Here is a 57,671-nt window from a genome sequence, read left to right as displayed (position 1 = left end):
TTTTTTGTATAGAAAAATCTATTTTTCCTTGTAATATCAAGCTTTTTCCGTTTAAGTTTTTCCTTTTTAGGTGTATCCTGTTGATAAAAAGGAAGTTCAGGAAATAAAATTAATTGTTATTCACATGTGGATAAGTTAAAGTAATAAGGAATGAATTTCTAAGTCTGTGGATAACACATCTTCCACTTCGAACCAAACTATGTTATCTTTTAGTTTTGGCATAATAAAATATTTTTTTATATAGATGAATGAGAGTATAGAAAAGAGAGGTGAACAACATGGATACAATTGCGGCCATTTCTACACCGATGGGAGAGGGTGCGATTGCTATTGTGCGGCTGAGCGGACCGGAAGCAATCCAGATCGCCGACAGAATGTATAAAGGGCCGAAAGGGAAAACGATCAGTTCGGTCGAATCACACACGATTCATTACGGCCATATTGTAGACAAACGTACGGATCGGGTCGTGGAGGAAGTAATGGTATCGGTGTTAAAAGCACCGAGAACTTTTACACGTGAAGATGTTATAGAAATAAACTGCCACGGGGGAATTGTGACAGTAAACCAAGTGCTCCAGCTCGCCTTAAGAGAGGGAGCGAGACTGGCGGAGCCTGGTGAATTCACGAAACGCGCGTTTTTAAATGGGCGAATCGACCTTTCACAGGCGGAAGCGGTGATGGACTTAATCAGAGCGAAAACGGATCGGGCAATGAACGTCGCTATGAATCAAATGGAAGGGCGTCTTTCTGCTTTGGTGCGCCGTTTGCGCGATGATATTTTAGAAACGCTGGCCCATGTTGAGGTAAATATAGATTATCCGGAGTATGATGATGTAGAAGAAATGACACATCAGCTTTTAGTTGAAAAGGCAAGCTCCGTTAAAAAAGAAATTGAGGCGCTGCTTAGAACGTCTGAGCAGGGTAAAATTTTGCGGGAAGGTCTTTCTACTGTCATTATCGGCCGTCCGAATGTCGGAAAGTCTTCTCTTCTTAACAGCCTGGTTCATGAGGCAAAAGCTATTGTTACCGATATTCCGGGTACGACACGGGATGTGATTGAGGAATACGTGAATGTAAGAGGTGTTCCGCTTCGTCTTGTTGATACTGCGGGTATTCGTGAAACAGAGGATATTGTTGAACGAATCGGTGTTGAACGCTCTCGTCAGGTTCTGAAGGAAGCGGACCTGATTTTACTTGTGCTTAATTATAGTGAAGAGCTTTCTGAAGAAGACGTGAAGCTTTTTGAAGCCGTTGAGGGAATGGACGTCATCGTCATTATGAATAAGACTGACCTCGAGGCGAAAATTGACATAGAACGTGTACGCGAGCTGGCCAATGGACGTCCTGTTGTAACGACATCTCTTCTAAAAGAAGAAGGCGTTAATGATTTGGAGGAAGCGATTCAATCGCTGTTTTATACAGGTGCTATTGAAAGCGGAGATTTAACGTATGTCAGCAATACACGCCATATTTCAATTTTACAGGAAGCAAAACGCGCCATTGAAGACGCGCTTAGCGGCATCGAACAGGATGTCCCGATCGACATGGTGCAGATTGATCTTACAAGATGCTGGGAGCTTCTGGGCGAAATTATTGGAGACGCTGTCCACGAAAGCTTAATTGATCAGCTCTTTTCACAGTTCTGTTTAGGAAAATAAATAAAGGAGGAACTAGAATCATGGGGTATGAAGCAGGCCAATACGATGTGATAGTGATTGGCGCCGGGCATGCCGGTGTTGAGGCTGCCCTCGCATCAGCACGTCAAGGCGCCAAAACGCTTGTCTTGACCATCAACTTAGATATGGTTGCGTTTATGCCATGTAATCCGTCTGTCGGCGGCCCTGCAAAAGGGATTGTCGTCCGCGAAATTGACGCGCTTGGCGGAGAAATGGGCAGAAATATTGATAAAACGCATATTCAAATGAGAATGCTGAATACAGGAAAAGGTCCTGCTGTCCGTGCGCTGCGTGCGCAAGCAGATAAATTCCAATATCAGCATGAAATGAAAAATACGCTTGAAAAAGAACCAAACTTAACGCTGCTGCAAGGAATTGTAGAGCGTCTGATCATTGAAGACGGCGAGTGCCGCGGTGTCATTACACAAACCGGTGCGAATTACCGCGCGAAAGCAGTTGTTATGACGACAGGAACATATTTGAGAGGACGTATCATTCTCGGTGATCTTTCTTACTCAAGCGGTCCGAACAACCAGCAGCCTTCTATTAAGCTTTCTGAGCATTTGGAAGAACTGGGCTTCGACCTTGTTCGTTTTAAAACAGGTACTCCGCCTCGCGTCAAAAGCGACACGATTGATTACAGCAAAACGGAAATTCAGCCTGGTGACGAAGTGCCTCGCGCTTTCTCATATGAAACGGTTGAATATATCACAGATCAGCTTCCTTGCTGGCTGACATATACGAGCCCTGAGACACATGAGATTATTGACAGCAACCTGCACCGCTCACCGATGTATTCCGGTATGATCAAAGGTACAGGTCCGAGATACTGCCCGTCAATTGAAGATAAAGTTGTTCGTTTTAATGATAAACCGCGTCATCAAATTTTCCTTGAGCCAGAAGGCAGAAATACGCAGGAAGTTTATGTTCAAGGTTTGTCTACTAGTCTTCCAGAGGACGTGCAGCAAAGAATGCTTGCAACGATTCCGGGTCTGGAAAACGTTCAAATGATGAGAGCCGGCTATGCGATTGAGTACGACGCAATTGTACCGACGCAGCTATGGCCGACGCTTGAAACGAAAAAAATTACAAATCTCTACACTGCCGGCCAAATTAACGGAACATCCGGTTATGAAGAAGCTGCAGGACAAGGGATTATGGCGGGAATCAATGCAGGACGAAAAGCGCTTGGAAAAGAAGAAGTGATTCTAAGCCGTTCTGACGCCTACATTGGTGTTCTCATTGATGACCTTGTGACGAAAGGGACAAATGAGCCATACCGTCTTTTGACATCTCGCGCGGAATACAGATTGCTTCTTCGTCATGACAATGCAGATCTGCGTCTGACAGAAATCGGCCACCGCATTGGATTGATTTCTGATGAGCGATTTGCGGCTTTTGAGAAGAAAAAAGCGGCGATCGAAGCGGAGAAAAAACGTCTGCATTCTGTGATTATCAAGCCGTCTCCAGAAAATCAAGAATATATCCGTTCTCTTGGCGGAAGCGAATTGAAAGATGGGGTACGCGGCACAGACTTGATGAAACGTCCTGAAATGAACTATGAAACTGTTACAAAACTGGCGCCGCCAGAAGTGCCGGTTCCGCAAGACGTGGCAGAACAAGTAGAAATTCAAGTGAAATATGAAGGGTATATTGAAAAATCCCTTCAGCAAGTGGAAAAACTGAAGAAGATGGAAAACAAAAAAATCCCTGATCGAATTGATTATGACGCAATTAAGGGGATTGCAACCGAGGCTCGTCAAAAGCTGAAAAACGTACGGCCTTTGTCTGTTGCCCAAGCTTCCCGTATTTCCGGTGTGAACCCGGCAGACATTTCAATTCTATTGGTATATTTAGAGCAGGGCCGCATTGCGAAGATAGCCGAGTAGAAAGGATGACGGCATGAATATTGAAGAATTCACTTCTGGACTGGCGGAAAAAGGGATCTCCCTTTCTCCTCGTCAGCTGGAGCAATTTGAGCTGTATTACGATATGCTGGTTGAGTGGAATGAAAAAATCAATCTGACTTCGATTACAGAGAAAAAAGAAGTGTATCTGAAGCATTTTTATGATTCCATTACAGCTGCATTTTATGTCGACTTCAATCAGATGAATACGATTTGTGATGTCGGAGCGGGAGCGGGTTTTCCGAGTCTGCCGATTAAAATATGTTTTCCGCACCTTCATGTCACAATCGTAGATTCACTAAACAAACGAATAACGTTTTTAGAAAAGCTGTCTGAAGCTTTACAATTGGAGAATACGACATTTTGCCATGACAGAGCTGAAACATTCGGACAACGGAAGGACGTAAGGGAAAGCTATGATATCGTGACAGCGCGAGCGGTTGCGAGACTCTCTGTTTTAAGTGAGCTTTGCCTGCCTCTGGTTAAGAAAAACGGTTTATTTGTTGCTTTAAAAGCCGCATCTGCTGAAGAAGAATTAAACGCCGGGAAAAAAGCAATCACAACGCTTGGAGGAGAACTTGAGAATACCCATTCCTTTAAGCTGCCTATTGAAGAAAGCGATCGTAATATTATGGTGATACGCAAGATCAAAAATACACCTAAGAAGTATCCAAGAAAACCGGGAACTCCTAATAAATCGCCAATTGAAGGGTAATTTAGACAGCCTGATATGACAATACCATCATATTTTCTTCAAAATTAATGACGGTACAGCAGGAAAAACCATGAGAAAATAGAATTATAAAAATGGCAGTTTTTAAAGGTGGTGTAGGTACATGAAGCATTCATTCTCTCGTTTCTTCGGGCTTGGTGAGAAGGAACAGGAACCGGAGATTGCTGAACATGAGACAAACAAAGAAGAGATTCTGGAAATACCGGTAAATGCTATCGTTCCCAACCGTTTTCAGCCACGCACCATTTTCTCAGATGAAAAAATCAAAGAGTTAGCAATGACCATTCATACACACGGCATTATTCAGCCGATTGTTGTCAGGCATACAGAAGAAGAAGGCCAATACGAACTCATTGCAGGTGAAAGACGCTGGAGAGCGGTGCAATCGCTCGAGTGGGAAAAGATTCCGGCCATTATTAAGGATTTTTCCGACACGGAAACCGCTTCTGTGGCGTTAATTGAAAATTTGCAACGTGAGGAATTGTCTTCGATTGAGGAAGCGCATGCCTACGCAAGGCTCCTTGAGCTTCATGATTTAACACAGGAAGCACTGGCGCAGCGTTTAGGAAAAGGGCAGTCAACGATTGCGAACAAGCTGCGGCTATTAAAGCTGCCTCAGCCGGTTCAAGACGCAATCATGGAGAAGAAAATCACAGAGCGTCATGCCAGAGCGCTGATTCCCCTGAAACAGCCTGAGCTCCAAGTCACACTGCTCACAGAGATAATTGAGAAAAGCTTAAATGTAAAGCAGACAGAAGACCGCGTGGTTAAAATGCTGGAGCAAGGCCAGAGAAAACCAAAGCCTAGACGCAAAGCGTTCAGCAGGGATACTAGAATTGCAATGAACACGATTCGCCAGTCACTGTCAATGGTTGAAGACAGCGGCGTAAAATTGAATACGGAAGAAGAGGAATTTGAAGAATATATTCAATTGACGATTCGCATACCAAAATAAAAGCTCTCCTGCTGTCCAGGAGAGCTTTTTCGCTAAAAGGGAATTAATTACTTTTAGTCACAATTGTTATATTAGAATTCTTTTCTTTGAGCTTGTGGATAAATTCTTCCGTGTTCTGTGGAGAAATGACTGCATGTCCCCAGCCTCCCCGATAATAAATCGTAATCGCACGCCGTGAGCCAATAAGCCGAAAACCTGACCACAGCTTCTTTTGCTGAATCACTTTGTCGATTTTTTCGTAAGGAATTTGATGTTTGATCAATCCGGCTTTAATGATCAAACGGTGCTCCTTCAATACATATTTCAGATCAATGAAACTCCAAATGATGAGCACATTGAAAAGAGTCAGCAGAACAAAAATGATCCAGCCGGATATCCTCATATTTCCCAGCACAAAAGGAACTATGGCATCTGCTTGTATCAGTAATATGAGAAACACAATCATAAGAGTAACGGGTGCATCTCTTTTTGTTTTGTAAACCATATGATCACCGTCCTGTTTGTACTTTCTGCATTGTAACTTCTTCTTTTTTTCTATTAGAAATCCCTTTTTTAAGTCAAAAAAACATATCAGTTTAAGAATTTATAAGAGAAAGCAATAAAGCGCTGATTAAATTTTTCAAATATTCCCTTCTGATAAAAAACAAAATGATGAAAAAAGTGAAACGCTTTAATCTTTTTTTGATAAAATAGAAACATGACAGTACATGTTCATGTGAAAGTAGGTGACATCGTGGGAAAAATCATAGCAATTACGAACCAAAAAGGCGGAGTCGGAAAAACAACGACGTCTGTCAACCTTGGAGCATGCTTAGCTTACATAGGGAAAAGGGTTCTGCTGGTAGATATTGATCCGCAGGGGAATGCAACGAGCGGATTGGGGATTGAAAAAGCCGATGTAGATCAGTGTGTGTACGATATTTTAGTAGATGATGCAGATGTAATAGATATTATTAAAGCGACTTCAGTAGAGAATTTGGATGTGATTCCTGCGACGATACAGCTTGCAGGAGCTGAGATCGAGCTGGTTCCGACAATTTCAAGAGAAGTGAGACTTAAGAGAGCGCTTGAAGCAGTGAAGCAGAATTATGATTATATTATTATTGATTGTCCTCCGTCATTGGGATTGCTGACAATTAACGCGTTGACTGCTTCAGATTCAGTTGTCATTCCTGTACAGTGCGAATACTATGCCTTGGAGGGACTGAGCCAATTATTAAATACAGTACGTCTTGTGCAAAAGCATTTGAATACTGATTTAATGATTGAAGGCGTATTGCTGACGATGCTTGATGCCCGGACAAATCTTGGCATTCAAGTGATTGAAGAGGTGAAAAAATACTTTAGAGATAAAGTATATCAGACTGTTATTCCGCGTAATGTCCGTCTGAGTGAGGCACCGAGTCACGGTAAACCCATCATTTTATACGATCCGCGGTCAAGAGGTGCGGAAGTATATTTAGATTTAGCAAAGGAAGTGGCTGCGAATGGCTAAAGGCCTTGGAAAAGGGATTAATGCGTTGTTTAATCAGGTTGATTTGTCTGAAGAGACAGTTGAGGAAATCAAAGTTACCGATTTACGCCCTAATCCTTATCAGCCAAGAAAACATTTTGACGATGAAGCTCTGGCCGAGCTCAAAGAATCTGTGCTGCAGCATGGCATTCTCCAGCCGCTTATCGTCAGAAAATCTTTAAAAGGCTATGATATTGTTGCGGGTGAACGGCGCTTTCGGGCGGCAAAGCTTGCAGGTTTAGAAACAGTTCCAGCGATTGTCCGTGAATTATCAGAGGCGTTAATGAGAGAAATTGCTTTACTGGAAAACCTTCAGCGTGAGGATTTATCACCGCTGGAAGAGGCTCAGGCTTATGACTCTTTGCTCAAACACTTAGATGTCACGCAAGAGCAGCTTGCAAAACGTCTCGGAAAAAGCAGACCGCATATTGCCAACCACTTAAGATTGCTGACACTGCCTGAGAACATTCAGCAGCTGATTGCGGAAGGCACGCTCTCTATGGGGCATGGCCGCACACTTCTTGGTTTGAAAAATAAAAACAAGCTTGAACCGCTTGTGCAAAAAGTGATTGCAGAACAGCTTAACGTTCGCCAGCTTGAGCAGCTGATTCAGCAATTAAATCAGAATGTTCCACGTGAAACAAAGAAAAAAGAGCCTGTGAAAGATGCGATTATCAAAGAACGGGAATCGTATCTCCAAAATTATTTTGGTACAACAGTAAATATTAAGAGACAAAAGAAAAAAGGCAAAATCGAAATTGAGTTTTTCTCCAACGAGGATCTTGAACGGATCTTAGAGCTTTTATCAGAACGAGAATCGTAATGAAAGAAAACCATCTCTATTGAAGATGGTTTTTTGTTTTATAATCGTCCTGTGAGTCTTTGCAGCGGATTAAGCCGTTCCTGCCTCCACTCTGTTCGATCTGTTAAACTCAGTCCTTCAGCAAGAACATTTGCCATATTCATGACCAAGTGAAGCCTTGTATTTTGTAAAACAAAGTACTCCATGAAACCGCTGACATTTACAATTCCATTCACATGGAGATCTCCTACCTCAGGAAGATCCTTCTGTACACCGGCACCTGGCTTTAGCGGGCCATCTCCGATCTGGAATGAACCTACGCTTTTCACACGCCCTAAGCAAGCATCAACTGCTACAACAAATGGGTTTTTATGTAATTTGTGGATTTCCATCAATTTATCCTTCATGTTTACAGCATGCACAGGATCAGACAGAGTGCCGTAGACGTGGAATCTGGTGAGCTGCATCTGTTTGAGTTTCATTCCTACGAGCGGGCCTAATGAGTCACCAGTTGAACGGTCTGTTCCGATACAAACCACAACAATCGGTCTGCCGGCAGCTTTACGTAAGGATGAAGAAAGAATCGTTTGTATTTGTTTTGCTGCAGCTGTATCTGTATGTGAAACATATTGCTTTACTCGTTCCTGAGAAGAAAAAAGCCCGCCTTTTCGATTCATAGGTTTCACTTCCTTGTTAGATATCGGAATTGCTAGGGATGTGTTTTTTTGGTATGTAAGGTTGTTTACATTATATCCAGCAGTTAGGTTTTTTATGCTTTGTGTCTGTTTACGGATTTTTGGATACAAAGAGGAGAAGATAGAGGTTGTTTACAAGTATTGTGCCGCAGCGCTTCAGGTGAAGCAAGATATGGTCTGCTGTTTTGGTAATGGAGGAATCATTAATATGCGGAACGCCTAATGAAGATTACGATAAGATCGGAATAACTGAATGATTGAACATGATATCTTGGTGAAGCAGCGTATAAAGGAATGGTAAAGAAAGCGGAGGATGGGATTCTATGTTTTGACTGCCTGTTTAGGCGGTCTTTTTTTATGTGTATTTTGTACTGTATTTTCACATTCAACCATTATTTTTTGTTTTCCTATGAAAATAGGCATTTTTGTTATTAGCGCTCTATATAGTAACAATAACGGAAACAAGCTGAACTCTGTACTTATGAGGTGATAATGTTGTGGAGAGCCGGAATGAGGTGGATGCTGCTTATATTAGGCAGCCTGATCGGCGCCGGATATGCAAGCGGCCAGGAGATATGGCAGTTCTTTGGCGCAGAAAGCGGACTGGCTATTGTGCTGTTTACAGTGATGTTCATTTTCTCGTCTTATATAGTGATGAAAATCAGTTTTAAGGTTCAATCCACTCACTTTCTTCCGGTTCTTGAACATTTAATGGGGCCGTGGCTGGCGAAAATTTATGATATTCTCATTGTCTTTTATTTATTTTCTACAACCATGGTGATGATCGCCGGAGGCGGAGTGACGCTGCAAATGTACAAGCTCCCTTTTTGGTGGGGAATTGCGCTGCTTTGCATCGTGACGGTGTGTTTGTTTTTCTGGGATGTGAAAGGGATTTTATCTGTGAATGGCATTTTAATTCCTATTTTAGTTGCCGGGCTGATGTATGCGTTATTTTCATTTCAGAGCACTCATCACCATACGTGGACGATAGATTTGAGCCGGCAGTATAACTGGCCTGCCAGCATTACGTTTACTTCTTTAAATATTCTTTCAGTTGTCGCGATTTTATCGTCTGTCGGGAAAGAAATGAAAGGGCTGGGGGAAGCTAAAATCGCCAGTGTGGCCAGCGGTCTTATTTTTGGCGTGATCTCTTTTGTATATAATGAAACGTTGGTAGAACTGGCTGGTTCCCTTTCTCAATTTGAAATTCCGCTGTTTGCCATTCTGGAGGGTGCCCCTTATCTTCTTTTTTTATGTATGACTGCGGTGCTGTGCCTTGCGATATATACGACGACGGTGGCTGGTTTATTTGGATTATCCAGCCGGCTGATGGCTTTTCTTCATATGCCGAGATGGATGATCGTATTGATTCTGTTAGTGTTGATGGTGCCTTTTACTTCTTTCGGTTTTTCCGATTTAATCGCTTTTTTATATCCTATTTATGGAATGCTGAATCTTTATCTATTAGTTTGTTTGCTGTTATACCCTATTTTAAGTAAATGGAAATAAGAGGATTCCTTTCTTTTTGGGTATGATGATTGCTCTAATGATCAGTTTTTTTGTACAATAGATTCAGCAGTTTATGAAGAGAGGTGAAGGGTCTTGGCGGATAAAGACTTTGGCCTGAATGATGTTGTAGAAATGAAGAAACCGCACCCATGCGGAGCAAACAGATGGAAAATTATACGTATGGGAATGGATATTCGGATTAAATGTGAGGGTTGCTCTCACAGCGTGATGATTCCGAGAAAAGAATTTGAAAGAAAAGTAAAAAAAGTACTGGTCAAGCATGAGGAGCCTACTTCATAAAAAGGCTGACACTCATGCTTTTTCATATAGAAGGTAAGGAGAAGACGGCGATGAGCAAAGTGCATCAGTCAGCATGCCCTCTGAATTGCTGGGACAGCTGCGGTTTTGTGGTGACTGTTGATGACGGAAAGGTAACAAAAGTGGACGGAGATCCAAACCATCCGATTACGGAAGGGAAAATCTGCGGCCGCGGCAGAATGTTAGAAACGAAAACAAATTCGCCTGATCGGCTTCGCTATCCGATGAAAAAACAAAATGGCGAGTTTGTGCGGATTTCTTGGGAGCAGGCTCTTGATGAAATTGCCGATAAACTTCGGGACATTAAGGAGACGTCAGAAACAACAGCAGTTTTGCACAGCCATGATTATGCCAATAACGGTTTGTTAAAAGCGCTAGATCAGCGTTTTTTTAATGCGTATGGCGGTGTGACTGAGATTGTCGGAAGCATTTGCTGGGGCTCGGGTATAGAGGCGCAAAGCTGGGATTTCGGCCGTTCGTATGGGCACGGGCCGCTTGATATTTACAACAGCAAACACGTCGTTGTGTGGGGCAGAAATGTATCAAGGACAAATATGCACCTTTATCACCGTTTGCAGCAGGTAAAGAAAAAGGGCGCAACGCTGACGGTGATTGATCCGATTTTTAATCCGACTGCAAAACTGGCTGACCGTTATATTTCTGTAAAGCCAGGAATGGATGGCTGGCTTGCCGCGGCTGTTTTGAAGGTTCTGATTGAGATGGGAAGAACGGATGAGGATTTTATTTCTCAGCATTCTGTCGGGTTTGATGATGTAAAAGAGCTTTTGAGCACGGTTTCTCTCGAGGAGTTTACTGCGAAAACAGAAACTACGATGGAAGAGATGGAGTTTCTTGCAGGTCTGTATGCGGATGGTCCGGTGTCTACTTTTATGGGGCTTGGTATGCAGCGGTATAAAAATGGCGGCGGGACGATTCGCTGGATTGATGCGCTTGTTGCGGCAAGCGGAAACGTTGGGATTAAAGGCGGCGGCGCAAATTTTGGCAATGTCCAGATTGGTGAAAGCTTTGCAAAAACGAAGCTGACGCTGCCGGAATTAAAAACGAAATCACGTTCTTTTTCAATGATGACACAGGCTGAAGAGGTTTTAACCGCTGATGATCCTGCGATCGAGATGATTATCGTGACATGCGGGAACCCGCTGACTCAGGTGCCAAACACAAATAAAGTTAGACAGGCGTTTGAAAAGGTTCCGGTGACTGTAGCGATTGATTCCATCATGACCGATACGGCAAAGCTGTGCGACTATGTTTTGCCGACTGCCACTGTTTTTGAAGAAGAGGATATTTATTATTCCAGTATGTACCATCATTATGTTCAGTATGGGAAGAAGCTGGTGGAACCGCAGGGTGAAGCGAAGTCAGACAGATGGATATGGTCAGAGCTTGCAAAGCGCCTTGAATTTGGAGAGCTTTTTGAACACAGTACTGAAGAACTTTTGGAGATGGGGCTTTCTTCATTGGAGGCAGACGGTGTAACGCTTGAGCACTTGAAAGAAAAAGGCCATCTGCCGCTTCCGGTTAAACAGGTGCCGTGGGATGACTTTACGTTTCTGACGCCAAGCGGAAAATTTGAGTTTACCTCTTCTTTAGCTGAAGAAAAAGGATTTAGCGGTGCACTTCAATTGGAAGTGCCTGAGGAGTCTATTTACCATAACGAAGAACTTGCCGAAAAATACCCTTACACGCTTTTGTCCATTCATCCGCAGCGCTCTAATCATTCACAGCATGTGCCGTTCATCGAGAAGCTTCAGCACATACAGGTTGATATTTCTTCAGATATAGCGGCTGAGCGGGATCTTCAGGATGGAGACGAGGTTGTCATTTTCAATGATCGGGGCCGTTTGAATGGTAAAGTTAAAGTGATGAAACAGGCTCATCCAAAGACGATAAATGTAGATGAAGGCATGTGGGCGGCTTTTGGCGGCTCCGTCAATACGCTGACAAATGATACAAATTCTGATAATGGAATGGGAAGTACGCTTTTTGACTGTTTAGTGGGCTTGAAAAAAGCATAATGAGAGGGTTCAGCAGGCTGAAAATGCTTTTTTGTCAGCTTGTCTTTTCCAGTGAACCTCCTTATAATTACTCTAGGTTCAAAATACGTTAATGCAATGACGGTTTTATATAGAGGAGATGAAAGAATGGCTTTAACAGCTGGAATTGTCGGTTTGCCGAACGTCGGGAAATCAACATTATTTAACGCAATTACACAGGCCGGTGCCGAATCAGCCAACTACCCGTTCTGTACAATTGATCCGAACGTGGGAATTGTAGAAGTACCGGACGATCGTCTGCGAAAGCTGACTGAGCTGGTCAAACCGAAGAAGACTGTGCCGACTGCTTTTGAATTCACTGATATTGCAGGAATCGTAAAAGGCGCGTCAAAAGGAGAAGGCCTTGGTAACAAATTCCTTTCTCATATTCGCCAAGTTGACGCGATCTGCCACGTTGTCCGTGCTTTTTCTGATGATAATATTACACACGTTTCCGGTAAAGTTGATCCGATTGATGATATCGAAACGATCAATCTTGAGCTGATTCTCGCTGATATGGAAACAGTTGAAAAGCGGATTACACGTGTCAGCAAGCTTGCAAAGCAAAAAGATAAAGAGGCTGTGTTTGAGTTTGACATTTTGTCTAAACTGAAAGAAGCGTTTGAAAATGAAAAGCCTGCTCGTTCTGTTGAGTTTACTGAAGAGCAGCAAAAGCTTGTAAAGCAGCTTCATTTGCTGACTTCAAAGCCTATTTTGTATGTTGCAAACGTAAGTGAAGAGGAAGTGGCTGATCCGTCTGGCAATGAATATGTAGCGAAGATTCGTGAATACGCTGCCGGCGAAAACGCAGAAGTCATCGTCGTTTGTGCGAAGATTGAATCCGAAATCGCTGAGCTTGAAGGCGATGAAAAGCAAATGTTCCTTGAAGAGCTGGGAATTGAAGAGTCGGGTCTTGATCAGTTGATTAAAGCATCTTACTCGCTGCTTGGGCTGGCAACATATTTCACAGCCGGTGAGCAGGAAGTCAGAGCTTGGACATTCAAAAAAGGCATGAAGGCCCCTGAATGCGCTGGAATTATTCATAGTGACTTTGAGCGCGGCTTCATTCGCGCTGAAACGGTTGCTTATGATGATCTTCTTGCGGGCGGCGGCATGGCAGGAGCGAAGGAAGCCGGAAAAGTCCGTCTTGAAGGAAAAGACTACGTGGTAAAAGACGGAGATGTTATTCATTTCCGATTTAATGTATAGGATGCAGTTGTAAAGGGACAAGAGCTTTGGTATAATATAAAATTGTGAGTAATAGAATTATTGCTCCTTGCCCATTACGGGCCGCTTAGTCCAAAAGGAGGTGCAAACAGATGAGAAAGTACGAAGTTATGTACATTATCCGCCCAAACATTGACGATGAGTCTAAAAAAGCAGTAATCGAGCGTTTCAGCAACGTTCTGACTTCTAACGGTGCGGAGATCACTGGAACAAAGGATTGGGGTAAACGTCGTCTTGCTTACGAAATCAACGATTTCCGCGACGGTTTCTACCAAATCGTAAACGTTCAAGCTGATGCTGCGGCAGTTCAAGAATTTGACCGTCTAGCTAAGATCAGTGACGATATCATTCGCCACATTGTTGTTAAAGAAGAAGAATAAGCAATTTTGAAATATATAATGGTAAAAGGTGGTCTTTCTTATGCTTAACCGAGTTGTATTAGTCGGAAGACTGACAAAAGACCCAGAGCTTCGTTATACGCCAAACGGTGCGGCTGTTGCCACGTTTACTCTTGCTGTGAATCGTACATTTACGAACCAGTCTGGAGAACGTGAGGCCGATTTCATTAATTGTGTCACTTGGAGAAGACAAGCCGAAAACGTTGCAAACTTCCTGAAAAAAGGAAGCCTTGCAGGCGTAGATGGCCGTTTACAAACAAGAAACTATGAAAACCAGCAAGGGCAGCGTGTCTTCGTGACCGAGGTCCAAGCTGAAAGTGTTCAATTTCTTGAGCCGAAAAGCGGCGGCGGTTCTGGTTCAGGTGGATACAACGAAGGAAACAGCGGCGGAGGCCAGTACTTTGGCGGAGGCCAAAATGATAATCCATTCGGGGGAAATCAAAACAACCAGAGACGCAATCAGGGGAACAGCTTTAATGATGACCCATTTGCCAACGACGGCAAGCCGATTGACATCTCGGATGATGATCTTCCATTCTAATGAGAATATCGCTAAATTGACAAAGAAAGGAGGGAAATGACAATGGCAGGAGGACGCAGAGGCGGTCGTGCGAAGCGCCGTAAAGTGTGTTATTTCACTTCTAACGGTATCACGCACATCGACTACAAAGATGTAGATCTTCTTAGAAAGTTTGTTTCTGAGCGCGGTAAAATTTTACCACGTCGTGTAACTGGAACAAACGCTAAATACCAACGTAAATTGACTGCAGCGATCAAACGCGCTCGTCAAATGGCTTTACTTCCATACGTAACTGGTGAGTAAGCTGATACGTAAAGAGCAAGGACCTTCGGGTTCTTGCTCTTTTTTATAGGGGGGATAAAAAATGAAGCTCATTTCTTGGAATGTGAATGGCCTGCGGGCTGTCATGAGAAAAATGGATTTCCTCTCTTACTTGAAAGAAGAGGATGCCGATGTTGTATGCCTGCAGGAAACAAAGATTCAGGATGGCCAAGTGGATCTTGAACCAGAAGGCTATCATGTATATTGGAACTATGCAGAGAAAAAAGGATATTCAGGTACGGCTGTTTTTTCAAAACAAAAGCCGCTGAACGTCATGTACGGAATCGGAATAGAAGAACATGATCAAGAGGGCAGAGTGATTACGCTGGAATTTGAAAACGTGTATGTGATGACCGTTTATACGCCTAATGCAAAAAGAGGGCTGGAACGCATTGATTACCGTTTGCAATGGGAAGAGGCTTTATTAGCGTTTATTCTCGAATTGGACAAGAAAAAACCGGTTATCCTGTGCGGTGATTTAAATGTGGCTCATCAGGAAATTGATTTGAAGAATCCAAAAGCAAACCGGAATAACGCGGGTTTTTCTGATCAAGAAAGAGGAGCATTCACTCGTTTTTTGGAAGCCGGCTTTATCGACTCATTCCGTTATTTATACCCTGATCTGGAAGGCGCTTATTCCTGGTGGTCGTATCGTGCAGGTGCCCGGGACAGAAATATCGGCTGGCGTCTGGATTACTTTGTTGTTTCTGAAAGTCTTAAGGGGCAGATTGAAAATGCCAAGATATCAGCACACGTCTTGGGCTCCGACCATTGCCCTGTTGAACTTACGATCAATATATGATGAGATAGCAGTAAGGATTGATACTTACTGCTTTTTTTATGATGAAAAAGGAGAAAGAGATGGCAAACATAAAAGAGATTGCGAGATTGGCGAATGTATCTGTTTCGACTGTGTCACGTGTACTGAATCATCATCCGTATGTGTCTGAAGAAAAAAGGAAGCTGGTGCATCAAGTCATGGAGGAATTAGACTACACACCGAATCGAACTGCGATTGATCTTATTCGCGGCAAGACTCAAACGATCGGTGTAATCCTGCCCTACAGCGATCACCCTTGCTTTGATAAAATCATAAACGGCATCACAAAGGCGGCATTTAGACATGAATATGCAACAACCCTCCTCCCTACCAACTATAACCCCGACATTGAAATCAAATATTTAGAGCTGTTAAGAATGAAAAAAATAGATGGCCTTATTATTACATCACGAGCCAATCACTGGGACAGTATGATAGCCTATCAAGAATATGGACCGATTATCGCTTGTGAGGATACTGGAGACATGGATATTCCTTGTGCTTACAATGACAGAAAAGCAGCCTACATAGAAAGCTTTCGATATCTAAAGAACCGCGGACATGAAAATATCGCTTTTACAAGCGTGAGAAGCGCCGACAAGAGCCCGAGTACGGCGGTTAAAGCAGCGGCTTATCAGGCCGTCTATGGAAGCCTGGAGGACCGCCATATGCTGACCGGCTGTAATCATATGGACGACGGAGAGCAGGCGGGTGCGTATTTCTATACAAGCGGCCGGGCTCCAACAGCTATTTATGCAAACAGTGATGAAGTGGCAGCGGGAATTTATGTATTTGCCAAAAAGAAAGACTGGGATGTTGAGATCATTGGAGAAGGAAATTCCTCTATCAGCCGTGCCCTCTGTTTCCCATCGCTTGATCTGAATCTTGAGCAGCTGGGCACCGCAGCATTTTCGTTATTTTTGCAGGAGCGTCCCAAAGATATAAAAATTCTCCACCAATTCATGAAAAAAGCTTGAACTGAAATGCATTTCATACCTTATAACTTCATTGAAAGACAAAGGAGGAGGAAGAAATGCGTATTGAGCACACGGCCATCTGGGTCAGCGATTTAGAGCGAATGAAGGCTTTTTATGAAACGTACTTTCATGGCAAAGCCAATTCTCTTTATCATAATGAGAAGAAAGATTTTATGTCGTATTTTATGACGTTTGATTCCGGAGCAAGGCTGGAAATCATGAAAAAAGGAGATGTGACTGATCAGCCGTCACAAACGATGACAGGCTGGGCGCATATCGCTTTTTCCACTGGAAGCAAAGAGAATGTTGATGAACTGACAGAAAGGTTAAAGCAGGACGGATTCGCTGTAGTTAGCGGCCCAAGGACGACGGGGGACGGCTACTATGAAAGTGTAATTGAAGATGAGGAAGGAAATCTAATAGAGATTACAATTTAAAATCTTGGAGTGACTTGAATGCTGACAGAAAAAGAAAAAATGGCAGCCGGAGAATTATACAATTCGGAAGACCGTGAATTATCACTAGAGCGTAAACATGCGAGAAATCTGATTAAACAATATAACGAATCACCAGAAGATGAGTCAGTGCGAACGGAAATTTTGAAAAATCTGCTGGGTTCGATCGGTGATCAAGTCACCATTTTGCTGACATTCCGCTGTGATTACGGCTATCACATTCATATGGGGGATCGTACATTTGTTAATTTTGACTGTGTCATTCTTGATGTTTGTGAAGTTCGTATAGGACGTGATTGTTTGATTGCTCCAGGGGTGCATATCTACACGGCAGGTCACCCTCTCGACCCGCTTGAAAGGAAGTCGGGGAAGGAGTTCGGTAAGCCCGTTACAATTGGGGATAATGTTTGGATTGGCGGGCGGGCAGTAATAAACCCGGGAGTGACGATCGGCGATAACGCGGTGATTGCTTCGGGTTCCGTAGTGACAAAGGATGTGCCTGCGAATACGGTTGTAGGGGGAAACCCTGCGAGAAAGCTGAAGGAATTGAATTGAAATCAGTGCGGTTAAACACCGCACTGACTTTTTATATCTGCTTGGCATTCGTATTGGGGCCGAAGCAGATTAATAAAATGGAGCATGCGAGCCAGCAGCCGCCTATAAAGAAAAAGACGCTGACATAGCCGAGCTGAACGGCAATAAAACCGACGAGCAATGATCCGAAGATGTTCGAAAAGCGCCCGAGCCCATAGGCTAAACCGCTGCCTGACGAGCGATACTCTGTTGGAAAAGGCTCAGATGTATACGCATATAAGTTTGATGTGAAAACCCGTTCCGTAATATTGACGATGAAACCAAACACGATAATCATGATTGGAATGAAGGTCATGCCATATAAAAGACCTGCGATGGCAGTCAGAAACGCACTGGCGGCCAATATCCATTTTCTCTGGAATTTTTCAGAAATCATTGAACCCAGCAATGCGCCGAGCGGAGCGCCGACCGAGTGCAATACGTTATACCATAATGTGTTTTCCATCGTGACCCCGTTGCTTTTCAGCAGGCTGGGAACCCAGGAGGCAAAGCCGTAGAATCCAAAGGTTTCAAAAATCCATACCGCGGATAACACAATGGTTATTTTAAGGTTTCTCCCCTTTAATAATCCCGCGTAACCCGCATGTTGAACTTGTCCGCTTGAGGTTTGCGGCGCCGGAGCAGGAAGCGGTCCTTTTTCTTTTTCAACGCTTGCTTCAAGCCTTTTCAGGATGGCATCGGCTTTTTCATATTCACCGCGATTTTCATGCCAGCGGGGTGATTCCTCCAGCCGCCGAATAAAGAAAAAATATATAAGGCCAACAGCGCCCCACACAAAGACAAGTCTCCATCCCCATGAGCCGAGCGGAATGACAAAGGCTGATACGATATTGGTGATCGGAACGCCGATCAATCCGATCATGGCACAGAAAGAAATATATTTTCCGCGAACACTGGACGGGAAAAATTCTGCTAAATAGCTATTGGTGATGACCATGGCAGCTGCGACGCCAAACCCAGTGAGGAAACGAAACGCCATTAAGGATGGGATGTCCCATGCCGCGGCATTGCATAAAGATGCGATTGAAAAAACGAAGACAAATAGGTTCAAGGCTTTTTTTCGGCCGATTCGATCTGAAAGCCGTCCCCCAAGTGATGCTCCCAAAAACATACCTAAAAACGAAGCAGCCGTTACATTGGCAATGGTTGAAAGCTGGATGCCCCAATGCTCGATCAGTGCCGGCGCAACATTGCTGAGGGTAAATAAATCCGCAAGATCAAAGAAGTAAACAATGCCGAGAGCGGTTAATACTTGGAAGTGGACACGTGAAATCGGGAGGCGGTCTAAACGGTTTGCCGCGTTTGAAAAAGGATGTGTATGTTTCTGTTTGACGCCCGTATTCATAAAAAACCCCCTTTTTTAATAGCGGGAGAAAGACTGAACATTCCCCTCTTGGCATTATTATAAGTATCTTGATTCATTGGAGACAGAGTTCAAATCACTAGATAGAAGAACTAAATTCACACTTTTCGCCTTAATTTTGCTTAAAAGATTTCCAAAACAGTAGATTAATAGACCAAATTATGCAAATATATAGTAATATTCTCGTTGAAAGGAAGAGTCATAGAAGGAATGAATTCATTTATCCGTCCTCTAGAAGGAAACAATACATTGTGGAGATATTTTTTCTCCTTTTTGGTGATGGTTGGCTTATTCTTTTTTGGAAGCATTGTTTATGTATTTATGATGTTATTGACTGCACTTTTAAGTCCACATATCGCGTTTGATGTGGATACAGGTATGTTAACCGATTCTTTGGCTGATCTGTTTTTAGCTCATATCGTTTATGTATTTGCGATCCCTGGGGTTTGGCTGGCTGTTCGATTTATCCTGAAACGCCCGTTTCGGTCCGTCATTACACCGCATGCAAAAATCAACTGGCGCAGCATTTTCTTTGGCTTTCTCGCTTATTTCTTGCTGATGGCTGTGGTTCAGGGGATTGATTATGCGATTCATCCGGCGAAATACACTTTTCAGGATTTTGACGCCTCACGTTTTCTGTGGCTGCTTGTGGCATCTCTGTTATTGGTGCCGCTCCAGACTTCTGCGGAAGAACTGTTTTTCAGGGGATTTTTATTGCAGGCTTTTGGAAAAGTGATAAAGAATCCTTTTGTATTGACGCTGATTGTCGGCGGTCTATTTGGGGTTGTACACTTTGGCAATCCTGAAATGAGTAATGGCGCTTTTTGGGCAGGCATTGAGTATGTAACAATTGGGATTCTTTTAACGTATTATACGGTCAAAACAGGCAGCCTTGAAATTTCACTTGGTGTGCATGCCGCAAATAATATGTTTTTATGTCTTTTTATGACTGAAAAAAATAGTGTATATGGAGATATTCCTTCCTTATTTGTCATCACACGGGGAAATCCGATGTGGGAGACTTTCTTTACGGTTGTCGTTAATCTTTTCTTTGCGTTTATCGTTGTACAATACCATAAGAGATCAAAAAGAAAGCAGCAAGGCGTTTAATCCCTGCTGCTTTTTAATGCTTGTAAGGCTTCTTCGATGTCTGTTGTCGGCTGCTGGCAGGCGAAATTTTCACAAATATACACGGTTGTTCGATCGTCTATGATGCGATAGTCAGCCGCGAATGGCGCAATGTCTTTGCACTGGTCGGGATGCTCTGCCACCAGGATGGAATCGTTTGGAATAAAGGCCTGTTGAAGCGCGCTTGTGATTTGTTTTCTGTCTGGATCGTCCGGGCGCCCAAAAATCACAATTTCCTTTTTAGGCGTCATATGTTTTAACACACTTTGCATAAAGAAAGAGTGGCCGCTCGGGTATGCCTCGATTTCAGGCTTGAACACGGAAAACATCGTTTCGGCTTTTTCAATCAGCGACAAATCGCCTGTGACTTGCCCGAGGCGCAGAAGCTGAACGGCTGCCACGCTGTTTCCTGATGGCACGGCGCCATCGTACACTTCTTTTTCTCTGACAATTAACGCTTCTGCGTCGTGTCCGGTAAAGTAGAACCCCCCATGCTCCTCGTCCCAAAACAAATCGATCATATCGTCTGACAGCTTCTTCGCTTTTTCTAAATAGGATAGATCAAACGAGGCTTCATAGAGGTCGAGATAAGCCCATAAGAGAAAGGCATAATCGTCGATAAATCCTTTGTTTTTCACTTCGCCGTCACGATACCGAACCATCACCCGGCCGTCGATGATTACATTGTTTTCAATAAAGGTGATCGCGTCTTCAGCCAAGGTGAGGTATTGGGGTTTCTGGAATACCTTTGCCGCTTTAGCGAGACCCGCAATCATTAGTGCGTTCCATGACGTCAGCACCTTATCATCAACATGCGGATATGTTCTTTCTTCACGCGTCTTTAACAGCTTCAGTCTTGCATCTTCAAGCTTGCGGCTGAGCTCTTCCTCGGTTAAGCCGCTATCCGCTTTGATTTGTTCCCGCTTGGTGTGAATGAGGTTGGGAATGTTTTTGCCCTCAAAGTTGCCTTTTTCTGTGATGTCATACACGTTGCAATACAGCGTGCCGAGATCCTCTCCGAGCGTCTTCAAGATCTCTTCTTTTGACCACACGTAGTACTTTCCTTCTTCGCCTTCTGTATCCGCGTCTAAAGCAGAGAAAAAGCTCCCGTCTTTATGGGTCATTTCCCGTTGAATGAACGTAATGATCTGCTCACAAATCTTTTTATAACGGCTGTTTTGCGTGACTTGATAAGCTTCAGTATAAGCTGTCAGCAGGAGCGCATTGTCATACAGCATTTTTTCAAAGTGAGGGACGAGCCACTCATCATCGGTCGAATAGCGGGCAAACCCATAGCCGATATGGTCATAAATGCCTCCATTTGCCATGCTGTCCAGTGTTTTCGTAACGTTGTACAAAGCGTTTTCCTGCCCCGTCGTGTGATAATAACGGAGCAAATACATGAGCATATGAGGCATAGGAAATTTCGGCGCCTGTCCAAAGCCGCCGTAGATTGTATCGAAACCGTTGGCAAGCTGCTGGAATGTCCGGTGGATCGCTGATTCGCTTAACCCCTCACTTGTTTTAGCTGCTGTTTTGGTCTGTAAATGTTTAGCGGCGTTTTCTGCAATATCCTCGACATGCTCACGATCGTTTGCAAACGTTTCTGAAAGATGCTCAAGCACGTCAACAAAACCCGGACGGTTATATTTACTCGTCTTCGGAAAATATGTACCCGCGTAAAACGGCTTCTGATCAGGCGTGATAAACACATTCAGCGGCCAGCCGCCCTGTCCGGTCATCAGCTGGCAGATTCTCATATAAACAGAATCAACATCAGGGCGCTCTTCCCGATCCACTTTAATCGCAACAAAACGTTCGTTAAGAAGGCGGGCGATTTCCTCATCCTCGAAGCTTTCATGAGCCATGACGTGACACCAATGACATGTCGAATAGCCGATGCTGACGAGAACCGGCTTGTTTTCGCGTTTTGCTTTTTCGAAGGCTTCTTCTCCCCAAGGGTACCAGTCTACGGGGTTGTGGGCGTGTTGAAGTAAGTATGGTGATTTCTCAGCGATTAATCTATTGGGCTTATTGTTAGTGGGCATTGGATCACCTTCTTTCTAAATGTTTTTTAAAGTATTCTCTTTCCTCTATTTAATATACCAGATAGTTAAGGCCCGTCATGATTTGTCTGTGTGGTATTCCATCATGAAAACCAAGGGCTATAAACTCTAGATAGATCCATTATTTCACCTTTGAACTGTAAAGATGGGTCTTCAATCGTAATTCTTTAACACGATTGCTGAATTATGTCCGCCGAAACCAAAAGAATTTGATAGCCCATATTTCAATGGAAGATGTCTCGCTTCTGATACAACATCTAAGTCACAATCTGGATCTTGATTCTCTACATTAATAGTTGGAGGAATCATTCCTTGTCTCAAACTTTCCACTAAAGCAATTGCTTCTACTCCACCAGCAGCACCAAGCATGTGCCCAGTCATTGACTTGTTTGCAGTTGTTGGAAGTTTACGTGAATGTTCACCAAATAATTTCTTAATAGCTAGAACTTCAGAACGGTCACCTACTTGTGTACTTGTTGCATGAGCACTAATAACATCAATTTCACCTGTTGATATATTTGCACTTCTCAATGCTTTTTTCATTGCTAAGTAGGCACCCTTACCTTCTGGGTGTGATGCTACCATATGATGAGCATCTGAACTAGCTCCATACCCTACTACTTCACATAATATCGGCGCATCTCTAAGAATAGCGTTTTCTAATGATTCTAATACTAAGATACCTGCGCCTTCACTCATAACAAAACCATCTCTATCTGTATCGAACGGACGGCTGGCTCGACTTGGATCTTGGTTTCTTGTAGATAGTGCATGAGCGTTTCCAAAACTAGCCAAAGATAACTGTGTGATTGCTGCTTCTGCTCCACCGGCAAATATAATATCTGCCTCATTATTTCGGATCGCATTGAAAGCTTCACCAATAGAGGTGTTCCCGATTGAACAGGCCGTTACTGGTGACAATGACGGGCCTTGTGCCTCTAATCTAATACTTATTTGAGCCGCAGCTGCATTTGAAATCATCATTGGAACAAGACTAGGGCTTACTCTCGCGGGACCTCGTTTATTTAATACATTCACATTATCAACAAGTGATTGAATGCCTCCAATTCCTGAACCAACATATACCCCTAAACGTTCAAGATCAACCTTATCTAACTGTAATTGTGAATGTTCTAATGCCTGTTCGGCTGCTGCTAAGGCAAACTGACTAAAACGATCTAATCGTTTTGCTTCTTTCCTCCCCAATATTCCATCTGCATCAAAATCACGAACGATTCCAGCTATCTTTGTTTTATAATCAGCAGTATCAAAAGAATCAATAAGCGATATTCCCGATTGTCCTTTAACTAGTTGATTCCAAAAGCTATTTACATCATTTCCTAGTGGAGAAATAATTCCCATTCCAGTAATGACTACTCTTTTCATGATCATTCCCTCCTTGTTTTTTAAATAACTTTAACTTTTGTGTTATCCTATTACAAGTTGTTGTTTATCCTAGTATAATTAACACTATTTTAAAAGGAGATTTTAATGAAACCAGAAACAAGACTTCAAGCTTTATCAGAGTTTCTAAAGAACCAACGTTCGAAAATTACCCCTCAAATGGTTGGTTTACCTGTAGGAACCCGCAGAAGAACACCAGGATTAAGAAGAGAAGAAGTGGCTCAACTAGCCGGTGTAAGTCTTACATGGTATACATGGTTAGAACAAGGAAGAGATATAAAAGTGTCTACTTCGGTATTAGATGCTATTTCCCGAGCATTACAATTAAATAACGATGAAAGGAGATATTTGTATGCTCTAGCGTTAGAGGAAGGAGTGAAACAACCCTTTATAAATGAGAATGAGAAGGAAATCAGTCCGGCTTTGGTAAAAATGTTGCAGGAACTTCGTTATTGCCCAACGATTATATCAGATAGAAGAAGCCACATTGTTGGGTGGAATAAAGCAGCAGCTAATGTATTTTTGGATTTTGAACAAATCATCCCGGCAGAAAGGAATATAATACGCTTACTATTCGCAAGAAAGGAATTTAAAAGTTTAGCAGTGAATTGGGAGCATTTTGTTAGGGGATATATTGCAATATTTAGAACGTATTATGGACAGTATGTGGCTGATGACTGGTATGAGCAATTTATACAAGAAATGGAACAGGCATATCCTGAGTTTCATAAAATTTGGAATGAAAATGAGATAAGCTCTGCTCCTGAAGTATTAATTGAGTTTCGTCATGCTAAGGTAGGTAAAATGTTGTTTAATCTTACTTCATTACAAGTGCATGGAGATACTGATTTAAGATGCAGCGTCTATACTCCAGTTGAGAATACTGAAACTGAGCTTAAGTTAAAACGTTTAATTGAAAGCTAGCTATGATAAATTCATTTCCTAATGTGCATAAATGACAATGTTCTTTAGAATAGCCAAGATTAGCTATACCCAATAGATACGAGAACCGGCTTGTTTTCGCGTTTTGCCTTTTCGAAGGCTTCTTATCCCCAAGGGTACCAGTCAACTGGGTTGTGGACGTGTTGAAGTAAGTATGGTGATTTCTCAGCGATTAATCTATTGGGTTTATTGTTATTTGGCACGGGATCACCTTCTCTCTGTGATGGTTTTAAAAAATGATCATGTTTTTAACATAAGTGGAGATAAAATACCCTTTTCATTTTTATGATTAAAAGAGATACTGATTAATTGTCAGTCTGACTTTTTAGATTAGAAAATAATTTCCGCGATACATATTTTGATAAAACCTAAATATTTAATAGGAATCGAATAAGTTCCTCTGAATTATATCTAACTTGCCCCTTCATTTAATTTGATATAAAAGAAAATGCATCTTTAATAAAGAGTTTTTCTTTTTCATTTAACGGATCAAGAATATTGAGTTGATCTTTCTTATTAAAATTGATCACATTATCTTTTGAGTTTTTCATTTTTAAAAGCGTTTTTCTATTAAGTGCTACAAAATCTTTTATAAAAAGTTGTGCTTCCTCTGATTGAGGGCTTACATTTTCAATCACAAGGCTTTTCAACTTTGTAAATACTGAAAAATATTCTTTGTCTAAGTCTAATCTTTCATTGCTTCTAAAGTTGTAAATTGAATTTTCAATTTGATTCAGTTCATCTAAGTTTTCTTCTTCCCAAAGGATAGAATGAATAATAAAACAAAAGATACTTGTATAGACTTTTTGTTGGTTTTCTAATATAGCAAACATATGGTTTAGTTGATCAATTGTGTGTTGTATTTTCTCTTGTTCTGCGAGGAGCTGCTTTTTTTTAAACATGATTGTATGCGTGATATCTCGTTTTTCAATTTGTTCGGCGACTAAAAAGTCTGAAATATCCTTGAGGGAAAAACCTATAAATTTTAATGACTGAATTTGTTGCAGCCTTTGGAGTTCTTTAAAACTATATAATCGATGTCCACCTTCATTATAATCACTCGGCTGAAGTAATCCGATTTTGTCATAGTATCTAAGAGTACGGATTGTTACACCAGTTCGCTTGGCTAATTGCCCAATTGTTAAAAAGTTATTCGACATATTATGCTCCTTTTGCTGCAATCTTTTTGTTTTTGATATATTGAATTGCAGGATACTGGTAAGGTTTTTGTATAGCTATGCAAATCATAGCAAACAAAATAATCATTGTTTCAATTGCTAATATAACGTACTTGACCCAAGGTGGTAAAAAACTGCTGCTTATAAAGAAGGGGATTAAAGTTAAATGGAAGTTTAGTGCTTTTCTGCTTGCTTCACGATAAAATATGTTCTTCTTTCGATGTGAAAAAAACATAACGAGTGGAGGTAATACACCTAGAGCTAAAGAAATTCCTAACATCATCTGCACTAATAAAATTTCCTTTTTTGTGGTTTTCTTCATAAAAATCACCTTTCCTTTTAAACTTCAATTTTAGTTTAAAAGGTGACGTGAGGAGAGGATCAATAAAGAATAAATAATTTTTACGTCGATGCAAATTTTTATAAAGCGCGGACTATTGATTATTGGTTATGGTTATTCTAACGAACATGGCACCTTGGACATGTCTTATGATGTAGATACACGCAATATAAATGATCTAAGCACATATACTTGCCTTAGATGGATATCCAACTAAAAAAACGGCTATCATCTTTCCAGTAGAGAAGCTGGGTTAATTATTTCAGGTATTTTTTAGTATTAAAATTATTACATAAATGATATAAAGATTATCTTCTCTTAATTTGCAGAATGAAAAGCAGACGCTGCATTATAAAAAAACATACCAAATAAAGAATATGGTATGTTTTTATTTTCTGTATATATAATTTGAAAAATCCTTATAGTTACTCATCATGTGTGCGATTACTTTAATTATTTGCTTCCATAAAGAACCTTCAATTCCTCTTCATTGATCGTAAAACTTAGTCTTTTTTTAAGATCGGTATCCAAATTTCACTTTTAAAAGAAGGGGATGTTATATCTTTATGCTCGTTCCACAGTATTTCTGGACCTTCTATTTGTTCATAATTTGACGATGGAAACCATTCAGAATAAATGCGTCCCCATACTTCTTGCAGCGTATCCGGAAATGGTCCGGTTGCTTCGAATACAGCCCATGTTGAGGCAGGAACTTCAAGCTGTGAGAGGTTATTTGGACACTGTTTCGTTGTGGCTGCGCCAATATAGTGATCAAGCTCTCCTTTCTCCTCTGTCCGGCCTTCAGAAAAGTTCGTGGAAGCACTAATGAGTCCCACAGGCGCTACATTAGAAAGCTTTTTAAGTGTATTTATTGCTTCTTCATCTAAACTTTCCCACATGGATGCAATTTCCGGATTAACCCCTTTGAAAATAAGAGGAACTCTTTTTTTAATGCCAACGATGCGAAATGCTTCTTTTTCTTCAATGCGATAGTTCATTTCACTTCCTCCTTTGATTGATAACTGGAAGGTCATACGTGGATAAGCTTTAAGTGAATGGCCATTACGTCTGGCTTTTGATGGTTTTATGCCATGCAAATTTTGGAATGCCCGTGCAAAAGAATCTGGGGAGTTATACCCGTACTTTATTGCAATGTCAATCACTTTTACATTGCTTTCTTTAAGCTCAAAAGCTGCAAGAGTAAGACGTCTGCGACGAATATATTCGGATAATGAAATACCAGAAAGGAAGGAAAACATCCTTTTAAAATGATATTCAGAGCAGAATGCAAGCTTTGCTACTTCTTTAACATCAATATCATTAGTGAGGTTTTCTTCAATATACGTTAATGCTTTATTCATACTTTTAAGCAAATCCATTTATTTGACCTCCTTTAACAAAAGAATAACAGGGGTGAAATGTTTCTACCCGACATTCCGTGCACAGTTTTGCAGGTTAATTGTAGATTAAGGATTTAAAATGGTAATCCAAATACATGAATAATTAAAATGACAATAGGCGGAATCAACAGTGATGGCAGGAGGTTCAAAGTTTTAAATTTTTTAATTCCCAGAATACTTAACCCTGAACTAAGGATTAATACACCGCCGACAATTGTGATTTCATTAATAAGGTCTGTATTTAATGCGCTTTCCATTAATTTTGCAAATAAATATATTGAGCCTTGCCAGGTAAATAATACAACCGCTGATGCTGCTATTCCAAAACCAAATGTGGAAGCGAGAACAATGGAAGTGATCCCATCTAATATACCGTTTGTTAGGAGATAAGTATAATCTTCATGCAGAGCAGCGTTAACAGGGCCTAATATTGACAACGAGCCTATACAATATAATAAGATTGCAGTTGATAAACCTTCGGCTAAATTGCTTTTAGAGAACTTGTTGACTAAATTGTTAAATCTTAATTCTAGATTTATGCTCTGACCAATCAATCCCCCAATAGCTAAACTGACAATAAAAAGAATGGGGTAATTACTAGAAGGCAAATGCTGTGTAAAGGCGTTGATCCCTAGTCCAACTGCGGCGAATCCCATTGCCTGCATAAGTATTTCTTGGTACTCATCTTTCATTCCTTTTTTGAATATACCTCCAATTAAGCTTCCTGCAATGATCATAACTGTGTTAAAAATTGTTCCAAACATAGGCTATCTCCTCCAATAATAGTTCCTTTCAAAAAAATAAACCCTCAAGTTACTTGAGGGTCAAGTGTATGTAACAGCCATTAGTTAAATTTATTTGATTGGCAAAAGTATTTCAGTCACATAATTGTCTGGATTATTAGTTACCCCATAATCAATCAGTGTTATTTCGATTGAGTCGCCAGCCAATTCATAATGATGCTTTTTCATATATGTAAGTAACATTTCGTAGTATTGTGCTGCTTCTGAATGTGATCCTTTAAATCTAATTTGCAGATATTCTCTTGAGGGGAAAGTGATTTCAGGTGAATGTATTTCATCTTCATCTTCCAGAACCATAAATATACTGGAATATCGGTCAAACTGATTTGATTTTATATTTGTTGCTGAAATGGATAATCCTACTTTCCCTAAAAATAGATCTTTGTGGACTTTAAACTTAGTTCTCAATTCTGTTACCGGATACTCAATATCTTGACCAAGAATAAATTCATGTTGTAAATACGCCACACGCAGTTCAGGAAGTTTGATTTTTGAAATTTCTTCTAGCGGCATATTAACTGCGTCTTCCATTTGTTTAATGCGGCGAGAGATCTTTCTCTCAATGCGTGCCAATTCCCTCTTTTTTCGGTCAATTTCAGTTTGCTGGTCTTTCAGCAAGTGAATCAGAGTATCTACCTCAAGCGAATCATAAAAATCAAGTAGTTTATTTATTGGCAAACCTAATGTCCTCAGGTACTTGATTGTACTCAATCTTTCAAATTGTTGTGTAGAATAATATCTGTAGTTATTATGTTCGTCTGTAAATTCTGGTTTTAAGAGACCGATTTCATCATAATACCTAAGAGTAGGTATGTTTACATTGAATAACTTAGATACTTCTCCAATAGAGAAAAATTCCTTCATCCTAACAACCTCTCCGTTATTAAAGCGTGTTTAGTGACTGTTTATGTACATCCACATTATATATGATGCAGTAACCCTAAAGGTAAAGTTTTCCCTTACATAGACGGCCATAACCAAGTTTGAGTTGATAAATATTATATGTATTCTTTATTTGATTTGAGGTGAATACAGATGTTACATTGCGAACGTGGCACTAATGACAAGTCGAATAGCCGATGCTGACGAGAACCGGCTTGTTTTCACGTTTCGCTTTTTCAAATGCTTTCTATCTCCGAGGGAACCAATCAATGAAAATCGTTCATAAAGTGCGGACTGCAAATTACTGGTTTTGGTTATTCTAACGAACATGGCACCAATACATGTCAGGACTTAGCTATTTATATCGTTTCAGGGGCAATGGTTCGCAACATGATATGTTCTGTCTGTGTATTGAAGGTAAATATTGTGTTTGAGTTTGAAATGTTATCTATCATTATTTTCAAACCTTCTAACCATTTTCAATAACTCCGTAATCAATATATATCTATCCTTTGGAAAGAAGCTGCTTCGAACAAAAGTAAGGATAGCCAAAGATAATGAGTGGAGCTGCTAATGCAAGTAGTAACCAAGAACCTGATTGAGTGTCTTTGATGACTCCTATGAATATACAAGTACCGATGAGAAGGTACAATAAAACACCAAAAAACCAATACATACCTTGTTCCTCTTTTCTCTATAGGTTTTCTTTATTCTTTAAGGGGGCATTTTGCAGAGCCCTTCTGCTTTACTTCTTTGAGGATTTTAATGTATGAGGGGTCCGATTTTTAATTGTTTTTTCAGCCCTGATTCCTTTTCTTTGTAAGTTTATAATGATGAGATCAATTGGTTTCAATAAATTGCAATCCTCCCATATGAAAGTAACTCTCCATATATTTTAATTTTAAAATTGAATATAGAAAACGTACATAAGGGCATATCCTTATGTACGTTGGGGCATTTTTAAACTTTTGTTCATCTTGCGTTTTCTTCTTGCCTTGCTGGCCGATAAATGAAATGCCTGCCGGCTCTTATGATAAGATGACAAATATGACTGGATTGTTCCTATTTTTATTGTGGATCCTTTGTGATGATACTGTCAAAGGAAAGGAAGTGAAGCAATATGTTTCGAAGAAAGCCTTTTGATAAAAACTACTTTTCACGAGATAGGCGAGCATTAAATATGCTTGCTCTCAGAGTGCCAGGCTTAGCTTTTATTCTCATGATATATATAGCCTCTATCGTGCTGCAATTTTTTATTGGGAGCTGGCCCATTTTATTGCTTCATGTGTTTACAGTATTGACCGCCATTTTTGCATTGCTGCATTGGCATTCATATCGCTGGGTTAAGAAAAAGGTCATTCTATATTTTGTGCTGCAAGGTTTGATCACTTTTACAATGGCTAATATCATGACTGGCTTCTTAGTGCTGATTATTATTGGCCTTTATGCATTTTTGATTGGACAGATTGCAGGAATAGCAGACAGAAGAAGGACTTTCCTCATACTGTATTTACTGCTTCTGCTGTCAATCAATGCAACACATCAGATTCACAAAGGTGAATATTTGCATTTTCTTGTCATTGCCGTACCTATTATGATCGTGATTATTACTTATGCCGCTACATTATTTGCCCAAGTCGATGAAAAGATAAAAGCGCAGCTGACTCTTGAAAGGCTGGGGCTGGCTCATCAGCAGGTCGAACAGCTGACGCTGCAAAACGAAAGGCAGCGTATGGCCCGGGACTTACACGATACGCTTGCTCAAGGGCTGGTCAGTTTAAATATGCAGCTGGATGCTATTAATGTTCATATATCGAAAGGTAACACAGATAGAGCAAAAGAAATCATTCAACAATCTATGAATAGAGTGAAAAGCACATTAGCTGATGCACGTTCAGCTATTGACAATCTTCGCAGCAAATCAGAAGAAATCGATTCTTTAAAAGAAAGAATTACCTTACAAATGGATCATTTTAAAGATGCAACAGGTCTGTCTTGTTTTTTAGACTACAGATTAACTCAATTGCCTGATGTTCGTACTGCTGAAAATTGTTATTACATCATAGGAGAATGCCTTACAAATGCAGCAAAACATGCAGAAGCAGAAACGATATGGGTATCAATTTGGGATGAGAAAGGAAACCTCCATTTAACCGTCAGAGACAATGGAAAAGGCTTTGATGTTGAAAAAGGCAGGAAAAAGAGAGGACATTATGGACTTCTTGGTATACAAGAACGTGTCAGAGCAATGAAAGGCCAATTCAATATAAAGAGTAAAAAATCAATAGGCACACAAATCGAGATAATCTTGTCAAATCAGGGAGAGATTGAAGATGAATAAGGTTTTAATCGTTGATGATCATCTGGTTGTGAGAGAAGGTCTCAAGCTGTTAATTGAGACGAATGATAACTACACAATAATCGGAGAGGCGGAAAATGGAAAAAAGGCGGTTTATCTTACAGATGAATTAAACCCAGATATCATTCTTATGGATTTATACATGCCAGAAATGAGTGGGTTAGAAGCGATTAAACAAATAAAAGAAAAACACAGCATACCCATTATTATTTTGACTACTTATAATGAGGATCACTTGATGATTGAGGGGATTGAATTAGGAGCGAAAGGATATCTGTTGAAGGATACGAGCTCAGAAACCCTATTTCATACAATGGATGCAGCAGTAAGAGGAGAAGTGCTGCTGCAGCCTGATATTCTTAAACGTTTTCAAGAAATTCAATTGGAAAGAATGAAGAAACCAAGCAGCGATACTCAGTTAACGGAAAAGGAAATAGTTGTTCTAAAGGCAATTGCAAAAGGATTCAAAAGCAAAGCGATAGCCTTTGATTTAGGAATCTCAGAGAGAACCGTGAAGTCAAGACTGACGTCCATTTATAATAAATTGGGAGCGGATTCTAGAACAGAAGCAGTCGCGATTGCCATGCAGAGAGGTATTTTAACTTTAGATATATAACACAAGGTTATTTAAAAGTTGCCCAAACGTACATGCCTGAATGTACGTTTTTTTCATTTCCTTATGAATTACAATTAGGAAGAATATTATCAAGCAATGTGTTGAAAGGAGATTATGATGTCAAGAATGTTATATAAATTAGGCGGCTGGGTCGCTCGCCATCGTATTAAAGTAATATGTGCGTGGATCGTTGTGTTGATTGCAACGATAGGGGCAGCCGGCATATTAAAACCCAGTTTTTCTGAGAATATGTCAATACCTGACACGCCTTCGGAAAAAGCAATGAAGGTGATCAATAAAGAATTTCCTCATGGTCCTGATAAAGGGAGCATACGGGTCATATTCGGTGCTAAGGATGGGGAGAAACTTACTGCCAAATCAGCAAAAGAAGCAATAGAGAATACATTAAAGGAAATGAATAAAGACGATTCCATTGATTCGATTGCAAGTCCTTTTCATGCAGGAACGATCGCAAAAGATGGGACAGTGGCTTATGCTGATATCAAATACAAATCATCAGCAGATGATATAAAAGATTACTCTATAAAACATGTGAAAGATAGTTTGTCCATTGCTGATGATGAAGGATTACAAACGGAGTTAAGCGGAGATATACCAGGAGCCGAGATGGAGATAGGCGGTGTATCAGAAATAGTCGGTATTGTCTTGGCTTTTGTTGTTCTAGCTATTACATTTGGCTCTTTATTAATAGCAGGCTTACCGATTTTAACTGCACTTATTGGTTTAGGTGTAAGCATTGGGCTGACTTTGATTGGAACACAAGTGTTTGATATTGCCTCCGTCAGTCTTTCATTAGCCGGAATGATTGGCCTTGCAGTTGGTATTGATTATGCTTTGTTTATTTTTTCGAAACACCGCCAGTTTTTAGGTGAAGGTATACAAAAAAATGAATCAATTGCGAGAGCTACGGGAACAGCTGGGAGTGCTGTCGTTTTTGCCGGACTCACAGTTATTGTTGCACTTTGCGGATTGACTGTAGTTAATATTCCTTTTATGTCCGCAATGGGGCTAACAGCAGGGCTCAGTGTGTTCATGGCTGTTTTAGCTTCAATTACATTAGTGCCTGCCGTTTTATCAATAGCAGGGAAACGCATGATTCCGAAAGCAAACAAGAAAAAAGAATTACAAAGCGCTGAAACAAATTTCTGGGGACGCTTTGTCACAAAGAACCCTATTCTTCTAAGTGTATTTAGTATTCTCATCTTGCTAGTCATTAGTATTCCATCTATGCATTTGGAGCTAGGTTTACCTGATGCAGGAATGAAAGCTAAGGATAATCCCGAGCGCCGGACTTATGACTTGCTTGCCAAAGGTTTTGGAGAAGGGTTTAATGGCAAATTAACGATAGTGGCGGATGCCACAAGTGTTCCAGAAAATAAAACTGAAGCATTCGCAGATGCAGTAAAAGAAATTAAGGATTTAGACCATGTAGCAAGTGTTACTCCTGCAATGCCTAATGCAAAAGGCGATTTTGCTATTATTACGGTTGTTCCTACAACAGGTCCAAACGATAAAGCTACTAAGAATTTGGTGCAAGATGTACGCAGCTTAGCAGATCAAAACGGAGTAGATTTACTCGTAACTGGATCGACGGCAGTGAATATAGATATTTCAGATCGTCTTAATGATGCAATACCAGTATTTGCTGTACTCATTGTTGGTTTTGCGTTTATATTGCTGACAATCGTATTCCGTTCGCTGCTAGTACCTCTTGTTGCTGTAGCAGGTTTCATATTAACAATGACAGCAACTCTTGGGGTTTGTGTATTTGTGTTACAGGATGGAAATCTAATTGATTTGTTCAATATACCTGAAAAAGGGCCGATTCTCGCGTTTTTGCCAATTTTAACGATTGGTATTCTTTTTGGCTTAGCAATGGATTATCAGGTATTCCTTGTAAGCAGAATGCGTGAAGAATATGTGAAAACAAAGAATCCAGTACAAGCGATTCAAGCTGGATTAAAACACAGTGGACCTGTTGTCACCGCAGCCGGGCTAATCATGATATTTGTTTTTGCAGGATTTATCTTTGCTGGTGAAGCTTCTATCAAAGCAAATGGATTAGCTCTTTCCTTTGGTGTATTGTTTGACGCATTTATTGTAAGAATGACGCTCATTCCAAGTATCATGAAGTTGATGGGGAATGCAGCTTGGTATTTACCAAAATGGTTAGACAAAATCATTCCGAATGTAGATATAGAGGGTCATCATCTAACAAAGGAGATACAGCCCGAGATAGACAATGAACAAAAACACCGAATCAGTATGTAGCAATATAGGCTCGTTCTCATAACATGTAAGGATGTAGCTCCTCTTTTTTTAAAGGGAATACAACTAATGGCAAAGTATTAGAGGTTAAAGTTTATGGGCAATAATCAACAAAAGAAAAACATATAGAACGAGAGAAATAAAATTTATTTAAGAGTGGACTGAAAGGTCTACTCTTTTTTCATTCCGTCATCTGAATGAAGAAATGGTTATTTGAATAGACATGGCACCAAGTGCATGGCGGTTACAGAACTGATTTGAGTAGAAATAAGAAGGAGTGATATTCGTTAAACTTCAGGTAATAGTACACCTAGCCCATTTTAAAGTTTTCGCCCTTGGTCTTAAAATATATAAAACACAAGATGAATTCTAAATTCTTTACCGATCGTTCTCAAGTTTGATATACTTAAAACATGTTAGGTCTAACTGATTTTCTTCTCAAATGAGAATGATCGTTCTTTAATTATTTAAGAGTAGGGAGAGATGAATGATATAAAGTTATTGTGCCCTAGTGCATCAATGATTCTCAGTACTTTATCAGTGTTAATAGATGATACGTTATAAGGTGGGATTACATGGCTAGAAATAAAGAATTTGATGAAACATTAGCATTAAGAAAAGCGATGGAGCTTTTCTGGGAACAGGGTTATGAAAAAACATCCATGCAAGATTTGGTGGACCATATGGGGGTTCACCGCAGAAGTATCTATGATACTTTTGGTGACAAACATACTTTATTTATGAGAGCTTTAAGTCACTTTGTAGAAGTAATGGAAATGAGAATGAAGAATGAGGTGAAAGCTGATTTAACGGTTAAGCAGACTATAAGAAAAATATTTGAAATGGTTATTAATCCAGAAGAAAATCTGCCAAAAGGATGTTTAGCTGTTAATACAGCAGTTGAATTATCCCTGCTAGATGAAGAAGTAGCTAAGAAAATTAAAGAGATTTTTATAAATACAGAAGCCTTATTATTTGATCTGCTAAAACATGGTCAAGAAAAAGGAGAAATTCCTAAACACTATAACATCAAAGGGCTTTCTCAATTCATTCATAATTCACTCGTAGGGGTACGAGTATTAGCAAAAACGACAAATGATAAGGAAAAATTTGAAGCTATTATCGGTTTGACTTTGTCAACGCTAGACTAAGATATATTTGTGATATGGAGAATTAAAAAAATATCTTTTTGAGGAGAGAATCATATGAAGTACACAGTTATTACAGGAGCAAGCTCAGGCATAGGATATGAGACAGCATTAGCGTTTGCTGCTCGCGGCAAAAACTTAATTATTGTAGCTAGAAGATTAGATAAATTAGAAGAGCTTAAATCAACAATTCACACTATTAATCCTGATTTGGATGTTATTATTCGTACAAGTGACTTATCTGTCACAGATCAGGCATATACACTGTATGACAATTTAAAGGAATATCAAATTGAGACTTGGATTAATAATGCCGGGCTTGGTGAATCCTCTTCTGTCACAGATCAGAATTTAGATAAAGTGGAAACCATGTTGCGTGTCAACGTAGAATCCTTAACGATTCTTTCTACACTATTTGTACGTGATTATTCTGATGTAGAAGGAACTCAGTTAATTAACGTATCATCAGCACTCGGGTATGCAATTGCTGTTGGCAGTATTACGTATTCTGCATCTAAATACTTTGTGAGTGCATTTACAGAAGGGCTTGCAAAAGAACTGGAACGCAAAGGTGCGAAAATGAAGGTGAAAGTTTTAGCACCAGCAATCACGGAAACAGAATTCATGAAAAATGCATTTGATACGAAAGAATTTGATTACAAAACAAATATCCCGATGTACCACACAGTTGAGCAAGTGGCGAGTTTTATGATGGAGCTTTATGATCGTAATCAAGCAGTAGGTATTGTAGATGAAAACTATGAATTTAAATTAAGAGATCAAATCTATCCGATTCTTGAGATGTAATATTTAACCTATATAACGATACTCTATATCACTGCCACTTGGAGGATGAGAAACATTTATTTACAGAAGCGGTTCTAAAAAATTTAAGCATTTAAGAATGATCGTTCTAAAAATGACTAATGTTAATGAATAAATAGGAAATGTAGTTAACTCATTATTGTTTAGGTGGCGGGTTAAAATAGGAATAAGATTCCCCTCCGCCTAAACGATTATACAAAAAGGCAAAACCCTATATGTAATATGATAGAGGATGCTGATAAAAAATGAAAACACTCATGAAAGCAGCTCAGATCACCAAGTATTCAAAAAATATCCATGCCAAAGTCAATGACATTCCAATTCCAGAAATCGATGAAAACGAAGTCTTGGTAAAGGTCAAAGCTGCGGCAGTCAATCCACTCGAAATGTTAATTATTACAGGCAGCGTGAAACTGATTCAAGATTATGAATTCCCATTAACGCTTGGTAATGAATTGACAGGAGTTATCGAAAAAGTCGGAAAAAATGTGACGGAATTTCACGTAGGAGATGCCATCTATACACGTCTCCCGCTCGAAAAAATTGGTGCTTTTGCGGAATATGCCGCAATTGACGCTGCTGCAATTGCACCCATGCCAAAAAATTTGTCTTACGTGGAAGCCGCTGCTGCACCACTGGCTGGACTCACAGCGTATCAAGGTCTGCATGAAGAACTTGAGGCACAGTCAGGTAAATCTGTCTTCATTCCAGGTGGATCAGGCAGCTTTGGTCAAATGGCTGTACCAATCGCAAAGGCAATGGGCCTACATGTCATTGTTAGTGGCAGCTCAGAAGCGCGCGAACGCACTTTGGAAATGGGTGCAGACCAATATTTGGATTATAAAATAGAAAACTATGTTGACTTGTTGTCGAATGTGGATTACGTGATTGATACACTGGGACCTAAAGAATTTGACAGTGAATTGAGTATCATCAAACCGGGCGGAAGATTGCTCTCTCTCCGTACAGGACCAAATAAACGTTTCGGGAAACACCAAAATTCCCCGCTATGGAAACAAATGTTATTTTCCCTTGCTGGTGCAAATTATGACCGCAAAGCTAAGAAACAAAACGTGGAATACCATTTTCTTTTCGTTCGTTCTGATGGCGCACAACTTAAAGAGATTACAAAAATCATTGAAGAAAACAACATTGTTCCAGCAATTCATCCAACACGATTTACCATAGACAACGTAAATGAAGCGCTAGAACTGGTCGCAAATGGACGACCAAAAGGGAAAGTGATTATTCAATTTTAAGGGGAATATGAGGAAAGCAGTCAAAAAGTTGAGATCATTTATGTAAAGGGTTTTGAAACAAACCGCGTGTTCTGCTGATTAAGAAATGGAAAAGATAAAAAGCCAGGTCAGATCATAGAAAAACTTCAGCAAGCCGGAGTCCTGTCTCAGTAATGGTAAGACATGGAGAACTACCATTTCAAAAATGTTGGAATGAAATTGAGACAGGTGCTTACTCTAACAGACATATCACCAATGACACGTTATTACACGTAGCCACTACTGAGAAATTTAACATAACAAAAACAGCAGACTTCTTCAGGAATCTGCTGTTTTGATCACATGATCAAATTATTCGATAGAGTGATAGATAAGATCGAAATTACAACACTGAGAAAATTTAAAACTATCCCCAGACAAACAACTATTAGTAAAAGACAAATTAAAACCTTAAACGTTTATATTTCATCTACTATTCTTGAGATAAATAATTGAAATTCGTTTCTTTACATTCAGGAAGGTTTTTGTCAATTTTTAAAGTGGACAATAACTCTTGAACATATTCACGAATAGCTAGCATATCAAATGGGAAATTGAAATTAAATTCCTCTGTAACAGTTAAAGTGTCCATTACATATGAACAATTATGTTTCATACCCAATAGATCATCATTAAAACGTAGCACAGCTTGAAATGATGAATCAGGTAGCTCAAAGTGAGAAATCAAATAAACATTAATATTGTTACCTTCTTCAGAATCTGGCAATCTTTCATCAACGTATAATAAAAAAGCACATCTCTCATCATCGTTTAATTCTACTTGAAAGAATTCAAAATCTCTTAATCTCAATAAACGTTTAAATCTCGTATTTAAAATTCTCATTTTCAATATCTCCGTTTTTATTTTAAGCTGTTACTAACGATTTCCATTGAAACATAGAAGAGGTATAATACGCAATTTCCCATTAAAAGGTTTATTGAGTCATGTTTCCGAACGAAAGGTTTTTCCTATTTCTTTTCCTAAACCAAAATAGTGTCTGAAATTATAAATAAGCGGACTCCATTTTGAAGGGTCAATGTGGTTGTCGTTCAATATAATCTTTTCCTCGGCATGAAAATGTAAAGCTTGTGTTTCCACAATCGCAAATGATGGTTCGTAATCTGGTATCCGAATATGTTTCACTTCTGCTTCTATTTGGATAGGGCACTCTTTAATTCTTGTTGGTGCTACTGTCATTGATGGTAAAGGTGTTAACCCTGCCGCTTCGTATTTCTCTTTTTTGTAAGTAAACCCGAGCTGTTTCTTCAAAGGCGGGATATTCTTTTTTCCGCTAAAAGACGAAATTCTTTCAACGTTTTTCCATAAATCGGGGCTGGGCAAGTTAATGACACATTCTTTGTGTCTCTTTATATTTTCAATAGCTTTTCCTCCTAGTCCTACTCCCAGAACAATATAGTTTCCAAGCGCCCAAGAGGAAGACATCGGACTAATATTGGTGGTTCCATCTTCATTCAAAGTGGAAAGAAGGAATGTTGACGTGCCATAGTACATAATGTTTGGTTTGATTTCTTTAAAATGAAGGGTGTCTTGTTTTTCACTGTTCAACGCTTAATGCCTCCTAATCATTATTTATTCATATTGTAAAGGTTTAACATTTCAACTATCATCGAAATATGAATGTAAGGAGGAGAATGATGAATCCTAATATTGCAAAGGTTGCTTCGTTACTATCTGACCCCACGCGTTCTTCTATTCTTTTGAGCCTTATGGATGGAAGAATACACCCTGCTGGAGAGCTTGCATATTTCGCTAAAATCAAGCCTCAAACTGCAAGCTTTCACCTGCAAAAATTACTTGAAGCACAGCTCATCAGTGTAGAGAAGCATGGAAGACATCGGTATTATAAATTGGCTAGCGCCGATGCTGCAAAAGTGATCGAACAATTGCTCAGTATTTCGCCTGATTCAAAAGTGAAGTCTTTCAATGATTCAAAAGAAAAAAGTGATTTACACTTTGCCCGTACCTGTTATGATCATCTGGCTGGTTATATCGGCGTGCAAGTGACACATTCATTAGTCGAGCAGGGCTTCTTACGAAAAACGGATTTACACTTTGAGGTGACTTCAGAAGGCTCTTTGTTTTTAAAGGATTTTGGAGTCGACGAAGAAAAACAAAGAAATAAGAGGAGAGCTTTTGCGCTTTGCTGTTTAGATTGGAGCGAGCGGCAGCATCATTTAGCAGGCGCTTTGGGACATGCATTATTAGACAGGATGCTAGAACAACAATGGATTGTGCGTATGCCTAAAACTAGAGCTATTAAGGTTACACAAAGCGGAAAAGCTGCATTTGAGAAATACTTTAAATTGAGTATCTAAGATGTGAATAGAAAATTTTACCGTTGAAGGGCTCAAACAATAAAAAAATGGCCATTGCCGGCGGCAGAGGCTTTTGCTGAACTTGTTTTATATTCGTTTGGTGAATCTGAACAGGAGTCTCTCGTTGGTATGTCCGGTGAATAGACAGGATGTTGGAAAAGGAGGAGTTGGTATGCTCACTCCTTTTGATATTCGTCATCCATCAAACTGCGGCTGAAACCTTGGGTTTTACAAACTTTATGAAAATGCCCCGGACTAAAGGGCCCATTATGAATAATTGCAATGGATAGGCTAAGATAAAGTTTTTCAGAACGATCATAAGGTAAGCGCTGAATAGGCTGTTCTCGTTAAGTCCATTCGATAAAGCTGCCGTGATTAATCCGAAAACAGACATACAAAGTACCATACCAACCACCATACAAGTCGACATGGCAAGAACCATATATAATTTCTTAGACTTGTCGAACGGCATTTTGAATGTCATTTTTCTTGCGAGCGGTCCGACTAAAAGTAAATCTAACAGTAACGCTACAATAAATCCAATGATCATCTCAAAAGCTGTAACCCATGAAAAATTACGAATGGCTCCGTTGATCACTGCATTGTAAATCGACATGACGCAGACCATCCCAAAGCACATCATCACGCCAAAGATAAGGCCTTCTTTTTTATTTGCTGGCATACAATCAATCCTTCTCTCAATAATCGGTGATTAGTATACCAATGAATCACACATGCTCATAAGTGACAAATTTGTGAACAATTTATTGGCCGGAATCGCCTTCTTTTGTCATCAGCACATGCGGAATGCCATCCAATATAAATTCCTCTGATGCTGTCTGATAGCCGAGCTTTTCATAAAAGCCTGCTGCCTGTGTCTGACCGTGCAGTTTACATGTATAAATGCTTTTTTCTTTTACAATACGTTCTAACTCATCGACAATCACTTTCCCTAACCCGAATTTGCGATAGGGCTTCAGAATACAGATTCTTTCCAGTTTGCCTGCGTGATCAACGATACGCACACGCGCTGTGCCGACCGGCTGTTGTTCATGGTAAACCAGAATGTGCTCGCAATCTCCATGGAGTGTATCGAATTCATCGAACTCGTCGGAAACTGGACAGCCTTGTTCCTCAACAAATACTGTCTTTCTGATGTCAAACGCTGTATGTAAATCATGTTCTGTCGTTATTCTCTTCACATTCATGATTGATCCTCCTCTTTATCAGAAAAATGGCTGATGACATACTGTTTAAAGGTCTCTGCCACCGGGGATAAAAATCTCCCTTCTATCCAGGCGATTCCTATGACGCGCTGACATTCCGGCCAGCTGACCCGAATCTTTGTGATTTTGCTTTGGTCTAACCCTTTAAGATCGGGCAGAATGGATATGCCAAGACCGGCTGCCACAAAACCTGCCGCGGTGGCTGCTTCTTCACCCTCAAACATAATGTTCGGTTGAATGTCCGCTTTCTCAAACAATTCATCAACCGTCATGCGAAGCGCATATCCTTTTTTCAATAAAATGAAACGCTCATCCGCGACTTCAGTCAGGGCAATGCTTTCGCGATGAGATAACGGATGGTTGTTTGGCACAAATACAAACAGTTCTTCGCTCCATAATTGTATCCAGCGGATCAGTTTTTCAGGCTTGATGGAGGCAAGGAGACAGAGATCCAAATCTCCGGATTTTAATCGTTCAAGCAGCCAATATGAATGGTTTTGCTTCAGCTGGAAGGTAATGTCCGGATATTTCTGCTGAAAGCTGCCGATTAAATCGGGAACCAGCGTTGTTCCTAATGTATGTAAAAAACCGAGAGACACTTCGCCTTGGTCAGGCTGCAACAAAGCCTGGATTTCTTCTTTCCCTTCGGTATACTCCTTCATCATGGCATGAACGCGTCTTAAAAATATTTCTCCGTATTTGTTTAGTTTAATCGAACGTCCTTGCCTGTCGAATAGCGGGACGCCTAAATGGTTTTCGAGTCTGGCGATTGAGCGTGAAAGCGCAGGCTGTGTGATCGACAGACTTTGTGCCGCCTTCGTGACGTGCTGCATGCGGGCCAGTGTTTGAAAATATTCAAGTTGTTCCCATTCCAAATCGTCATCCCCTCCTACATTACATTTAAGCATGAAATGGATATTTATTATGCATTATACAACATATATCAACGGTGCTAAGATAAATGTATAAACAGACTCGAGGATGTTTGAAATCGCAAGAATTAAAGGATGGGTGTTTATGGAGTGCAGTCTTCAACAAAATGGTGAGGGGCAGATAAAGTCCCGATGACATACATTCAAAAAGGCACACCGGCTTTTCGGAAAATTACGTTTGCTTTCTTTGCCGCGGGTTTTAATACATTTGCCATTCTGTATTGTGTACAGCCGCTTATGGAGGAATTTACGCGGGAGTTTCATGTGACACCTACAACAGCGAGTCTTTCTTTATCTGCTACAACAATGCTCTTAGCTGTCAGCATGCTTGTTTTCGGTTCGTTGTCAGAGGTATGGGGACGTAAGCCAATTATGGCTGTATCCATGCTGGCCGCATCCGTTCTCTGTCTGGCGTCGGCCTTCAGCCCGAATTTTCATACGCTGCTCGTATTGAGAACCATTCAAGGGATTGCGCTCGCTGGCCTCCCTTCGATTGCGATGGCTTATCTTGGAGAAGAAATTGAACCCGGAAGCCTGGGGTCGGCGATGGGGCTGTATATCAGCGGAAACGCGATCGGCGCCGTTTTTGGAAGGATTGTTTCAGGGCTCTTGAGTGAGTACTTTACTTGGCATATAGCGATGGGGTCAATTGGTGTGATTAGTTTGATAGCAAGTATGATATTTTTTATGAATTTGCCTCAATCGACCCATTTTACGCCGAGAAAACTTGAGATCGGGCAGTTGGGAATGTCTTTAATCAGCCACTTGAAGGACCGGAAACTGTTAAGCTTGTTCTTCATTGGTTTTTTGCTTCTCGGAAGCAATGTTGCATTGTTCAACTACATTGCGTATGTGCTGTTAGCGCCGCCGTATTCCTTTAACAAAGCGATTGTCAGCTGGATATTTATTGTGATGATTGTCGGGATTTTCAGCTCGTCTTTTATTGGAAGAATGGTCGATCAATACGGTTATCATAAAATACTGATGATGAATATTTTTATCGTGATCACAGGTGCATTATTAACGTTAAACGGCGTATTAGCAGTAAAAATTTTGGGGATTGCCCTTTTTACCTTTGGTTTCTTTGGAGGGCATTCAGTCGCCAGCAGCTGGGTTGGACGGAGAGCCCTGCATAACAAGGCGCAGGCCTCATCGCTTTATTTGTTCTTTTATTACGCAGGTTCAAGTATTTGCGGAACAGTCGGCGGCGTGTTTTGGTCTGCTTTTCATTGGCTGGGTGTCGTCGGTATGATCACGTTCATGCTGCTATTTGCCTTCGTGCTGTCGGTATTTCTGGCAAGGAGTGAAAACGTGTCGGGCAGCGCGCTATGACTGATTTAACATGTCCTGAGGTGCAGGCAGTAAATTGAAATGATGGTAACAAAAAAAGGACCTCTGGCAGGTCCTTTTCTTATTGGCTGTTGTTCCAATGGGCCGGGATCTTTAAAGTAGGCGGAAGCTTTGTGCGAGGATTGCCTTTTGCAGCGTTCACTTGTGCCTGCGTTAGAAAAATGCTTCCTGTCAGGTCAGCTCCGCTTAAATCAGCATCTCTGAGATCAGAGCCGATGAAATCTGTCATTCTCAGATCAGAATGTCTCAGGTCGGCTGCTATGAGCAGTGCTCCTCTGAAGTTTGCTCCTCGTAGATCAAGCCCTTTCAGTTTCGCGCCGATCAGGGCGCTTCCCCGGCTGATTTTTTTCGGGAGTTTTTGATTGCGGGCTTGGGCACGCACCAGCTCGCTCGTTTTTAACAGCCATTCATTAACCTCAGCTCTATGCTCAGGCACATGTAGGTTCAGCAGGTTTTCCGCACTGAGCCTGGTGAGTTTGTCCGTCTTTTCGAAACAAGCCCGCAACTTACGATGAATCGGCTTGGCTGCCTCTATAGAAAGAGCTTCATGTAAATACCAAAGCATCTCATGCAGCTGCTGCATAATTGGAAAAACGTCAAACATCTCTTTCGCGGATTCCGGGTTGTTTCGCCAATCCTTTCCCTCATAAGTAATTTGGGATACCTTTTGACCGGCGCCAAAGCATTCATAAGCTGAGCAGCCTTGAAATCCTTTTTCTCTAAGAGCTTCATGTATGGCACATTGATAGTTTGATTGTAAGTTGCGGCAAGGCGTTCCGCCATCTTTATCAAAAGCAAAATCGGCCGATTTCGCATAAGGCAAGGCAACACAGCACAGGCCAAAACAATGTTGGCAATCTGCGCTTATCTCATGCTGTCTATTGTCATGTAATGTGAATTCCACAGACAATATCGTTCACCCCTTCACTCGGGAACTTTGTCAAATATAGGTTTTGTTCGTACTATTTGCATTATATAGGAAATAGGTATACTTTTCATTTTATTTTTTCATGATCAACCCCTCAAACAATGTATAATATATCCAACCGTGACGATGGGGAGGGAACCTTTTGGAACAGCAAATTAAAGAGATCATTTCTGCTTGTGATGTGGCAATCCGGAACGAAGATTTTGATACACTAATGAATTACTATACAGAGGATGCCATTTTAGTTGTGAAGCCTGGCATGATCGCACGCGGTAAAGAAGAAATCAAAAAAGCGTTTATTGCGATCGCAAATTATTTCAATAATCAGCTTGTCCCGACGCAAGGGGAAATGGTCATTTTGGAAGCAGGCGACACTGCTCTGGTCCTTTCTCAAACGCTGCTTGAATCGGATAAAAAGGATTCCGAGTATGCGATGGAAAGAAGGGCGACCTATGTGTTTAAGAAGAATATGCAAGGTGAGTGGCTTTGTGCAATTGATAATTCATATGGTACGGATTTAATTTAGTTTATAGTGCTTAGACATTCTGAAACAAGACGGGCTGCATGTGATCTGCTGTGTACTTTTCCTGCATATAATGATTCATGAAGGTGAATAGGAAAGGGTGAATTCAATTGAATCCATACAACAGCAGAATGGCACCTTATTGGGTTTATCATCGCGGAGAATCAACGCTTTACCAGTATCCATATATCTATAGGCAGCCCGGTTTCTCGCGCGTCATTATTACTGCAGCGCGGGGTGATGTGACGGGAGATGGAGTCGCTGATGAAGTCTTCCTTACTGGCAATCAAACGTCAGGCAGTCCGCTATGGAGAAATATCACTTTGGTGATACGTGACGGCAAAACACATCAGGAACGGCAAATCCAGCTTCATAACAATATCGGATACAATCCGTCACTTTTTCTGGCTGATGTGACAGGCAATCAAACGGAAGATGTGGCTGTTGTAATCGATACCGGGGGAAGCGGAGGCTCTATATATGCGTATGTATTTGCCTATATGAACCGGCAGTTCAGGCAGATTTTCAATTCGGATTCTTTTAATGATGAATTCAAGTACAGTGTGAGCTATCTAAATCAATATAAAGCGAGCGTGTTCAGTCAACGCCAGCATGAACAATATATACTTGATCTTACCTACAAAGGCAGAGACTATTTGAATGAAATTTATACGAATCAGGGTGTTTTAAAAGCGCCGATAGAAGGCTGGGTTAATCCTTTATCCGGCTTGTATCCGGTTGATTTCAACAGAGACGGCGTATACGAATTGCTGGCGTATCAGCGGATCGCCGGAAGGTATAACGCCGACTCATTGGGATATGTTCAAACCGTATTGAAATGGAACGGGCGGAATTTTGGCGTTGACCGGCAGAATGTATCGATTGTTGGCGGTGCCGCAACTTGAGTAGAGAGAATGCGTTTTCTCCCTATAGAGTGGCAAAGACTCACGCTACAGGTGTTCTGCAACGACGGTCAGATAATAAGATAAACCGGTTTGCTGCTCTTCTAACATTCCTCGATGAAAATCATCCTGCATAAAAAATCGCGTTTGTTTTACGTAATCTTCTTTGCTTGTCGGATGCCCGTTTTGATTCAGGAACGTAATATGATTCATGACATGCTCTTGCACGGCAGGGTCATGATACGTCACGCCGCTTCTTAAAAAATCAGCCATTCCATCAAGAAAATGTTTTGCCTCTATCGCCATTTTGTTCATTTCATCTACATTGATAGCGTGGGTATCTACTTCAAAATCGTAATGCTCTTTTAAATGGTCATTTTGTTCCGCTAAAGATTGTTTCCATTCGTCAGCGGTTTCAAATCCTATAAACATTACCTTATGATCCATGTTCTCACCTTTTCTTGTGTATTCTAAAGACATATTGACCGTTTGAACGAAGTGCTGGTACTTTTTAATTTTCTTTTCAAATAGCTTTTTTTGCTTTTCTAATGTGCCAGTTCTGTCAGCATCCTCATCTAATAACCTTTTTATTTCTGACAAAGGAATATCTAATTCTTTGTAAAAAAGGATTTCCTGCAGTCTTTTTAGCTCGTCGGCACAATAGTACCGATATCCGGCTTCGCTGATTTCTTTTGGGACCAGCAAGCCGATTTTGTGGTAGTGATAAAGCGTTTTGATTGTCACGTTCGCAATGTGCGACAGTTCTTTTACTGTTACCTTCACAGCTCAATTCCTCCTTCCTCTATCACTATGAGGCCTTACCTTTGGTTGGAGTCAAGAATAAAAATGATGTTATGTTTACCCGGAGAGAATGGGATATAGCCCCCGAGAAAGCTGTTATATGATTAAAGAAAAGAGTGCTTGCACACAAGCACTCTTTACTCCAACTTAATTCTTTTCACATCTCCTAGCACAAACACGTAAAAAATCAGCCCGAGCAGCAATACAAAACCGGCAACCAGAAAGCTGAGTGTAAAGGAACCAGTCACATCAAACAAATATCCCGTGAGTGAAGCGGCGATTATGCCTCCGAATAGGTTATTTGCCAAGTTTACCATGGAACTCAGCATGGAAACGGAGCCAATCGGGGCCAGTTCTGCGGAGATGGACCAGCCGACCGGAGCCGTTGCAGAAACGCCGGCGAGGCCGATTGAAATGCAGATAATCGCGACGGTGATATTATTCGTCAAAATGGAGCCTAAAAAGAAAAAGCCGAAGCTCATCCCTACAATGATCACGGTTCGGTACACCTTGGTGTTGGAATAGCCTTTTTTGATAAGGTAATCGACGAGCCAGCCGCCGACCACAATGCCGGAAATGGTTGAGATCAGCCACGGCACGGCGGTGAATAAACCGGATGACATGAGATCCATTCCGTATGTATGCTTAAAGAAAGTCGGTAGCCATGTAAGCAGCAGGTTGAATGTATAGCCGTACCCCGTAAATCCGATCATTAAGCCCCATACTTTACGATTAGTGAAAAGCTTTTTTAAAAGCGGACCCGTTTTGTAAGGGATTTGCTCTGTTGTGATTGTATTGTGTTTCTGAATATAGTTTAATTCGCTTTTGGAAATGCGTTTGTGCCGTTCGGGCTGCTCATAGTACTGCCAGAAAAAGATGGTAAACAGCACATTGATGCATCCGATCGTTAAAAAGGCGACCCGCCAGTCAAAGGTTGTGACGAGAAATGCGACCAGCGGCGCTCCGATTACGTTTGAAAATTTGGCGGCTGAATCAAACAGTGAGTTCGCCAGACCCCGTTCGCTTGGCGGAAACCATAGAGCGGTTGCTTTGGAAGCGGCGGGGAACGCCGATGCGCTAGTCAGCCCAATGAGAAAACGGAACACATATAAGAGCAGTTTTCCTTGTAAAAAAGCGAGAATGATCGTTAAAATGCTCCAAACCGTCATTCCGATTCTTGTGACCCAGGCCACGCCAAACCTGTCCAATAAACTACCGACGGGCAGCTGCATCAGTGTGTACGAATATGTGTAAATCGAAAACACAATGCCGAGTTCAGTTGCTGTGAGGTGAAACGAATCTTGTATCGCCGGGGCAGCTACAGAAATGGCCACTCGATCAAAATAATTAAGAATGATAATGCCGCTCAGTAACGAAGATATATACCATCTGGTATGCCCGGGCCGTTTCACGCGCTCTTGACTCATGATGAAAACCTCCTCTGTCATAGCATGATCTCCGGATGTAAATACCATTCAAATTTTAAATACCACAGCTCTCTTTTATGTAAACGGACAGCAGGAATTTGACTGGAAAAGCCCATTGCTTTAGAATGAAAGTAATAAAAATGAACACTCCAAAGGGGAGTAGCTTTCACAGTAAAGTCGTCATTACGGGACTAGGTGTCCTCGGCTTTGCTGGCAATTTGATTGTTAGCGAGACCTTTGCCAAATCTGATTTGGTGAAGGTCTTTTTGTTTTTCTGAACTTCACCAAATCGGTGGAGTTTTTTCATTTTTATCAAAAAAGGGAGAGGAGATTCACGATGTCTAAGCTGAAGAAATGGCTGAAACGTGAAGTGGTGAAGAAGGGGCTGCCATTAGCGAAAGAGAAATTGATTCCGATCTTAAAAGAAAAAATGAAGAAGAAACGATAAGGGGGCAAACAATGAAGAAAATGGTTCTGACGGTTTTGGCCGGCGCGGGTCTTTTGGGGGCAGGCGGATGCGGAATACTGGATCAGGTGAATGACGGGCTGGATTATACAAATGAAGCGTCAGCTTATGTGGAAAAGGTGAAGACGTTTGCAGAGGAAGCGCCTGCATTGGCTGAGGAAGCTGTAAATGACACTGAGGCGAAAGAAAAACTAGAGACACAGCTTGAGTCTATTCAAAAGGCAGCGGCTGATTTTAATGAATTAACACCGCCTGATGCCGCAGCGGAGCTTCACAACACCCTGCAGGAGCATAACGACACATTGCAAAAAAGTGCGGAAGACGTCTTGCAGCAAGTGGAAGAAGGAAAGGTATCGCTTGAGGAATTGGAGCAATCCGAATTGGTCCAAAACGCTAAGCAAATGACTGATGTGATGGGGCAAATTGAAAAGCTAGGCGAATAAGAAAAAGCATCCCGGGAGCGGGATGCTTTTTTACTATTCTGCAATCGCGTCTGTTAACACAGGAACGACTTGTTTTTTACGAGAAACAACGCCTTTAAGAAGGGCTGTATTGTTTTCTAATGTGACGTTGAATGCTTTTTCCACTTTGTCCGCTTCGTTACCGATTGCAAGTGCAAGTGAATCGTTTTCTAAGATGTCTGTGATCACAAGAAGGAACAGATCAAGGTTCTTCTCAGCCACAACTTTAGAAATCACTGCTTCTAACTCAGCTTGGCGCTTTCTCACATCTTCAATATCCACTGTGTTGACTTGTGCGATTTCGACTTTTTTGCTGCCGAGTGTGAATTCTTTTGCATCAAGAGAAATCAGCTCTTCAACTGTTTTTTTGCTTAAATCAGCGCCGGCTTTCAGCATGTTTAAGCCGTATTCTTCAGCATCTACGCCAGCGATTTCAGCAAGTTCTTTTGCTGCCGCTACGTCTTGATCAGTGCAAGTTGGAGATTTGAATAACAGAGAGTCAGAAATGATAGCAGACAGCATAAGGCCGGCAATTTCTTTCTCGATTGTTACGTTATTTTCTTTGTACATTTTGTTTAAGATTGTAGCAGTACAGCCGACAGGCTCAGCACGATAGTAAAGCGGCTCAGCTGTTTCGAAGTTTGCGATTCTGTGATGGTCGATGACTTCAAGAACCTGAACGTCTTCAATATCCTTGATGCTTTGCTGGCGTTCGTTGTGGTCAACAAGGATAACGCCGTTCACTTCGTTTGCAGCTGTTTCTACAAGACGAGGGCTTTCTTGTTTGAAGTAATCTAGCGCGTATTGTGTTTCGCCGTTGACTTGTCCAAGTCTGACAGGCTCAGCGTTGAAACCGAGTTTGTTTTTTAAATCAGCGTAAGCAATAGCAGAGCAAATCGTATCTGTGTCTGGATTTTGGTGTCCGAAAATAAGTATTTTTTCCATGATAACTCCTTATCCTTTTTTAAGTAGTGTAAACATTCTTTTTATAGTTTAACACGTCTTGCTGCGGGTGTAATCATGCAAACCCTTAAAAATTGATGTGAATAAAAAGCATTTTTTTTGAGTGGAAGAGGAAAGGTGTGTAAAATGCTGGGTAGGTCAGTTGCAAAATGATCTGTAGTATCAAAAAAGGTACTATTGGAGGGTCGAACATGAGCCGAAAAAACAATATTTATCCGAACAAAGAAGGCTGTCCAGTTGAATTTACACTAGATGTCATTGGCGGAAAGTGGAAAGGAATCCTTTTTTATCACATGATAGATGGCAAGAAACGGTTCAATGAGTTTCGCAAAATCTGCCCGAGTATTACCCAACGAATGCTGACCCTGCAGCTTCGGGAGCTTGAAGCGGATGGCATTGTTCATCGCGAAGTTTATCACCAGGTGCCGCCCAAGGTTGAGTATTCTCTGACAGAATTCGGGCGAACGCTTGAGCCGATTGTATTGCAAATGAAAGAATGGGGCGACGCCAACCGAGAAGTACTGGAGGCGCGTCGTTCGAACAGTTTATTAAAAGAACAGCAGAAGTAGCAGCAAAGGGAGAGCCTTTGCTGCTTCTTTTATTTCATCGAAATGGCTTTATTGGCGTTTCTGACGTCATTTTTTAACAGATCAGAAAGGTTGTAAGATGGGTAGTATCCATGCTGATACATGTATTGATAAACCTGCGCATGCAACTTAATGGCAGCGTTTAGCTGTTTGACAAGTACGGTTCTTAATTGAGGTGTTGCTGTTTCTGTAATGGCGATGGCATAGCTGCGGACAGATGTTTTGGCAAAGCCGAGCAGGTCACCGCTGTAAAATGGGTTATCAGCGCGCTCTTCTTCTTCATCATCGCGAGGCATCGGCGCCTGAGGGAAGAACGGGAGAAGCTCTCTTAAGTTTTGCTCAACGGCCTGAATGGACACGCTATAAAGCTGTCTGAGCTGAGGGTCTCTAACTTCTCTAATCATTTTCTTCAGTTTAATGAGCCCGTTTGCCTGAAAAGCAACCAGCTCATGCATCTCTAATGTTTCATGCCAAGCCAACGTTCTGCGTTCATCCATGTAACAAATCTCCTTTATCAATCAGATTCTGTATCAGCATATGCCCAACGTTCAATGTTGTTCATGATGTTTTGAAGTTTTTAAAAAGGGAAATTCACCTTATATAGGATACGGGTTGAGAACATCCAAAAAGAGGTGAAACACGATGTGGGACATGATAAAGAACTTTTTCTTGTTTAGCAGCGGCGTTCTGCAAGCAACAACCCTTTTACTTGTGATTTTAATATTTGTGTATGTCAGAAAAACGAAGAAGAAAAACAAAGAATCTTCTGGTTTTATGGATGATAAAGAATAAGAAGTGAGGGGCATTCTTTTAAAGAATGTCTTTTCGTTTGCAATGTTTCACATGAAACATTGGCGTCATTTTACTTGCGATTTGGACTTATGTTAAAATATAAAAGTAATTTTAGAGATGATATGAAAACATTGGTGCAAAACATGTTGCGGCGATGAAAAAAAGAGCAGTCGTTTATGCTGCTCTTTTCTATTCGTATGTTCAGTATGATACGAGGTGACTAAGTGAAACAAACAAGAGCATTAATGGAAGGTGCTATTTTAATCAGTTTGTTTGCGATCATCACACTGTTGGTCGTTTATGTTCCATTGATTGGAACAATTCTGTTATTTGCGCTGCCGCTGCCTATGATCCTTTATACGATCAGACACGGATTGAAATTAGGATTATGGATGGGCGCTGTCAGTCTTCCTGTTGTCTTTATTGTCGGGTCCTTTAACGGACTGATTGTAGCTTTTATGTCAGCTTGTGCGGGCATTGCCATGGGGCATTTTTTCAAAAAAAGAGAACCCGGTCATGCTATTATTTCGGGTGCCCTGATTTATATGCTTTGTATCGTGTTCTATTTTGTGATAAGCATTCAGTTTTTGGGTATCAATATCATTGATGAAGCAATGACACAATACCGGCAATCACTCGATATCGTTGAATCTGTTTTGAAACAATCGGGTAATGCTGAAGAGCTTGAGAAACAAATGAAACTGATGGAAGAACAATTGAGTACGGTTCAATATCTTTTTCCAACAGCTATCGTGATGGTAGGAGCCATTTTTTCTTTCCTCAGTTACCTTATCGCTAAGCCGCTCTTGAGGCGATTCTCCCCCGATATTCCTAGTCTAAAGCCTTTTAGAGAGTTGAAGTTTCCGCAAAGTGTTGTGGTACTGTATTTGTTGATTGTCATTCTTTCATTTCTGCCTTTAGAAAAAGGCCAAATGCTGTACTCTATCGCTTTAAATGGGGAGTTTATACTCGGGTTTCTTATTTTTATCCAGGGTTTATCATTTATCTTTTTCTATTGCCATAAGAAAAAATATCCGAAGGCAGTCGCCGTCATTGCAGTCATTCTTTGTTTTCTGCATCCGATTTTTATGGCAGCCATTCGCATTTTAGGCGTTATGGACATGGGCTTTAACATAAGGAATAAGGTGAAGTGAATATGAGTTGTACTCACATGGTGGGGAGTGATAGAAATGCCAAGCTTTTATGAAAAACCGTTGTTTCGGTATCCCATCTATGCATTGATTGCTTTGTCAATCATTACAATCCTCATCAGCTTTTATTTTAACTGGATCATAGGAACCGTCGAAGTGTTGCTGCTTGCAGTTATACTGTTTTTTATAAAACGCGCGGATTCTCTTATTCGAAAAGAGATAGACGCTTATATTTCTACGCTATCCTACAGGTTGAAAAAAGTCGGTGAAGAGGCATTGATGGAAATGCCGATCGGCATCATGCTTTTTAATGATCAATACTATATAGAATGGGCAAATCCGTTTCTCTCTTCTTGCTTTAATGAAAGTACTTTAGTGGGGAGATCACTTTATGATACTTGTGAATCAGTTGTGCCGCTCATCAAACAAGAGGTAGAATCGGAAACGGTTACATTGAATGACCGAAAATTTAAAGTGGTCATCAAACGGGATGAGCGTCTGCTTTATTTCTTCGATGTGACGGAACAGATACAGATTGAAAAGCAATATGAAAATGAAAGAACTGTGCTGGCCTATATTTTCCTTGATAACTATGATGATGTGACGCAAGGATTAGACGACCAGACGAGAAGCACGATGAACAGCCAAGTGACATCTTTGCTCAACGCTTGGGCGCAAGAGTATGGAATATTCCTGAAAAGGACTTCATCAGAACGTTTCATCGCTGTGCTTAATGAACACATTTTAACCGAACTTGAAAATTCGAAGTTTTCGATTCTGGATGAGGTACGGGAAAAAACTTCATTTGACGGCGTTGCGCTGACCTTAAGCGTTGGTGTCGGAGCTTCGGTCTCATCGCTGAAAGAGCTTGGCGATTTGGCGCAATCCAGTCTGGACTTAGCGCTGGGCCGCGGCGGAGACCAGGTAGCCATTAAGCTGCCAAACGGAAAAGTGAAGTTTTACGGCGGTAAAACGAACCCGATGGAGAAGCGAACAAGGGTGCGCGCCCGCGTGATTTCTCATGCTTTAAAAGAAATCGTTTCTGAAAGCAGCAATGTGATTATCATGGGACACAAATTCCCCGACATGGATTCTATCGGCGCGGCGATCGGGATATTAAAGGTGTCACAGGCAAATAACAAAGATGGATTTATTGTGATTGATCCGAATCAAATCGGTTCAAGTGTGCAGCGCTTGATTGAGGAAATTAAAAAATATGAAGATCTGTGGTCCAGGTTTATTACGCCTGAAGAAGCGATGGAAATTGCCAATGACGACACGCTGCTTGTCATCGTGGATACACATAAGCCGTCGCTTGTCATGGAAGAACGGCTGGTAAACAAAATTGAACATATTGTGGTCATCGACCATCACCGCAGAGGCGAAGAATTTATCAGAGACCCGCTGCTCGTCTATATGGAGCCGTACGCTTCATCAACAGCGGAATTGGTGACAGAGCTGCTAGAGTATCAGCCGAAGCGCTTAAAAATCAATATGATTGAAGCAACCGCCCTATTAGCTGGTATAATAGTGGATACAAAGAGCTTTTCACTCCGCACTGGCTCGCGGACCTTTGATGCAGCTTCATATTTAAGAGCGAAAGGCGCCGATACGGTGCTTGTGCAGAAGTTCCTCAAAGAAACCGTTGATTCCTATATTAAACGGGCGAAGCTGATCCAGCATACGGCCCTCTATAAAGAGAACATCGCGATTGCGTCTCTGCCTGAGAATGAGGATGAATATTTCGATCAAGTACTGATTGCGCAGGCTGCGGATTCACTGCTGTCGATGAGCGAGGTTGAGGCTTCATTTGCGGTAGCTAGACGTGATGAACAAACTGTTTGTATCAGTGCGCGGTCTCTTGGCGATGTGAATGTTCAGATCATCATGGAGGCGCTGGAAGGCGGAGGACATTTAACAAATGCGGCGACTCAGTTATCCGGCATTTCAGTAACAGAAGCGCTGGAGCGGCTGAAAGGCGCCATAGATGAGTATTTTGAGGGAGGCGTACAAAGATGAAGGTTATTTTCTTACAGGATGTAAAAGGAAAAGGAAAAAAAGGTGAAGTGAAAAACGTAGCAGACGGTTATGCGCATAACTTTCTGATTAAAAAAGGCCTCGCGGTTGAAGCGAACGCGTCAAACATCAGTGTACTAAACGGTCAAAAGCAGAAAGAGAAAAAAGAAGCTATCGCAGAGCTTGAGCAGGCAAAGAGCTTAAAAGAAACATTAGAAAAACTGACTGTTGAGCTCAGCGCAAAATCAGGTGAAGGCGGCCGTTTGTTCGGCTCTGTCACAAGCAAGCAAATTACTGAACAGCTTCAAAAAGACCATAACATCAAAGTGGATAAGCGGAAGCTGGAACTGCCGGACGGCATCCGTGCGTTAGGATATACAAACGTTCCTGTGAAATTGCATCCTGAAGTGCAGGCTGTGTTAAAGGTACATGTGAAAGAAGAAGCTTAATAGAAAAGAGGCTTGGATTGATCCAAGCCTCTTTTTTTATTCTGCGAGATAAAGGGTTTGCTGGCTTTCTCCGCCTGGTCCACGTTTCATGCCTTGCTGGCTGCTTGTGCTGCTCGAGGAACTGCTGTACTCGTCAGAAGATATAACTTGGCCGTGTTTCTTTATCCAAGAAACGAGTTCAGTATTGCCTGAGTTAGCTTCTGACAGCAGGAAGTATTTCACTTTGCCCTCATTGACCAGTTTTTTCAGCTCAGAGACAGTCAGAATCGGATCTGTGCCGTTGAAGCCGCCGAGTGCCATGACAGATTCATCTGTATTGATGATATATGGCGCAGCCGTTACGGTTGTCAACGCAGCAAATAAATACTCTTCGCCAGTATTATGCTCTCTCAGATAAGACAGGAGACCGGTGTCCATTTCTGAGGAGAACATGTTTCCTCCGTTTGCCGAGCTTTTAAGCTGCGGGCCGGATTCAGGAAGAACGCTGTTGCCCCCGTATAAAAGCGGCGTTGCTGACCAGTAGATTGGTGCGAGCAGCAGCACACATAAGCTGACTATGGTTAGCTGTTTGCCAAAAGGATGACTGGGTTTGAGCATGAGCAGAGCAATGGTGATGCCGAGTCCAGCGAGTCCAAGTACATACATCCAACCACTGCCGATTTGGCTTGTATAAGCACTCAAAATATACACTTGGAATGCGGCTGTGATGAAGACGGCCGCTGGCAGCAGGCAGCTTGACCAATCTTTATTGTTTTTGTATAAGCGATACATTGTATACCATCCAATACCGGAAAGTGCGGCAATCGGCGGTGCCAGCATAATCAAGTAATACTGGTGGAAGAATCCCGCGATGCTGAAGAAACCTGCCACAGGTACGAGCCATGCTGTCCAGAATATCGTTTCCTTCATTTCCGTAGCCTGACCGCGGCGATCACGGTACCAGCTGACAATTACACCTAATAACCCGATCAATGCGAATGGAAGCATCCAGCTGATCTGGCCGGAAAGAGCAGATTGGAAGAGACGAAGCGGTCCTGCATCACCTGTGCCGAACATGTTCATGCTTTTTCCGCCGCCACCGCCGGGTCCTCCATTTCCTGGTCCGCCTGTTGGAGGTGTGCCGCCCCCTCCATTGGAAGTGCCGTTTTGTCCAGAAGGCGGCTGAGGTGCATTGCCCCCGAAGGAACCGGTGCTGTTTTGATTTCCATCTGCCTTGCTGTTTCCGTTCTGAGATGAAGAGGTTCCGTCAGAGGACTCATTGTGATTTGGCGCTTGCATCGTGCCATTATTCTGCATGTTACCGCCGCCTGCGCCATTCATATCACTGCGTGCAAGGCCGGTGGTTTGCCCAAGCAGCCGCTCTGTGCCGTTATATCCGAAGGCGAGTTCTAACACAGAGTTTGTCTGGCTGCTTCCGATATATGGCCGGCTGGAGGAGGATGTTGAATCCACAATAACCGCCCATGAGAGCGATATACCGGTTAGGAGGATAAGAGACAGAATCAGCGATCCTGTTTTTTTCTTTAGCGAAATCCGAGAAGCAATCAGGTAGAATAACACAAATGCAGGCAATACCATAAAGGCTTGCATCATTTTCATATTAAATGCAAGGCCGATCAGGCCAAAAGCTGTCAGGAGCCAAACAAGCTTGCCTTGTTTGACCGCCCGAAGCAGGCATGATGAACCGAGCAATAAGGTAAAGACAAGCATGCTGTCAATGTTGTTTGTCCGGCTGACGGCGACTGCGATCGGTGTCAGCGCCATGACAAGCGCGGCGGCGCGGGCCGCTCCAATGCCAAATGTCGGTTTGATCATTCTGTACAGAAGGAATACCGATCCAACCCCGGCGAGAGCCTGAGGAATGATGACACTCCACGTATGAACACCAAAGATCAGCGCGAAGATCGTTTGAATCCATAACACAACTGGCGGCTTATCCACTGTTACAAATCCGGAAGGGTCAAATGATGCATAGAAGAAATTGTGGAAGCTTTGCGTCATGCTTTTCACCGCTGCCAGATAGTATTGGTTCGCGGCGTCATCCTGCCAAATGTGATAGGTGTTGAGAAAAGCCGCTGCAAGCAAAATAACAATAAGGACTGTGTCGAAACGTTTGGTTTTCATCGTTTTTCACCTCTTTATGATGTCTTATTGTAAAAAACAAATATGAAAAACTTATGAATAAACCATAAAGATTCAAAGAATGTCTGACAGTTTTTCGATAAAAAAAGAGGCGGAGACATCTTCCCCGCCCTTTTTCTACGCTGAATTTCTCTTTCTCTCTGTCTGAAGGACGTATCGATCGCGTCCAGCCCCAAGTCCTGCTGTTCCCATGACGATTAAAGCAGCAATAAGAAGCACAATCGGCATTGTCCATGAATGTGCCTGATCAAAGAGATACCCGACAAAGATCGGCCCGACGGCAGCAAGAAGGTAGCCAAATGACTGTGACATGCCCGACAGCGCTGCAGCCTGATACGCATTTTCACTGCGGAGCCCAATGAGAGTGAGTGCCAGACTAATGCTGGAGCCTTGTCCGATACCGATAATCACCATCCAGATGGCAAGCATAGCATGGCTGCCGCCCGTTAATAATCCGCATAGACCGATCAGATAGACTGCGGTCAGCGCTGCAACGATCCCGCGCTGATGTTTCACGCGGTCAGCTAAAACCGGTGTCAGAAAAGTGGAAGGCAGACTCGCAAATTGCATGAGTGATACAAGCCATCCGGCGGTTGACGTATCAATCCCGTGTGAACGGAGAATCTCAGGAAACCAGGCAATACTGCTGTAAAATAAAAATGATTGCAGGCCCATGAAGATGGTGACGAACCATGCCACTTTGGAAGCCCAAATCGGACTGGTT

Annotated in this window: 58 protein-coding genes and 2 pseudogenes (1 of these 60 cut by a window edge); 35 read left to right on the top strand and 25 right to left on the bottom strand. The window is 41.5% G+C overall.

All coding sequences use genetic code 11. From position 1 onward, the window contains the following. Positions 1-278 precede the first annotated feature (278 nt). The 4 genes from mnmE to noc all read left to right on the top strand — a co-directional run bounded on the left by mnmE (position 279) and on the right by noc (position 5,271). Positions 279-1,658 carry a tRNA uridine-5-carboxymethylaminomethyl(34) synthesis GTPase MnmE gene (gene mnmE / locus UJ203_RS17445; protein WP_024123577.1) on the top strand — a complete coding sequence of 460 codons (1,380 nt, stop codon included), beginning with the start codon at positions 279-281 and terminating at the stop codon, positions 1,656-1,658. Positions 1,659-1,678: 20 nt separating this feature from the next. Next, complete coding sequence (mnmG, locus tag UJ203_RS17440; RefSeq protein WP_101859620.1) at positions 1,679-3,565, top strand: tRNA uridine-5-carboxymethylaminomethyl(34) synthesis enzyme MnmG; 1,887 nt, start codon at positions 1,679-1,681, stop codon at positions 3,563-3,565. 13 nt (positions 3,566-3,578) lie between these two features. Beyond that, the gene (rsmG, locus tag UJ203_RS17435) at positions 3,579-4,298 is read left to right on the top strand and encodes a 16S rRNA (guanine(527)-N(7))-methyltransferase RsmG (RefSeq protein WP_024123575.1); all 720 of its coding nucleotides are present in this window, start codon (positions 3,579-3,581) and stop codon (positions 4,296-4,298) included. Positions 4,299-4,419: 121 nt separating this feature from the next. Beyond that, positions 4,420-5,271 (top strand): nucleoid occlusion protein, encoded by an 852-nt coding sequence (gene noc, locus UJ203_RS17430; protein ID WP_003219249.1) that lies wholly within the window; start codon positions 4,420-4,422, stop codon positions 5,269-5,271. A gap of 43 nt (positions 5,272-5,314) precedes the next feature. On the opposite strand, the gene UJ203_RS17425 is transcribed toward noc, so the two are convergent. Beyond that, entirely contained in the window at positions 5,315-5,755 is a 441-nt protein-coding gene (locus tag UJ203_RS17425) for a PH domain-containing protein (RefSeq protein ID WP_322012797.1), read from the bottom strand. Between the two features lie 249 nt (positions 5,756-6,004). On the opposite strand from UJ203_RS17425, the gene soj reads away from it, so the two are divergent. Both soj and spo0J read left to right on the top strand, forming a co-directional pair. Beyond that, the gene (gene soj, locus UJ203_RS17420) at positions 6,005-6,766 is read left to right on the top strand and encodes a sporulation initiation inhibitor protein Soj (RefSeq protein WP_010332665.1); all 762 of its coding nucleotides are present in this window, start codon (positions 6,005-6,007) and stop codon (positions 6,764-6,766) included. Next, positions 6,759-7,607, top strand: coding sequence for a stage 0 sporulation protein Spo0J (spo0J, locus tag UJ203_RS17415; RefSeq protein WP_044160288.1), 849 nt, complete (start codon positions 6,759-6,761; stop codon positions 7,605-7,607). The genes soj and spo0J overlap by 8 nt, the downstream gene beginning before the upstream one ends. 38 nt (positions 7,608-7,645) lie before the next feature. Here the strand turns inward: spo0J and yyaC are convergent, their stop codons facing one another. Continuing rightward, positions 7,646-8,263, bottom strand: coding sequence for a spore protease YyaC (gene yyaC, locus UJ203_RS17410; protein ID WP_322012794.1), 618 nt, complete (start codon positions 8,261-8,263; stop codon positions 7,646-7,648). A 510-nt stretch (positions 8,264-8,773) separates the two neighbouring features. Between yyaC and UJ203_RS17405 the strand changes: the two genes are divergently transcribed. From UJ203_RS17405 to UJ203_RS17355, 11 genes are all read left to right on the top strand, one after another. Then, a complete protein-coding gene (locus tag UJ203_RS17405; protein ID WP_049809975.1) occupies positions 8,774-9,790 on the top strand; it encodes a hypothetical protein in 1,017 nt (338 codons plus the stop codon). A 93-nt stretch (positions 9,791-9,883) separates the two neighbouring features. Then, positions 9,884-10,090, top strand: coding sequence for a DUF951 domain-containing protein (locus tag UJ203_RS17400; protein ID WP_095712546.1), 207 nt, complete (start codon positions 9,884-9,886; stop codon positions 10,088-10,090). Between the two features lie 50 nt (positions 10,091-10,140). Then, positions 10,141-12,144: a molybdopterin-dependent oxidoreductase gene (locus UJ203_RS17395; protein ID WP_322012791.1), complete on the top strand. Its 2,004-nt coding sequence runs from the start codon at positions 10,141-10,143 to the stop codon at positions 12,142-12,144. 126 nt (positions 12,145-12,270) lie between these two features. Further along, positions 12,271-13,371 (top strand): redox-regulated ATPase YchF, encoded by a 1,101-nt coding sequence (gene ychF / locus UJ203_RS17390; protein WP_024123566.1) that lies wholly within the window; start codon positions 12,271-12,273, stop codon positions 13,369-13,371. Positions 13,372-13,481: 110 nt separating this feature from the next. Then, entirely contained in the window at positions 13,482-13,769 is a 288-nt protein-coding gene (gene rpsF, locus UJ203_RS17385) for a 30S ribosomal protein S6 (RefSeq protein WP_010332658.1), read from the top strand. 40 nt (positions 13,770-13,809) lie between these two features. Further along, complete coding sequence (gene ssbA, locus UJ203_RS17380; protein ID WP_010332657.1) at positions 13,810-14,328, top strand: single-stranded DNA-binding protein SsbA; 519 nt, start codon at positions 13,810-13,812, stop codon at positions 14,326-14,328. A 42-nt stretch (positions 14,329-14,370) separates the two neighbouring features. After that, on the top strand, positions 14,371-14,610 hold the full coding sequence (gene rpsR / locus UJ203_RS17375; protein WP_010332656.1) for a 30S ribosomal protein S18: 240 nt from the start codon (positions 14,371-14,373) through the stop codon (positions 14,608-14,610). 61 nt (positions 14,611-14,671) lie between these two features. Next, positions 14,672-15,430 carry an exodeoxyribonuclease III gene (gene xth / locus UJ203_RS17370; protein WP_105954678.1) on the top strand — a complete coding sequence of 253 codons (759 nt, stop codon included), beginning with the start codon at positions 14,672-14,674 and terminating at the stop codon, positions 15,428-15,430. Positions 15,431-15,489: 59 nt separating this feature from the next. After that, positions 15,490-16,425 carry a LacI family DNA-binding transcriptional regulator gene (locus UJ203_RS17365; RefSeq protein ID WP_322012784.1) on the top strand — a complete coding sequence of 312 codons (936 nt, stop codon included), beginning with the start codon at positions 15,490-15,492 and terminating at the stop codon, positions 16,423-16,425. 56 nt (positions 16,426-16,481) lie between these two features. Further along, entirely contained in the window at positions 16,482-16,862 is a 381-nt protein-coding gene (locus UJ203_RS17360) for a VOC family protein (RefSeq protein ID WP_322012782.1), read from the top strand. A gap of 18 nt (positions 16,863-16,880) precedes the next feature. Continuing rightward, positions 16,881-17,435, top strand: coding sequence for a maltose acetyltransferase domain-containing protein (locus UJ203_RS17355; protein ID WP_322012780.1), 555 nt, complete (start codon positions 16,881-16,883; stop codon positions 17,433-17,435). Between the two features lie 31 nt (positions 17,436-17,466). Here UJ203_RS17355 and UJ203_RS17350 read toward each other — a convergent pair whose 3' ends face one another. After that, a complete protein-coding gene (locus UJ203_RS17350) occupies positions 17,467-18,819 on the bottom strand; it encodes an MFS transporter (RefSeq protein WP_322012778.1) in 1,353 nt (450 codons plus the stop codon). Between the two features lie 228 nt (positions 18,820-19,047). On the opposite strand from UJ203_RS17350, the gene UJ203_RS17345 reads away from it, so the two are divergent. After that, positions 19,048-19,947, top strand: coding sequence for a type II CAAX endopeptidase family protein (locus UJ203_RS17345; RefSeq protein WP_322012776.1), 900 nt, complete (start codon positions 19,048-19,050; stop codon positions 19,945-19,947). On the opposite strand, the gene UJ203_RS17340 is transcribed toward UJ203_RS17345, so the two are convergent. Beyond that, positions 19,944-22,013 (bottom strand): thioredoxin domain-containing protein, encoded by a 2,070-nt coding sequence (locus tag UJ203_RS17340; RefSeq protein ID WP_322012774.1) that lies wholly within the window; start codon positions 22,011-22,013, stop codon positions 19,944-19,946. The genes UJ203_RS17345 and UJ203_RS17340 overlap by 4 nt on opposite strands. A 171-nt stretch (positions 22,014-22,184) precedes the next feature. Next, entirely contained in the window at positions 22,185-23,417 is a 1,233-nt protein-coding gene (gene fabF / locus UJ203_RS17335) for a beta-ketoacyl-ACP synthase II (protein ID WP_322012772.1), read from the bottom strand. A gap of 105 nt (positions 23,418-23,522) precedes the next feature. Here fabF and UJ203_RS17330 point away from each other — a divergent pair, with 105 nt between their 5' ends. After that, positions 23,523-24,359: a helix-turn-helix transcriptional regulator gene (locus tag UJ203_RS17330; RefSeq protein ID WP_322012770.1), complete on the top strand. Its 837-nt coding sequence runs from the start codon at positions 23,523-23,525 to the stop codon at positions 24,357-24,359. Positions 24,360-24,421: 62 nt separating this feature from the next. On the opposite strand, the pseudogene UJ203_RS17325 reads toward UJ203_RS17330, so the two are convergent. The 8 genes and pseudogenes from UJ203_RS17325 to UJ203_RS17290 form a co-directional block, all read right to left on the bottom strand. Next, a pseudogene (locus tag UJ203_RS17325) lies at positions 24,422-24,580 on the bottom strand (DUF255 domain-containing protein); the annotation flags it as partial. 225 nt (positions 24,581-24,805) lie between these two features. Then, positions 24,806-25,537, bottom strand: a complete 732-nt coding sequence (locus tag UJ203_RS17320) for a MerR family transcriptional regulator (RefSeq protein ID WP_322012768.1) — start codon at positions 25,535-25,537, stop codon at positions 24,806-24,808. 1 nt (position 25,538) lies between these two features. Beyond that, entirely contained in the window at positions 25,539-25,877 is a 339-nt protein-coding gene (locus UJ203_RS17315; protein WP_322012766.1) for a DUF4870 domain-containing protein, read from the bottom strand. Between the two features lie 521 nt (positions 25,878-26,398). Then, positions 26,399-27,274, bottom strand: coding sequence for an AraC family transcriptional regulator (locus UJ203_RS17310; RefSeq protein ID WP_322012763.1), 876 nt, complete (start codon positions 27,272-27,274; stop codon positions 26,399-26,401). A 95-nt stretch (positions 27,275-27,369) separates the two neighbouring features. Beyond that, positions 27,370-28,059 (bottom strand): DUF554 domain-containing protein, encoded by a 690-nt coding sequence (locus UJ203_RS17305; protein WP_322012761.1) that lies wholly within the window; start codon positions 28,057-28,059, stop codon positions 27,370-27,372. 90 nt (positions 28,060-28,149) lie between these two features. Continuing rightward, positions 28,150-28,962, bottom strand: coding sequence for a MerR family transcriptional regulator (locus tag UJ203_RS17300; RefSeq protein ID WP_322012759.1), 813 nt, complete (start codon positions 28,960-28,962; stop codon positions 28,150-28,152). Positions 28,963-29,158: 196 nt separating this feature from the next. Continuing rightward, a pseudogene (locus UJ203_RS17295) lies at positions 29,159-29,251 on the bottom strand (DUF255 domain-containing protein); the annotation flags it as partial. Positions 29,252-29,485: 234 nt separating this feature from the next. Then, positions 29,486-29,656: a hypothetical protein gene (locus tag UJ203_RS17290; protein ID WP_322012757.1), complete on the bottom strand. Its 171-nt coding sequence runs from the start codon at positions 29,654-29,656 to the stop codon at positions 29,486-29,488. A gap of 444 nt (positions 29,657-30,100) precedes the next feature. Here UJ203_RS17290 and UJ203_RS17285 point away from each other — a divergent pair, with 444 nt between their 5' ends. The 6 genes from UJ203_RS17285 to UJ203_RS17260 all read left to right on the top strand — a co-directional run bounded on the left by UJ203_RS17285 (position 30,101) and on the right by UJ203_RS17260 (position 37,476). Further along, entirely contained in the window at positions 30,101-31,321 is a 1,221-nt protein-coding gene (locus UJ203_RS17285; protein WP_322012755.1) for a sensor histidine kinase, read from the top strand. Next, a complete protein-coding gene (locus tag UJ203_RS17280; protein ID WP_322012753.1) occupies positions 31,314-31,955 on the top strand; it encodes a response regulator transcription factor in 642 nt (213 codons plus the stop codon). Before UJ203_RS17285 ends, UJ203_RS17280 begins: the two co-directional genes overlap by 8 nt. A gap of 117 nt (positions 31,956-32,072) precedes the next feature. Beyond that, complete coding sequence (locus UJ203_RS17275) at positions 32,073-34,247, top strand: MMPL family transporter (RefSeq protein WP_322012750.1); 2,175 nt, start codon at positions 32,073-32,075, stop codon at positions 34,245-34,247. A gap of 572 nt (positions 34,248-34,819) precedes the next feature. Then, positions 34,820-35,395: a TetR/AcrR family transcriptional regulator gene (locus UJ203_RS17270; RefSeq protein WP_322012748.1), complete on the top strand. Its 576-nt coding sequence runs from the start codon at positions 34,820-34,822 to the stop codon at positions 35,393-35,395. 54 nt (positions 35,396-35,449) lie between these two features. Continuing rightward, on the top strand, positions 35,450-36,199 hold the full coding sequence (locus UJ203_RS17265) for an SDR family NAD(P)-dependent oxidoreductase (RefSeq protein ID WP_322012746.1): 750 nt from the start codon (positions 35,450-35,452) through the stop codon (positions 36,197-36,199). A gap of 263 nt (positions 36,200-36,462) precedes the next feature. Further along, positions 36,463-37,476 (top strand): NADP-dependent oxidoreductase, encoded by a 1,014-nt coding sequence (locus UJ203_RS17260; protein WP_322012744.1) that lies wholly within the window; start codon positions 36,463-36,465, stop codon positions 37,474-37,476. 451 nt (positions 37,477-37,927) lie between these two features. Here UJ203_RS17260 and UJ203_RS17255 read toward each other — a convergent pair whose 3' ends face one another. Then, positions 37,928-38,338: a hypothetical protein gene (locus UJ203_RS17255; protein ID WP_322012741.1), complete on the bottom strand. Its 411-nt coding sequence runs from the start codon at positions 38,336-38,338 to the stop codon at positions 37,928-37,930. 99 nt (positions 38,339-38,437) lie between these two features. Continuing rightward, positions 38,438-39,061, bottom strand: a complete 624-nt coding sequence (locus tag UJ203_RS17250) for a flavin reductase family protein (protein ID WP_044160235.1) — start codon at positions 39,059-39,061, stop codon at positions 38,438-38,440. Positions 39,062-39,150: 89 nt separating this feature from the next. Here UJ203_RS17250 and UJ203_RS17245 point away from each other — a divergent pair, with 89 nt between their 5' ends. Further along, a complete protein-coding gene (locus UJ203_RS17245) occupies positions 39,151-39,831 on the top strand; it encodes a winged helix-turn-helix domain-containing protein (RefSeq protein ID WP_322012738.1) in 681 nt (226 codons plus the stop codon). Positions 39,832-40,033: 202 nt separating this feature from the next. Here UJ203_RS17245 and UJ203_RS17240 read toward each other — a convergent pair whose 3' ends face one another. From UJ203_RS17240 to UJ203_RS17230, 3 genes are all read right to left on the bottom strand, one after another. Beyond that, positions 40,034-40,513 carry a DUF2798 domain-containing protein gene (locus UJ203_RS17240; RefSeq protein WP_322012736.1) on the bottom strand — a complete coding sequence of 160 codons (480 nt, stop codon included), beginning with the start codon at positions 40,511-40,513 and terminating at the stop codon, positions 40,034-40,036. Between the two features lie 82 nt (positions 40,514-40,595). Then, positions 40,596-41,039 (bottom strand): GNAT family N-acetyltransferase, encoded by a 444-nt coding sequence (locus UJ203_RS17235; RefSeq protein WP_322012734.1) that lies wholly within the window; start codon positions 41,037-41,039, stop codon positions 40,596-40,598. Continuing rightward, the gene (locus tag UJ203_RS17230; protein WP_202853285.1) at positions 41,036-41,932 is read right to left on the bottom strand and encodes a LysR family transcriptional regulator; all 897 of its coding nucleotides are present in this window, start codon (positions 41,930-41,932) and stop codon (positions 41,036-41,038) included. Before UJ203_RS17230 ends, UJ203_RS17235 begins: the two co-directional genes overlap by 4 nt. A gap of 189 nt (positions 41,933-42,121) precedes the next feature. On the opposite strand from UJ203_RS17230, the gene UJ203_RS17225 reads away from it, so the two are divergent. Further along, the gene (locus tag UJ203_RS17225; RefSeq protein WP_322012731.1) at positions 42,122-43,321 is read left to right on the top strand and encodes an MFS transporter; all 1,200 of its coding nucleotides are present in this window, start codon (positions 42,122-42,124) and stop codon (positions 43,319-43,321) included. 79 nt (positions 43,322-43,400) lie between these two features. Here the strand turns inward: UJ203_RS17225 and UJ203_RS17220 are convergent, their stop codons facing one another. Continuing rightward, entirely contained in the window at positions 43,401-44,249 is an 849-nt protein-coding gene (locus UJ203_RS17220; protein ID WP_322012729.1) for a pentapeptide repeat-containing protein, read from the bottom strand. A 160-nt stretch (positions 44,250-44,409) separates the two neighbouring features. Between UJ203_RS17220 and UJ203_RS17215 the strand changes: the two genes are divergently transcribed. Both UJ203_RS17215 and UJ203_RS17210 read left to right on the top strand, forming a co-directional pair. Next, a complete protein-coding gene (locus UJ203_RS17215) occupies positions 44,410-44,793 on the top strand; it encodes a YybH family protein (RefSeq protein WP_322012727.1) in 384 nt (127 codons plus the stop codon). Between the two features lie 107 nt (positions 44,794-44,900). Then, complete coding sequence (locus UJ203_RS17210; protein WP_322012725.1) at positions 44,901-45,695, top strand: hypothetical protein; 795 nt, start codon at positions 44,901-44,903, stop codon at positions 45,693-45,695. Between the two features lie 45 nt (positions 45,696-45,740). Here UJ203_RS17210 and UJ203_RS17205 read toward each other — a convergent pair whose 3' ends face one another. Both UJ203_RS17205 and UJ203_RS17200 read right to left on the bottom strand, forming a co-directional pair. Then, entirely contained in the window at positions 45,741-46,475 is a 735-nt protein-coding gene (locus UJ203_RS17205; RefSeq protein WP_322012722.1) for a MerR family transcriptional regulator, read from the bottom strand. 155 nt (positions 46,476-46,630) lie between these two features. After that, positions 46,631-47,941 carry an MFS transporter gene (locus UJ203_RS17200; protein WP_059292131.1) on the bottom strand — a complete coding sequence of 437 codons (1,311 nt, stop codon included), beginning with the start codon at positions 47,939-47,941 and terminating at the stop codon, positions 46,631-46,633. A 438-nt stretch (positions 47,942-48,379) separates the two neighbouring features. Here UJ203_RS17200 and UJ203_RS17195 point away from each other — a divergent pair, with 438 nt between their 5' ends. Further along, positions 48,380-48,829 (top strand): DUF6376 family protein, encoded by a 450-nt coding sequence (locus UJ203_RS17195; RefSeq protein ID WP_322012719.1) that lies wholly within the window; start codon positions 48,380-48,382, stop codon positions 48,827-48,829. 33 nt (positions 48,830-48,862) lie between these two features. Here the strand turns inward: UJ203_RS17195 and UJ203_RS17190 are convergent, their stop codons facing one another. Further along, a complete protein-coding gene (locus UJ203_RS17190; RefSeq protein ID WP_010332614.1) occupies positions 48,863-49,792 on the bottom strand; it encodes a manganese-dependent inorganic pyrophosphatase in 930 nt (309 codons plus the stop codon). A 209-nt stretch (positions 49,793-50,001) separates the two neighbouring features. On the opposite strand from UJ203_RS17190, the gene UJ203_RS17185 reads away from it, so the two are divergent. Then, positions 50,002-50,379 carry a winged helix-turn-helix transcriptional regulator gene (locus UJ203_RS17185; RefSeq protein ID WP_024123528.1) on the top strand — a complete coding sequence of 126 codons (378 nt, stop codon included), beginning with the start codon at positions 50,002-50,004 and terminating at the stop codon, positions 50,377-50,379. 29 nt (positions 50,380-50,408) lie between these two features. On the opposite strand, the gene UJ203_RS17180 is transcribed toward UJ203_RS17185, so the two are convergent. Continuing rightward, positions 50,409-50,894, bottom strand: a complete 486-nt coding sequence (locus tag UJ203_RS17180) for a spore coat protein (RefSeq protein WP_105991107.1) — start codon at positions 50,892-50,894, stop codon at positions 50,409-50,411. A gap of 145 nt (positions 50,895-51,039) precedes the next feature. Here UJ203_RS17180 and UJ203_RS17175 point away from each other — a divergent pair, with 145 nt between their 5' ends. The 4 genes from UJ203_RS17175 to rplI all read left to right on the top strand — a co-directional run bounded on the left by UJ203_RS17175 (position 51,040) and on the right by rplI (position 54,805). Continuing rightward, complete coding sequence (locus UJ203_RS17175; protein WP_010332611.1) at positions 51,040-51,189, top strand: hypothetical protein; 150 nt, start codon at positions 51,040-51,042, stop codon at positions 51,187-51,189. 224 nt (positions 51,190-51,413) lie between these two features. After that, entirely contained in the window at positions 51,414-52,343 is a 930-nt protein-coding gene (locus UJ203_RS17170) for a YybS family protein (RefSeq protein WP_322012713.1), read from the top strand. Positions 52,344-52,379: 36 nt separating this feature from the next. Next, positions 52,380-54,359, top strand: a complete 1,980-nt coding sequence (gdpP, locus tag UJ203_RS17165; protein ID WP_024123525.1) for a cyclic-di-AMP phosphodiesterase GdpP — start codon at positions 52,380-52,382, stop codon at positions 54,357-54,359. Further along, positions 54,356-54,805, top strand: coding sequence for a 50S ribosomal protein L9 (rplI, locus tag UJ203_RS17160; RefSeq protein ID WP_010332608.1), 450 nt, complete (start codon positions 54,356-54,358; stop codon positions 54,803-54,805). The genes gdpP and rplI overlap by 4 nt, the downstream gene beginning before the upstream one ends. A 36-nt stretch (positions 54,806-54,841) precedes the next feature. On the opposite strand, the gene UJ203_RS17155 is transcribed toward rplI, so the two are convergent. Together UJ203_RS17155 and UJ203_RS17150 are read right to left on the bottom strand one after the other, a co-directional pair. After that, positions 54,842-56,929 carry a glycosyltransferase family 39 protein gene (locus tag UJ203_RS17155; RefSeq protein WP_322012696.1) on the bottom strand — a complete coding sequence of 696 codons (2,088 nt, stop codon included), beginning with the start codon at positions 56,927-56,929 and terminating at the stop codon, positions 54,842-54,844. A gap of 135 nt (positions 56,930-57,064) precedes the next feature. Next, positions 57,065-57,671: the 3' portion of an MFS transporter gene (locus UJ203_RS17150; protein WP_322012694.1), read on the bottom strand. It continues 602 nt past the right edge of the window; 607 of the gene's 1,209 nt are visible here — the last part of the coding sequence; its start codon lies off the right edge, out of view — the gene reads right to left on this strand; its stop codon occupies positions 57,065-57,067.

It is taken from the genome of Bacillus sp. V26 (assembly GCF_034296245.1).
In the GTDB taxonomy this organism is placed as follows: Bacteria; Bacillota; Bacilli; order Bacillales; family Bacillaceae; genus Bacillus; species Bacillus halotolerans.
The sequence above is the reverse complement of the archived record's forward strand: the minus strand, read 5'-3'. Positions and strand labels throughout refer to the sequence as shown.

Excerpts from the sequence above, each read along its gene's own strand:
- mnmE (WP_024123577.1), top strand. The coding sequence starts at position 279 with ATGGATACAATTGCGGCCATTTCTACACCGATGGGAGAGGGTGCGATT.
- mnmG (WP_101859620.1), top strand. The coding sequence starts at position 1,679 with ATGGGGTATGAAGCAGGCCAATACGATGTGATAGTGATTGGCGCCGGG.
- rsmG (WP_024123575.1), top strand. The coding sequence starts at position 3,579 with ATGAATATTGAAGAATTCACTTCTGGACTGGCGGAAAAAGGGATCTCC.
- noc (WP_003219249.1), top strand. The coding sequence starts at position 4,420 with ATGAAGCATTCATTCTCTCGTTTCTTCGGGCTTGGTGAGAAGGAACAG.
- UJ203_RS17425 (WP_322012797.1), bottom strand. The coding sequence starts at position 5,755 with ATGGTTTACAAAACAAAAAGAGATGCACCCGTTACTCTTATGATTGTG.
- spo0J (WP_044160288.1), top strand. The coding sequence starts at position 6,759 with ATGGCTAAAGGCCTTGGAAAAGGGATTAATGCGTTGTTTAATCAGGTT.
- yyaC (WP_322012794.1), bottom strand. The coding sequence starts at position 8,263 with ATGAATCGAAAAGGCGGGCTTTTTTCTTCTCAGGAACGAGTAAAGCAA.
- UJ203_RS17405 (WP_049809975.1), top strand. The coding sequence starts at position 8,774 with ATGTTGTGGAGAGCCGGAATGAGGTGGATGCTGCTTATATTAGGCAGC.
- UJ203_RS17395 (WP_322012791.1), top strand. The coding sequence starts at position 10,141 with ATGAGCAAAGTGCATCAGTCAGCATGCCCTCTGAATTGCTGGGACAGC.
- ychF (WP_024123566.1), top strand. The coding sequence starts at position 12,271 with ATGGCTTTAACAGCTGGAATTGTCGGTTTGCCGAACGTCGGGAAATCA.
- rpsF (WP_010332658.1), top strand. The coding sequence starts at position 13,482 with ATGAGAAAGTACGAAGTTATGTACATTATCCGCCCAAACATTGACGAT.
- ssbA (WP_010332657.1), top strand. The coding sequence starts at position 13,810 with ATGCTTAACCGAGTTGTATTAGTCGGAAGACTGACAAAAGACCCAGAG.
- rpsR (WP_010332656.1), top strand. The coding sequence starts at position 14,371 with ATGGCAGGAGGACGCAGAGGCGGTCGTGCGAAGCGCCGTAAAGTGTGT.
- xth (WP_105954678.1), top strand. The coding sequence starts at position 14,672 with ATGAAGCTCATTTCTTGGAATGTGAATGGCCTGCGGGCTGTCATGAGA.
- UJ203_RS17365 (WP_322012784.1), top strand. The coding sequence starts at position 15,490 with ATGGCAAACATAAAAGAGATTGCGAGATTGGCGAATGTATCTGTTTCG.
- UJ203_RS17360 (WP_322012782.1), top strand. The coding sequence starts at position 16,482 with ATGCGTATTGAGCACACGGCCATCTGGGTCAGCGATTTAGAGCGAATG.
- UJ203_RS17355 (WP_322012780.1), top strand. The coding sequence starts at position 16,881 with ATGCTGACAGAAAAAGAAAAAATGGCAGCCGGAGAATTATACAATTCG.
- UJ203_RS17350 (WP_322012778.1), bottom strand. The coding sequence starts at position 18,819 with ATGAATACGGGCGTCAAACAGAAACATACACATCCTTTTTCAAACGCG.
- UJ203_RS17345 (WP_322012776.1), top strand. The coding sequence starts at position 19,048 with ATGAATTCATTTATCCGTCCTCTAGAAGGAAACAATACATTGTGGAGA.
- UJ203_RS17340 (WP_322012774.1), bottom strand. The coding sequence starts at position 22,013 with ATGCCCACTAACAATAAGCCCAATAGATTAATCGCTGAGAAATCACCA.
- fabF (WP_322012772.1), bottom strand. The coding sequence starts at position 23,417 with ATGAAAAGAGTAGTCATTACTGGAATGGGAATTATTTCTCCACTAGGA.
- UJ203_RS17330 (WP_322012770.1), top strand. The coding sequence starts at position 23,523 with ATGAAACCAGAAACAAGACTTCAAGCTTTATCAGAGTTTCTAAAGAAC.
- UJ203_RS17320 (WP_322012768.1), bottom strand. The coding sequence starts at position 25,537 with ATGTCGAATAACTTTTTAACAATTGGGCAATTAGCCAAGCGAACTGGT.
- UJ203_RS17315 (WP_322012766.1), bottom strand. The coding sequence starts at position 25,877 with ATGAAGAAAACCACAAAAAAGGAAATTTTATTAGTGCAGATGATGTTA.
- UJ203_RS17310 (WP_322012763.1), bottom strand. The coding sequence starts at position 27,274 with ATGGATTTGCTTAAAAGTATGAATAAAGCATTAACGTATATTGAAGAA.
- UJ203_RS17305 (WP_322012761.1), bottom strand. The coding sequence starts at position 28,059 with ATGTTTGGAACAATTTTTAACACAGTTATGATCATTGCAGGAAGCTTA.
- UJ203_RS17300 (WP_322012759.1), bottom strand. The coding sequence starts at position 28,962 with ATGAAGGAATTTTTCTCTATTGGAGAAGTATCTAAGTTATTCAATGTA.
- UJ203_RS17290 (WP_322012757.1), bottom strand. The coding sequence starts at position 29,656 with ATGTATTGGTTTTTTGGTGTTTTATTGTACCTTCTCATCGGTACTTGT.
- UJ203_RS17285 (WP_322012755.1), top strand. The coding sequence starts at position 30,101 with ATGTTTCGAAGAAAGCCTTTTGATAAAAACTACTTTTCACGAGATAGG.
- UJ203_RS17280 (WP_322012753.1), top strand. The coding sequence starts at position 31,314 with ATGAATAAGGTTTTAATCGTTGATGATCATCTGGTTGTGAGAGAAGGT.
- UJ203_RS17275 (WP_322012750.1), top strand. The coding sequence starts at position 32,073 with ATGTCAAGAATGTTATATAAATTAGGCGGCTGGGTCGCTCGCCATCGT.
- UJ203_RS17270 (WP_322012748.1), top strand. The coding sequence starts at position 34,820 with ATGGCTAGAAATAAAGAATTTGATGAAACATTAGCATTAAGAAAAGCG.
- UJ203_RS17265 (WP_322012746.1), top strand. The coding sequence starts at position 35,450 with ATGAAGTACACAGTTATTACAGGAGCAAGCTCAGGCATAGGATATGAG.
- UJ203_RS17260 (WP_322012744.1), top strand. The coding sequence starts at position 36,463 with ATGAAAACACTCATGAAAGCAGCTCAGATCACCAAGTATTCAAAAAAT.
- UJ203_RS17255 (WP_322012741.1), bottom strand. The coding sequence starts at position 38,338 with ATGAGAATTTTAAATACGAGATTTAAACGTTTATTGAGATTAAGAGAT.
- UJ203_RS17245 (WP_322012738.1), top strand. The coding sequence starts at position 39,151 with ATGAATCCTAATATTGCAAAGGTTGCTTCGTTACTATCTGACCCCACG.
- UJ203_RS17240 (WP_322012736.1), bottom strand. The coding sequence starts at position 40,513 with ATGCCAGCAAATAAAAAAGAAGGCCTTATCTTTGGCGTGATGATGTGC.
- UJ203_RS17235 (WP_322012734.1), bottom strand. The coding sequence starts at position 41,039 with ATGAATGTGAAGAGAATAACGACAGAACATGATTTACATACAGCGTTT.
- UJ203_RS17225 (WP_322012731.1), top strand. The coding sequence starts at position 42,122 with ATGACATACATTCAAAAAGGCACACCGGCTTTTCGGAAAATTACGTTT.
- UJ203_RS17200 (WP_059292131.1), bottom strand. The coding sequence starts at position 47,941 with ATGACAGAGGAGGTTTTCATCATGAGTCAAGAGCGCGTGAAACGGCCC.
- UJ203_RS17195 (WP_322012719.1), top strand. The coding sequence starts at position 48,380 with ATGAAGAAAATGGTTCTGACGGTTTTGGCCGGCGCGGGTCTTTTGGGG.
- UJ203_RS17190 (WP_010332614.1), bottom strand. The coding sequence starts at position 49,792 with ATGGAAAAAATACTTATTTTCGGACACCAAAATCCAGACACAGATACG.
- UJ203_RS17185 (WP_024123528.1), top strand. The coding sequence starts at position 50,002 with ATGAGCCGAAAAAACAATATTTATCCGAACAAAGAAGGCTGTCCAGTT.
- UJ203_RS17180 (WP_105991107.1), bottom strand. The coding sequence starts at position 50,894 with ATGGATGAACGCAGAACGTTGGCTTGGCATGAAACATTAGAGATGCAT.
- UJ203_RS17175 (WP_010332611.1), top strand. The coding sequence starts at position 51,040 with ATGTGGGACATGATAAAGAACTTTTTCTTGTTTAGCAGCGGCGTTCTG.
- gdpP (WP_024123525.1), top strand. The coding sequence starts at position 52,380 with ATGCCAAGCTTTTATGAAAAACCGTTGTTTCGGTATCCCATCTATGCA.
- rplI (WP_010332608.1), top strand. The coding sequence starts at position 54,356 with ATGAAGGTTATTTTCTTACAGGATGTAAAAGGAAAAGGAAAAAAAGGT.
- UJ203_RS17155 (WP_322012696.1), bottom strand. The coding sequence starts at position 56,929 with ATGAAAACCAAACGTTTCGACACAGTCCTTATTGTTATTTTGCTTGCA.